Source organism: Limoniibacter endophyticus (assembly GCF_014652835.1).
Lineage (GTDB): Bacteria > Pseudomonadota > Alphaproteobacteria > Rhizobiales > Rhizobiaceae > Limoniibacter > Limoniibacter endophyticus.
The window spans coordinates 41,203-98,703 of record NZ_BMZO01000008.1 but is presented as its reverse complement, the minus strand read 5'-3'; the positions used below and the strand labels follow the sequence as shown (position 1 = coordinate 98,703).

The following is a 57,501-nucleotide window of genomic DNA, read 5'->3' as shown; positions in this document are numbered from 1 at the left end:
GACCGTCTGGCCATAAAGGGGAACGGTCGTCACGCCCATCTTGGCCGACCCGTCCTGCACCTGCCGCGAATGGGAAAGGTAGATCAGCGTCCTGTTCGCCTTGTCATAGATGCGATTCACCACCTGCTCCTTCCAGATCAGCGACAGTCCCTGGCGGAACACCTCCTCGCCATCCCTGGAAAGATCAATGTCTCCTATGACGAGCGGCCCGGTTTGACGGCACGAAATCGAACTGTCGGAAGGATCTTCGAACCAGTTGCCTTTTTGAAATCGGTCGATCAACCCTCGATTGAAATAGGAGACATGGCACGTCACGCCCTGCACGAGCGGATCATGGAAAGCCTCCACTACTATGTCATTGCCGAGCCAGTCGACGCCAACCTTGCCAACCTCCTCGGCATGCGCCTGAACCGCCCCCGCAAGAAGCATAGGCATAACGAGAAACCAACGCATATACGCTCTCCAGCAACTAATCGCTCTTGTTTCCAACACGTGGCCCGCCCCTTCCATGAAAGCAAGTATGGAAGCGTCCTTGCGCACAGCGTCGTGATGCCGCGCATACGCTTTTCCCTTGGCGTAGCATTCCCATGGCCTTAAACTCACTACATGCGTTTAACCTTGATCCATGTCTGCATTCTGTCCGGTGGCACCGTACTTCTTGCCGCTGCGACAGGATTTGCATTTGCCGGCTGGCTTGAGCACGGTGCGCAGATCTTTCTGGTTGCGGCAGAAAACGGCCTCTCCTGGTGCTTCTAATTCGAGTGTGAAATTCTCCCATGATCCGCACCATCCTGTTTGCCCTGCTCTTCCTCATCGCCGCCGGTGTCGGTTATCTTTCATTTCAATGGTACAGGATGCAGCAGAACACGCAGGTCGCCTCCTACGGTGCGCCCTTCACCTTGATCGACCAGAACGGCCAGCCTTTCACGCAGGATGATCTCAACACCAAACCATCGGCCCTCTTCTTCGGTTTTACCCATTGTCCGCAGATTTGCCCGACGACGCTTTACGAGCTGACTGCCCTGGCAGAGCAACTCGGGACAGACGCCGAAAAGCTGCAAACCGTCTTCGTCACGGTTGATCCGGAACGTGATACGCCAGAGGTCATGAAGCTTTATCTCTCCAACGTCTCCGCGCGCACCATCGGGTTGTCCGGCAAGCCGGAAGACGTCATGGCCATGACCAAGGCTTATGGCATCTATTCCAAGAAGGTCCCGCTCGACGATGGCGACTACACGATGGATCATACCGCCTCTGTCATCCTTCTGGACGGTAATGGCGACTTCTTCGGCACCATCGCCTACGAAGAAAATACGCAGACGGCGCTTGCCAAGCTCCAGCGTCTTGTCGCAAAAGGCAGCTGATTTTTCATCTTCCCCAAAGGATAATCCCCATGAGCGCCGACGATACGCGCCAGACCCGCCTGCATTTCGAGATGCAGGGCCCTCAGGCCAAGGCAGCCTACGCGGCGATCGAAGCCATTTTCGAGGATGACGGCCTTCCCGTTGCAATCATCGAGATAGACGAGGAGGAAGATCGCCACGAGCTTTCCATCTATGTGCTGGGCGATACGGCCGATGCCGAAGCCAAGATCATGCAGGCAATCTCCAGCGTAACGACCCACGCCCTCGCGATCGAACACGAAGTGCTGCCGGACGTAGATTGGGTCACGCTCTCGCTCGAAGGCCTGAAGCCTGTCCGCGCCGGCAATTTCGTCATCCATGGCGCGCATGATCGCGACAAGCTGGAAGAAGGCGATATAGGCATAGAGATCGAAGCGGGTCAGGCCTTCGGCACAGGGCACCACGGCACAACCTCGGGGTGCCTCGATCTCATCTGGGAGATCATGCATGAAGCCAGGCCCGGAAACGCACTCGATCTGGGAACCGGCAGCGCCGTCCTGGCCATCGCAATTGCGAAAATTTCCGACATTCCCGTCCTGGCAACCGATATAGATCCGGTCGCAACGAAGGTGGCTGCTGAAAATGTGGCACTCAACGGCGTCTCTTCTCACGTCGATTGCGTCACCGCGGAAGGTTTCGGCCATCCGGTCTTTACTGAAAAAGGTCCGTTCGATCTGATTGTGGCAAATATCCTGGCCGGCCCTCTCACCGCCCTTGCTCCTGAACTTTATGCGCAAAGCGCGTCCGGGGGTCATATCATCCTCTCCGGCATCCTCGACCGCCAGGGCGACGGCGTCCGCTCCGCCTATGAAAGAGCTGGCTTCACCGAAGTGAAAAACCTTCCCCGCGGCGAATGGGTCTCTTTCCTGATGCGGAAGTGACTCCTTGCCCCCGCCCTAACGGCTCATCCTCGCGTTTCGCTAGGTGCCATGCCATAGGCGCGGCGGTAATCGCGACTAAACTGCGTCGGACTTTCGTAACCGACTCCGAAAGCGACGGAGGAAACGGGTTCGCTGCCTTGTGTCAGACGTCGCCGCGCTTCGAACAGCCGCAGCGCCTTCTGATATTGCAGCGGCGAAGTAGCCGTGACCTCGCGGAAATGAGCGTGGAAACTGGACTCGCTCATGCCGGCGATGCGCGCAAGCTCTCCCAATCGGATAGTCGCGTCCCAATGATTGCGGATATGGGTGATAGACTTGGCAATACGGCTTGCCGTGCTGTCGAGGCGCATCAGCTGGCGCGCCATTGCGCCATGCCGCGAAAGAAGCACGCGAAAATGCAGTTCGCGCCAGGTTGACTGGAGAAGCACGCGTCGCTCGAGCGGCTTGTCGACCATGTCGAGCAACCGGCGAATTACGTCGGTCATCTCATGCCCTGCCGCGCCAGCAGCTACGGCTTGCGCAGCTTCGATCTCCTGTTGCTCGATCTCGGCATAGAGTGAGCGCAGAATGTCGAGGTCAAGCACCGCAGCGATGGCCACATAAGGCTTTTCAGGTTCCGCCCGTACGATACGCGCGGGGGCTATGACCTCGTGCGTGACGATCGCCGTCTCGTCCTGCGAAAACAGGACGCTGCGATCTCCATAGATAATTTCTTTCGCCCCTTGGAGAACCAGGCAGATCATGGGCTGGTATAGCGTAGGCTCTATGGCAGAGGGCTCGTGCGAACGCACAATGGTCAGGCCATCAATACAGGTGCCGAAAGGAACGCCGACGTAAGGCTTTTCACCCACGAGAGTGAGACAACGGTCGAGCAGGGAAAGGTTTGCGTTCGTCATTCCTCCTTTTATACCAATCCCGAAGCCTACGCGTCAAAAATTCACACGACTGGAGGATCGTGCAAGTCTCTCGGAGAAATCGGCAGGCATCATATGCTGGCATGGAAGATAGTGGGAACATCCGAACGAAAGGATTCTCCAATGACGATCGCATTGATTACCGGCGCCAGCCGCGGGCTTGGCAAGAGTTCTGCCCTTCATCTCGCGAGAGCAGGCATCGATATTGTACTTACCTACCAGACCAACGCCGAGAAGGCGCAGGAAGTGGTCGACGCCATACGCGCCGAAGGTCGGAAAGCTGCAGCTCTTCAACTCGACACGGGCAAGGTAGCGACCTTTGCATCCTTCCAGCGCAGCTTTGCCGAGCTCCTGCAAAAGGAATGGGGTCGCTCGAACTTCGATATTCTGCTCAACAATGCTGGCCATGGCGTCTTCAGGCCATTCGCCGAGACGACGGAAGAGGAGTTCGACACGCTAGCCAACGTCCATCTGAAGGGCGTATTCTTCCTGACCCAGACGCTTGCGCCAATGATCGAGGATGGCGGGCGCATTCTAAACGTCTCCTCCGGCCTAGCACGCTTTTCACTCCCCGGATATGCGGCGTACGCTACGATGAAGGGAGGCGTCGAGACGCTCACCCGCTATCTCGCCAAGGAGCTGGGACCACGCAGGATCGCCGTCAATGTAGTCGCTCCCGGGGCAACTGAAACCGATTTCGGCGATGGCGCCGTGCGCGACATTCCGGATCTCAATCGCCATATTGCCAGCACCGTTGCCATGGGACGCGCGGGACTGCCCGACGACATCGGCGGCGCGATTGCAGCATTTCTGGCCGGTGAAACCGGCTGGATGACCGGCCAGCGTATCGAGGTATCCGGCGGCCAGAACCTTTAAGATCCAGCGCAAAAAAAGCGCCGCACGTCCCTCGGACATGCGGCGCTTTTGAACTTCGACTGGAATGCCGAAGCGAAAATCAGATCATGTAGGACACAGGACGCTTGGAAAGGTCACTACGGCTATAGCCATAGGAGCGAAGCGTCGCATCATCCAGATTAAGAAGCGCACCATGAACATAGCGCTCTGCCTGACGCTCGCGGGCGTTCATCAGGGCATGTACTGCGCTTGAGAAGAAATTGCGTGCCTTGGCTGCCATTGTCGCTCTCCTGAGGATCATGCCAGCACCGTCGCAAATGCGCCTATCGCATCTCTCTGCCGCCGCTGGCGAAAAACAAATCCGGAATATCCGGTCATTGCACTGCTTTTCATGTCCTCCCGGCATTCAGGCTTTCGCCCTTCCGCCACGCCATAAAGGTAAGCTTTACTGACCTATATAAGAAGTGCGTTTTTTGCACGGCAGCCCATTCTTTTTGCACTGCCATTGCTTTAAGCAGGTGACGAACAGCTGTGAGGAAGGCGAGTTGAATCTCGCCAGATGAAATCGGCTGCGCTACAAAGCCAGCAGATAAATTTGGAGGGTTAGAAGCATGTTCCAGTCATTTGAGGCGAAAAGCGATGGTTCCCAGCAAGGACCGCGCATCGCCAAGCTTCGCAAATGGCTAGCTTCAAAGAATCTCGATGGTTTCATCGTACCACGCGGCGATGAGCATCAGGGGGAATATGTCGCCGATCGCTCTGAGCGTCTGCGTTGGCTTACCAGTTTCTCCGGCTCGGCGGGGGCGGCTCTGATCTGGCAGGATGCAGCCCAGCTTTTTGTCGATGGCCGCTATACGCTGCAAGCGCAGCAACAGGCCGACAGCACGATCTTCACCATCGAAAGCCTGGTCGATAGGCCACCGCATGTGTGGCTTGCTGAGAACGGCCAGTCGGGCAAAAAACTCGCCTACGACCCGTGGCTGCACACGATCTCCGAAATTCGCGCTTTGCGCAATGGCGCCCGCACAAGCGGCGTCGAGTTGATAGCCCTCGATGAGAACCCGATCGACGCCATATGGTCTGACCAGCCACCGCATCCGCTCGGTCTTGTCACCATTCAGCCGGAAGCCTTCGCAGGAGAACTCGCACGCGACAAGATCGCGCGCATGGGCAAGGCCCTCAGCGCCAAAGGTGCAACACATGCGGTGTTGACTGACCCGTCATCGACCGCCTGGACCTTCAACATTCGCGGTTCCGACGTTCCGCATACACCGCTTCCCCTCTCTTTTACCGTGTTGAAAGCTGATGGAGAGCCGCTGCTCTTCCTCGACAAGCGCAAGCTGGAACGTGAAACGGAAGCCTATCTGACCCAGCTCGGCTCGATCCGTGCGCCCGGCGATCTCGAAGAAGCGCTTTCGCGGATTGCCGCAGAAGGCGCAAAAGTAGCCCTGGACCCGGTTCTGGCTGCGGAAAAGCTTCGCCTCATCATCGAGGCGGCCGGCGGCGAAGTGATCGAAATGCCTGATCCGGCCCGTCTGCCCCGCGCCATCAAAAATGCCGCTGAAATTGAAGGAAGCCGTGCCGCCCACCGCCGCGATGGCGTGGCTGTCACCACCTTTTTGGCCTGGCTCGATGCGCAGGACCCGGAAACACTAGACGAAATCAAGATCGTCGAGCAGTTGGAGCGCACCCGTGCGAGCGTCGGCGAAAGTTTCCAGATGCCGCTCAAGGACGTCTCCTTCGATACGATCGCCGGAGCTGGCGAGAACGGCGCGATCATGCATTATCGCGTTACTACCGCGTCCAATCGAAAGGTCGTCAGGAACGAGCTGTTCCTTGTCGATTCCGGCGCTCAATACCAGGATGGCACGACCGATATCACCCGCACGATCATTCTTGGTGAGCCCACCGGCGAAATGCGCCAGCGCTATACGCTGGTTATCAAGGGGCTGATCGCCATTTCGCTCGCGCGCTTCCCGTCCGGCACACGCGGTTGCGATCTCGATGCTTTCGCCCGCCATGCGCTGTGGCAACATGGCCTAGACTTTGCCCACGGCACCGGCCACGGTGTGGGTTCCTACCTTTCTGTGCATGAAGGGCCGCAGCGTCTGGCCAAGACTGGCACCGAACCGCTCAAGGCAGGCATGATCCTTTCCAACGAACCTGGTTATTACAAGAACGGCCATTACGGGATTCGCCTGGAGAATCTAATCGTCGTGACGAAGGCCGAGCAGCTCGAGGGCGGCGATATTGCCATGCACGGCTTCGAGACTCTGACTCTTGCGCCCTTCGATCGCCGCCTGATCGACGTTTCTTTGCTGGCGAAGCACGAGCTTGACTGGCTCAATGCTTATCATGCCCGCGTACGCTCCGAAATCGGCGCGGCGATCACGGAAGATGCAGCAACGCTCGCGTGGCTTGAACAAGCAACCGCACCGTTTTGATCCAAAAATGCTCGCCAGCGAATATGCGGGCGAGCATTTTGTCAGCGACGCCGCAAAGTGATGACCGTCAGCTCGGAAGGTACACCGAGCCGCAGTGCAAAGCCGATCCATAGCGCTGTGCCATTGTTGACATAGAGCTGCATTCCATCAACGTCATACATTCCCGACACGAAGCCGTTGTTGAACCGGGCGATCAATCGGTCAAACCCTATGATCATTCCGCCATGCGTGTGGCCTGAAAGTTGTAGCGCCGCTCCCTTCTCTGCACCGAGCCTTGCGTCGCGCGGCTGGTGATTGAGCAGGATTACCGGGGCGCCTGGCGGCAGATCGGCAAATGCAGCCTCGAAATCCGGCCCCGGCCGGTCAAACCGTGTTGCGGCCAGATCATTGACACCCGCCAGAACCAGCTTTGCCTCACCGCGCGAAAGCACGATATTGCCGTTCGCGATAGTGTGCATGCCAAGTTCCTGGTAATGCCGCATCCAGGTATCGTGATCGAAATAATATTCATGATTGCCGGGAATGGCGAAAACGCCATCCTTCGCACTAAGCTTGGCAAGCGGTGCTACGTCCTTCTGTCGCGCCTGCAATGTCCCGTCAATGAGATCTCCGGTGATGACGATGAGATCTGCATCCTGCGCATTGGCTTTTGCCACTGTTTCTTCCACCCACGGAGCCTGAAACAGCCGGCTTATATGCAGATCGGTAAGCTGGATCAGACGGTAACCGTCGAATTCCCGCGGCAGATCCTTGATCGCGATCTCGATTTCCTTGACCGGCGGCACGCGGATCGCCTGGCTGACGGCAAAAGCCGCGAGTGCAAGTGCGACAACGCCCAGACCATAGCGCAGCTTTGCCGAAACCAGGAAATGCCCGCGCCTGAACAGTGCAAGTGCGAGAAGGCCAAGGTCGAGAACAAGCTGGAAACCCGCCAGCAGCAGGATACTCCCCGCCAGCCAGTTAACCGCAATCATCATGCCCCGCGGCACCTCCGGCGAAAACATCGTGCCGAAAACCAGAAGACTGATGAAGCTGTGTTGAAAGACGATCATCAACACGACCGAAAGCCCGAGCTTCACCCAGCGCGGCCAGGGCAAAGGCAGAATGAAACGGGAAATGACGTAGAGGCAGAGGAGCGCGCGGACGAAGTGTGACAATCGAAAGCTCTAAACTATAAATGTACAGACGAGGAAGGCTGCACGCTTATAACTCAAGATGAACCGAAGAAATATGAATACGCTTCACTTCTTCGGGATCAGCCTATGAGATGGCGCAGGACGATCAAGGTCAGCAAGGCCGTGGTCACGGCGGTCAGCAGCCCGACCCGGATAGACACAACGGTCGCGACCGCGAAGGCGGCCAACTCCGCGATGCCTGCTGTAAGCAGAGAGGGCGCAACGAGCGTTGTCAGAACTGCCGACGGCACGGCATCCAGCCCTGCCTGCACACGCGGGTGAACCTTGTCGAAACGCGAAAGAACGAGGTGCCCGCCAATGCGGGTAAAGTAGGTGACGACTGCCGATGCAAGGATGATAAGGATCAGGCGCATTTCTTCGTTCATAGCGTCGTCTCCTCTTCGGCCAAGTTCTCCCGCACAATCTCTTCCGGGATTTTTCTCTGTTGCTTCGCCGGCGCCATCATGGCTGCAAGGATGATGCCTGCCATGGCGCCAATCGATACATGCCAGGGAGAGCCCACCCAATTGTAGGCAAGCATTGAAACGACGCCGCTGCACAGCACTACCGGCGCCCAGTTACGACGATGCCGGAAGGCAAGCACCATAGTGAGGAAGTAGATGGCGAGCAGGTAATCCAGTCCGTAAGTATGCGCATCGGGGAGGCTGCGGCCAACTAGCGTGCCAAGCCAGGTGGCAACGACCCAATTCACATACATCGTCCCGCCCAGACCGAGATACCAGGCGAAAGTAACGGGCAGGCCCCGCTCGCGCTTCTTTTCCGATTCTGCGTATTGCGGATCAACGAGAAGCCCGAAGCCCAGCGCCTGCTTCCACAAGGGCCACTTGTCCAAGGCAGGGCCAAGTGCTGCTGAATAAAGCACATGCCGGAAATTGACGGCAAAGACGGAAAGCACGATGAGCCAGGCCGGCACTGTGCCATTGAACAATTCGATACCAACCATCTGGCTGGCACCCGCATAGATCAGGCCACTCATCAGAACGGCATGCGTTGCGCTCAAACCCTGGCTGACGGCAAGTGCTCCGAACAGCGCGCCGAACGGTGCGATGGAAATGCAGAGCGGCAATGACAGGCGAACGCCCGCCATAAACTGCTGGAGAGGTGTTTCGGACGTTCCGGAGACTGTCGCTGCGTCTTGTGGCGAGCGCATGAATGGCCTTCATAGTATCGAAAAGGATGCCTCGTTTCCGATGCATCCTAGAACTGGATATCTGCTCTTGCGTTAAAGCTGCGGCTCTGTCCACGCGCGATTGCCGAGATTAGAGCCACATGGCGCAAGCTGTCACATGAATTTCTCTGAAGCACAATGTGAAGCCGCCTTAATCGCTTGGTCCAGCACCCTTTATGCTTCGCCCACCAGCGTGAACCAGTCATCTTCCGAAATAACGTCTATGCCGAGTTCTGTTGCCGCCTTGAGCTTGGATCCGGCTCCCGGCCCCGCCACCACGAGATCCGTCTTCTTCGATACCGATCCCGAAACCTTGGCTCCGAAACGTTCGGCCATAGCTTTTGCCTCGTCTCTGGACATGCGTTCGAGCGATCCGGTAAAGACGATGGTCTTGCCTGTTACATTCGTCTGCCTGGTCTCAGCCGGCTTTTCGTCCAGCGGAGTGACCTCCGCGAGGAGAGCATCGAGAGCCTGACGATTATGCTCCTCGGCGAAGAAAGCGACGAGCGCCTCGGCAACAACCGAGCCAATGCCTTCAACGGCAAGTATATCGTTCCAGGTTTCGTTGCCCTTGTCTTTTGGGTCGGTCGGCGCTTGCGCGGCTTCCGCTGCTGCGCGCAACTTGGCGAAGCTGCCATACGCACGCGCAAGGCGCTTCGCGTTCGTCTCGCCGATGTGGCGGATGCCAAGCGCGAAAAGGAAGCGTGAAAATGCAATCTCCCGCCGCCCATCGATGGCGTCGAGTAATTTTTTCGCAGAAACCGGGCCGTAGCCTTCGGTTTTTTCGAGCTTTTGCATCGATCCTTCCAGCGTTGCAGGAAGCGCTTCCTGTCGCTTGCGAAGCGTGAAGATATCGGCAGGCGCCTTGATCTTCAGAGCCGGATTGTCTGTGCGGTAGAAATAATCAATCTGCTTTTCTCCCAAGCCCTCGATGTCAAAGGCATTGCGGGAGACGAAATGGCGCATGCGCTCCACCGCTTGTGCATCACAGGTCAGCCCACCGGTACAGCGCCACACCGCTTCGCCTTCCTCGCGCACCGCCTGCGAGTCGCAGATCGGACACTCATGCGGGAACTGATAAGGCTCCGAATGCGCCGCACGCTTCTCCGGCACAATGTCGAGAATTTGCGGGATCACATCGCCCGCCCGTTGAACGATGACCGTATCGCCGACGCGAATGTCCCGTCCCTCACGCAAGGGCTCGCCGTTGAGGCCGATACCCTTGATATAGTCTTCATTGTGCAAGGTAGCATTGGTAACGACCACGCCGCCGACATTGATCGGTTCAAGCCGCGCCACGGGCGTCATGGCACCGGTGCGGCCCACCTGGATATCGATCGCTGTGAGGACTGTCATCGCCTTTTCTGCTGGGAACTTGTGCGCCGTTGCCCAACGCGGACTGCGCGAACGAAAGCCGAGGCGTTCCTGCAAGGCAAGATCATTTACCTTATAGACCACACCATCAATGTCATAAGGAAGTTCGGCGCGCTTCTCTTCGATCAGGTGGTAATGAGCGAGCACCTCTTCCACCGTCTTGCAAAGCTTCATTTCCTCGTTGACCGTGAAGCCCCAGTCGCGAAACCGCTGCACGACCTCGTATTGCGTCTTGCCGAGCGGCTCGGAGGCGTCGCCCCAGGCATATGCGAAAAAACGCAGGGGACGCGACCGCGTGATTTCGGGATCGAGCTGGCGGAGGCTGCCAGCCGCCGCATTACGGGGATTGGCGAAGACGCGCCCTGATGCAGCCATACGTTCATTGAGCTTCATGAAATCATCGCGGGCCATATAAACTTCGCCGCGCACTTCCACCACCTGCGGGAAGTTCCCTTCGAGATGAGCGGGAATGTCATCAATCGTCAGCACGTTCTGCGTCACGTTTTCTCCGGTCGAGCCATCGCCGCGCGTTGCGGCAGTCAAGAGCTTGCCGTTTTCATAACGCAGCGACAGCGATAAACCGTCGATCTTCGGCTCCGCAGTAAATTCGGGGATTTGCGAGACGTTGAGGAACCGGCAGACGGAAGCCGCAAAATCGCGTACGTCTTCATCCGAAAACGTATTGTCGAGTGAAAGCATTGGGCGCACATGCTGCACCTTGCCGAATGCCGAGGACGGTACGGCGCCAACCTGTTGCGACGGAGAATCCTCGCGCTGCAATTCCGGATAATGCGCTTCGATTGCCGCATTGCGCTTCACCAGAATATCGAACTCGGCATCCGATATTTCAGGCGCATCCTTGCTATGATAGAGTTCGTTATGATGCGCGATTTCCTCGGCCAGCCGTTCCAGCTCGGCACGGGCCTCTTCGACTGTCAGCTCTTCAACGGGTTTCAGCGACTGGGCCATGTTCGTGCGCGCCTTTTTCTCATGCGATTCCGGCGGAGAGATTAGCCTAAAGGCGACGGGACGGGAACAAGCGCTGACGTGCCTTCCCCGACTGTGTTGAAACCAGGACGGATGTGTTCGACCGAAAGCAGCAGCTTTGCCCCGCAGCGGATTTCCGCGCGAGGGAGAAAGGCCAGGAGGTGATCGCCAATCCCTGGAAAGCATCCGGCTTCCCATGTTTGGCGATGAATGCGAGGGGGACATGAAGCCCGTCTCGGTATGCGGATGGATGAGGAAGTCGTGAGACAGGCCTCATGTTCGCTGCAAGGGAGCAAGCACCTCTCGTGCCCGACGGCGCCGCTTTTATTCATCCGGCTGCCCCCTTTCGCTCATGCCTGAACGATGAAGCGTTTCCTTTCCCCGCTCTGACCTGGGAAAAGGTGCCGGACGCGGTCACCCGCTTGCGTCCCGTACGTTGGTCCCGCTCAAGGCATGGGTGCGTGAAGCCCATGCAGTAGCGGCGTACGCCAGCGGCCCTTCCCTCAAGATCCGTCTGCGCAGACCAGAGCCCCTCGAGAAGTGCTGAGGACGATAATAAGCCAGGCTGCGGGGTGTGGGATAAATCGGCGCATGAACGACGGGATGAAGGCAGGATCTTCCCGCCTTTTCCTTTGAAACTATTGCGAAATATTTTCGCCCGCTCCGGCAAGGGCGAGAAATCCATCCACGCAATAGCGGCCCGCGCCTGCGCCAGACAGTCCTCTTTTGAAACCAGAAGCCCGTCAGCGCGGTTGCGCAGGTGGGGTACATGGTCCTCCGCCTACCGGTAACAGCACCCCCACCAATGAGAAGGAACGACGATGAATGAATGGCTGTCAACTTACGCACCGGTCATATCTGCGTTTGCAAGTCTCGGCACGTTGCTGATCTGGGGCGTTTATCTGCATATCTTCATGGTCAGCCATCAGCGCCAGGTCAAACCGATGATGCTTATCAATCGCGGTGAAGGTGACGGGCTGCAATCACGCTGTCTCGTCACCAACATGAGTCGCGATCCGATTTATATTCAAAGCGTACTCGTTCGTATCATGGCCGACGGCAAAGAACACCGAGCCTATATCACGGATGCCGAGGATATTCGCCAATCCGGCGACGCTACAGGCTGGCAGAGACTTACGAGACAAGGGCCATTGCCGCCCGGCACGATGGTCGACATGGGTGCATATGGCGGTATTCTTGATTATGCAGCGCGTGCCTGCTGCAAGGAAAAGAAATTCGAAGGCTCAAAGCTTGCAAAAGACACGAGCTTCATCGAATTCGTAATCCTGGGCGTCTATGGCTCCGAGGATCTGCTGATCGGCGCCTCGCGTGAATTCCATATTGAAGAGCGAAGCGATGCGTTAAAGCTGCGGGCGGTTACCGCCTTTACCCGTCAGATCACACGCTCCCGCGAACGCAAACACCTTTCCGCGGAATTACAGAATCAGCTCTGAACGTCACCTGAGCGAATAAGGTCAAACGCCCTCGGCGCTCAGAAGCCGCTCGGCGGCAGCTCTCGCCTCGTCGGTAACCGATGCACCGGAAAGCATACGCGCGATCTCTTCCTGACGCTGCGCACGATCCATGACGGCAACGCCGGTGGTGACCTTTTCCGCATTGCCTGCCTTGGAGATAAGGTAGTGCCTGGAAGCGCGCGCGGCGACTTGTGGAGCGTGCGTCACCGAAAGCACCTGGACACTTTCCGACAAACGCGCCAGACGCGCCCCGATGGCGTCGGCCACCGCTCCGCCGACGCCGGTATCGATTTCGTCGAATACAAGCGTAGGGGCTGAGCCGCGATCGGCCAGCGCCACTTTCAGCGCCAGCAAAAAGCGCGATAGTTCGCCGCCGGAGGCTACCTTCATCATCGGCCCTGGACGGGTGCCGGGATTGGTCTGCACCCAGAACTCGACCGTATCGATACCCTCTTCCTGCCGGTTTTGGGGGTCGGTCGCGATCTCGACGATGAAGCGGGCGCGCTCGAGTTTAAGAGCAGGCAGCTCCGCCATGACAGCAGTTTCGATCTGGGCAGCCGTCGCGCGGCGCAGGGCGGAAAGCTTCGCTGCCTTCTCATCATAGGCGCGCTTGGCTTCTCGTGCTTCCGCTTCCAGTTTGCCCAGGCGCTCTTCGCCAGCATCGAGATCGGCAAGATCACTTTCCATCCTGGTGCGTAATGCAGCAAGTTCCTCGACCTGAACGGAATGCTTGCGGGCTGCCGCACGCAAGGCAAACAGACGTTCCTCGGCTTTTTCGAGCCGCTGCGGATCAAACTCGCTGGCGCGCATCGCCACATCGACGGCCGACTGCGCTGTATCCAGGGCAATGAGAGCGGAATCGAGCGACTCGACCATCTCGCCAAGCAGCTCCGGCGCCTCCTCCACTTTACGCTGCAAGCGACGCAGCAGGCTGGCAAGTGCTGGAACGGGCGATGCATGGCCCGAGAGAACTTCCTGCGCGTCCTGAATGTCGGAAGCGGTCTTTTCAGCGCGCATCATAGCGGCTCGCTCTTCAGCAAGCTCTTCCTCCTCACCTGAAATGGGCGCCAGCTCTGCAAGTTCGGCAACGCAAGCTCGCAGATAGTCGGCTTCACGCGCTGCTTCCTCGACTTTCTTGCGATGACGGGTCAGGGCCGAAGCAGTTTCACGGTAATGGCGGAAAGCCTCGGACACGGCAAATACGTCGGCACGATAGGCGCCGAAAGCGTCGAGCAACATGCGATGAGCGCTGGCATCAACCAGCGCACGATCATCATGCTGGCCATGAATTTCGACCAGATGGCGACCAAGCTCGCGCATCAACGCAACGCTTGCCGCCTGATCGTTGACAAACACCCGTGTGCGACCGTCGGCCGATTGAACGCGGCGCAGAATAATATCGCCATCATGTTCAATTTCGTTTTCGGAAAGAAGCTTCCGCGCGCCATGATTCATCGGCACGTCGAATACGGCAGTCACCTGCCCCTGACTGGCGCCGTGACGCACCAAAGAAGCGTCGCCGCGCCCGCCGAGAGCGAGCGCGAGGGAATCGAGCAGGATGGATTTGCCGGCGCCGGTTTCGCCCGTCAGCACCGAGAGACCAGACTGAAAATCGATGTCCAGTCTTTCAATCAGAACAATGTCGCGGATCGAAAGATGGGCGAGCATGGATGGTGATCAGGCTCCGAACAGTTTGCCGGCCTTGGAAATCCACGACCCGGCGTTTTCACGCGGCTCCAATCCGTTCGACTGAAGCAGCTTGAAGGAATCCTTGTACCACTGACTGTCGGGATAATTGTGTCCGAGAACGGCCGCTGCCGTCTGGGCTTCCGATGTCAGGCCCATCGCATAATAAGATTCGACGAGCCGGGCGAGCGCCTCTTCAATGTGGCGCGTGTTTGAATATTGCTCAACGACGGTACGGAAGCGCTTGACGGCGGCGATATATTCGCGTCGTTCCTGATAATAGCGGCCGACCTGCATTTCCTTGCCGGCTAGCTGGTCGCGCGCGAAGCGGATCTTGGCCTGCGCGTCGGCGACATATTCGGAATCCGGCCAGCGCTGGACCAACTCTTCCATGGCAGCGATGGTCTGGCGAGATTCACGCTGGTCGCGCGTCACGTCCTGGATCTGCTTATGATAGGAAAGTCCGATGATATATTGCGCGTAGGCTGCGTCTTCATTGTTCGAATAGAGCGTAAGATAACGCTTGGCGGTGCCGATCGCGTCCTCATACTTGCCCATGCGATAGCTGGTGAACGCGTTCATGACGAGCGCACGACGCGCATATTCGGAGTAAGGATGCTGGCGATCGAGCGCCTGGAATTTCTTGGATGCTTCGTTGAGGCGACCTGCATTCAGATTAGCGAGGGCCTGATTATAAAGCACATCAGCAGGCTCGGTCGTTTCGACATAGGACGATAGATCGAGATCCTTCTCGGTCTGGCAGGCGGAAAGCAGTGCTGCAGCAGCCAGAAGCGATGCAGTCAAAGCCAGACGACCACGACGGCCCTTGTTCATTGCGAAAACGCTGCTCATCACTCGACAATTCCCTCTGCCGTCAGAATTCTTAAAGAAACGACGCATCGCATTAAACATAACATCGTTTATTCGGCAATCACATTGCCTCGCATTACCGCATTTTTGTGGCAAAGCAAAATCGTGCCATCTTTACTCAGGAAGATGGTCCCAAATCGACCGATACCTCCGCGCTACCCTTCGGAATATTGGCATTATCGACGAGTTCGAAGGCGGACGAATCGGCTATCAACGCACCAAGCGCAGCCGCATTGAGGGCATGTCCGCCTTTGTAGGAGCGGAAGCAACCGATGATCGGAAGGCCGGACAAGGCAAGATCGCCGATCGCGTCGAGCGTCTTGTGGCGAACGAACTCATCAGGAAAACGCAGTCCCTCCGGATTGAGGATGTCGTTGTCGGCACCGATACCAACACTGTTTTCAAGGGAGGAACCAAGCGCAAAGCCGCCTTCCCGCAATTTCTCGACATCGGCTGCAAAACCGAAGGTGCGTGCCGAAGCGATCTCCACGCGGAAAATCTCCGGTGTCAGATCAGCGGCGAAGGACTGGCGCCCGATGGCAGGCGAAGCGAAGTCAATCTCAATCTCGAAACGTCGCCCGTCATACGGCATGAATTCGCCGAAACTGTCGTTCTTTTCGACACGCACGTCTTTAAGCACGCGCAAAGCCCGGCGCGGCGCATCAAGCTGCGCAAGACCTGTTTCGTCGAATAGTTCGACGAAACAGAGGGCGGAACCATCAAGTATCGGCACTTCGCGCCCGTCTATGTCGATGGTCAGATTATCGATGCCCATGCCTGAAATCGCCGCCATAAGGTGTTCGATCGTCGCCACGAAGACGCCTGACATGTCGCCCAGCACCGTCGCCAGCGATGTTGCACCGACATTCTTTGAAACGGCCTGGAGTGCGACACCTTCAGGTGTACGAAAAACAATTCCTGTATTGGCTGCGCCTGGATGGAAGTGCAAGCTGGCTGGCCGACCAGAGTGTACGCCTATGCCCGAAATGCTGGCTGAGGCAGCCAAAGTCGTTTGTTTCGGCATGGTGCATGCTCCGGTTTAATGATGGCATTTGGCACAGGGCGAACCCGCCCGGCAACATAAAACTTAATGATAAAATCGACACAAATATCCTGCGAAAAAATCAATCTGCTCCCGCTACCATCGATATCGCCACAGTTTTGCGGGGGCATGAAATGGCAAAGCCAGACCTAGAGCAGGACGACGATACAGCAAGCTTCGAAGCCATCGAACGCGCGGTAAGCGTCCCCATATTTCGCGATGACATCCAGACGTTAGGGGCTCGTCTGGCGAGCGTCGACCTGACGAACTGGATGACGAGCGAGGGGAAATCGGTCCGTATCCTCATGAGCGGACATGGGCTGAGCGACTACGTTGCCAAAGCCGGCTCCGAGAAATGGTATCACATCGACGAAACCTTCGGTTGGTACTATATGCGCATTCTGATAGGCGACCAGCTGGTCACCGGAAGCGCCGCAGGCATCATCATCAAGAGCGGCATCGGAAGCCCGCTTTCGCTCACCTTCGAGTTCTACCTGGCGGAGCACACGGGAGAACAGCGACCGATCCCTCACCGCCGCCGGAACAGGCTCTGCATCGCGACAATCAGCGATGATGACCGTTTCGCAACGTCTATCGTTCAGTTCGCCATGGCAGTCGGTCCTGCGCCGGCGCTGGATCTGGCTGCCTTCACCCTGGACGAGACGAGCCCGACTGAGACGAGATGGACGATCCCGGCCTCGCGCCTCGTCACACTGTCGCACGAACAGGACGGCATTGTCATTCTTACGCGCCTCCTGACAACGGACACCGCTGAAATCGAAGACGAAGCGACTGCGGACTATGCTGAACAAGTCGAGGCGGACGAGGATCTTCAAGAAGAAGCGGATGAACCGAAGCATCTCTCTGCCACGGAAAAGAAACCGATGAAACGCGGCAGGGCACCGGCACCGGATGACGACACGACAACGCTCGCAAAGGATGAAGATGCGAAACCACAACCGAAGACCACGATATCCAATGGTGCCGAGAACAAAGACCGGCTGAAACCAAAGAATGCCACGGCTATCTTCAACGGCCGCAACTTTCAGGGCAAAGCCGTCGTTCGCGTCAAATGGGACGAGCCGCTGCAAACGCTGGGCAAGAATGATGACGGCCTTGCCATCATTGCCGATGTGATCGACGAGTTGAGTGACAACCAGGCACCTTGCCTCAAGATGGTCAATCGGGCAGACAATGTCATGGTCGACGGCGTGACGATCAAGGGCGGAATTTCCAAGATCCGTCTTCAGATCAGCGAAACGACGGCGGACGGAAAGGTTACGCTCGGCTTGAGCGAAGTTCTCGTTCCTATGAGCAAGGGCGGGAAGTGATCCGGTCGCCGCAAACAACCCACGTTTTGCAAGACGAAAAAGCACCGCGCCTCTGTCGAAGCACGGTGCTTTCTGGCGATAGGACGATTTTACCAGCTCACCCGGATAACACGAGAGAGCCAGCGGGTAGGCTATGGCGGGATATCCCCCGCCATAACTTTATCTTAGTTGGCCTGACGGCGCAGGAAGGCCGGAATTTCCAGCTGGTCGTCTTCCTGACCGGCATTGCGTGCGACCGGGACCGGACGCCCCATATCGTCCATTTGACCGCGACGCGGTGCATACATCTGGCTGTCGGCAGATGGTGCACGACGTTCCTGCGGAGCCGGAGCAGCAGGCTGCGGGGTACGCATGCGCGGCGCGGCCTGTGGAGCCGGAGCAGGTTCTTCCTCGCGACGGGTCAGGCCGTTGGTGAGGCGCTTCAGGAGACCACCCAGCGGACTACGATCTTCTTCTTCATGACGCGGCTGAGCCTGCGGCTGCATTTCAGCGCGGGCAACGGCCGGGAAGTCATCCGCACGTGGCATGCGCGGCTGGGCGACCGGCTGCTGGACCGGAGCTGGTGCAGGCTGCTGGTACATCTGCTGCTGGGGCTGCTGCGGCGCGACTTCGCGAACCGGAGCCGGCTGCTGCAAAACAGGAGCTGGAGCAGGCTGCGGTGCGCGGACCGGTGCCTGGGCAACCGCTGCGGAACCGGCGAAGAGGCGGCTCTGCGGGCGGAAATCGTCCTGAACCTGAGCGGCAGGCGCAGGTTGCGGCGCGGCCTGAGCACGCGGTGCGCCAGCATGGAACTCGGCCGAGCGCAGGGCCTCTGCAACCGGATCGACCGGACGCGGATCGCGAATCTGTTCCTGGACCGGCTGGGAAGCCTGACGAGCCGGAGCAGCATTCTGGATGGTGCGGATGGTCGGGTTGGCCGGATTGGAAATTTCAGCGGCAGACTTGTCGATGCCGGTAGCAACGACAGAAACGCGAATGACGCCTTCCAGATCTTCATCAAAGGTAGCGCCGAGAATGATATTTGCGTCCTCGTCAACCTCTTCACGAATGCGGCTTGCAGCTTCGTCGACTTCGAACAGGGTAAGATCGCGACCGCCGGTGATGGAGATGAGAAGGCCGCGAGCGCCCTTCATCGAGGTCTCGTCGAGCAGCGGGTTGGCAATCGCAGCCTCGGCAGCAGCCATCGCACGGCCCTCGCCCGAGGCTTCACCAGTACCCATCATGGCCTTGCCCATCTCGCGCATGACCGAGCGAACGTCGGCAAAGTCGAGATTGATAAGGCCTTCCTTGACCATCAGATCGGTGATGCAGGCAACGCCGGAGTAGAGCACCTGGTCGGCCATCGCGAAGGCGTCGGCGAAAGTGGTCTTGTCGTTTGCGATGCGGAACAGGTTCTGGTTCGGAATGACGATCAGCGTGTCGACGTTCTTCTGCAGCTCCTCGATGCCGAAATCCGCCGTCTTCATGCGACGCTGGCCTTCGAAGTGGAACGGCTTGGTCACGACGCCCACAGTCAGAATACCCTTTTCGCGTGCAGCACGGGCAACGACTGGAGCAGCACCCGTACCGGTGCCACCGCCCATGCCAGCAGTAACGAAACACATGTGGGTATTCGACAGGTGATCGATGATTTCGTCGATGCACTCTTCAGCGGCCGCACGGCCGACTTCCGGCTGCGAACCAGCACCCAGACCTTCGGTAACATTGGCGCCCAACTGAATGAGGCGTTCAGCCTTGGTCATGGTCAGTGCCTGCGCGTCGGTGTTCGCCACGACGAACTCGACGCCACGCAGGCCGGAGGTGATCATGTTGTTGACAGCGTTGCCGCCGCCGCCGCCAACACCGAATACAGTGATGCGGGGCTTCAGCTCGGTGATATCCGGCTTCTGCAGATTGATTGTCATTTTCTCGTCCTTTTTCGCCTATTCGCCGCCTCGCCAAAAGCGGCTTTGCTATGGGGACACGCCCCGCCACGCAAACTCACTCCAAGTGCAAAACACGCACTCAAAACTCTGAACACTTACGGGAACCGGCTGCCGGAGCAGCTTATTGGCTCCGCGCTTAGAAACTCTCTCTGAACCACTGCCCAACGCGTGAGAACGCGCCGCCAGTACCAGTCATCCGGAAACGGGTACCGCCCCGCGTCTGGATATTCTCCAGCCCCGCAACCTGCGGGTATATCAACAGTCCGACCGCGGCTGAGAAGGCCGGCCCTTTGGCCGCCTCGGGCAGACCCGCAACACCCAGCGGGCGGCCTATGCGTACATTACGGCCGAGCACGCGCCGCGCCGCCTCCGGCAATCCGGTGAGCTGGCTGGCACCGCCGGTCAGGACGATTCGCTTGCCAATGATATTAGCATAACCTGATTCATTTAGCCGGTCGCGCAGAAGTTCCAACGTCTCCTCGATGCGGGCACGGATGATGCGCGTCATCAGCGCACGCGGCACCTGGAGCGGCGCCTCAATATCCTCAAGCCCCATCGGCTGTATGGTGACAAGATCATGATCGTCCACACTCGCACCCGGAAGAGCCGAACCATGCATGACCTTAAGGCGCTCGGCATCTTCCAGACGGATCGAGAGGCCGCGCGCAAGATCCATGGTAACATGGCTTCCGCCGACCGGGATCGACTCGATATGCGTGAACTTGCCGTCGGCAAAGATGGAAATGCTGGTCGTGCCAGCCCCCATATCGATACAGGCTGCGCCCATTTCGAGTTCGTCATCGACCAGAGCAGCAAGGCCGCTGGCGTAAGGCGTTGCGACCATGCGCTCAACCGAAAGGTGGGCGCGGTTGATGGAAAGCTCCAAATTGCGCAGCGGCGCAGAATCGGCTGTGACGACATGCATGTCGACACCGAGCGCGTCGCCAATCATGCCGCGTGGATCGCGAATGCCACGCTCGGCATCGAGCGTATAGCCGGTGGCCAGCGAGTGCACGACTTCCCGTTCCGCCTTCATCGCCTGCCGCGCACCGGCGCCCAGCACCTTGCGGATATCGCCTTCGGAAACTTCGTGACCGCCGAGATTGACGTTGGCAGTGAATATCTCGCTTTTCTGACGGCCGGCCGTGACATTGGCAAAGAGCGAATCGACCGTCAGCCCAGCCATGCGCTCGGCGGAATCGACAGCAAGGCGGATCGCCTGCTCGACATGATCGAGCTGCACGACGACGCCCGACTTCACGCCGCGCGACTGCTGATGGCCAATGCCGAGAACCTGCACCTCGTGGGTACGGGCCTTGAGATATTGCCCTTCCTCACGCGGCTTGAGCCGCGCGATGATGCAGCAAACCTTGCTGGAGCCGACGTCGAGAACGGTTGCTATACCGGAACGGCGTGGGGTTTCGTTCTTGGGGCCGAGCCAGCTCATATTCTATGCTCCGCACGCATTCTCTTGGCTCTTTCCTTGAAAGCTTCCGCACGTTGTTCGACGGCTTCCGGCGACATTTTCAAAACCATGCGATCCGACTGACGCAGGTCGACGGCGAGAATATCCTTGCCAAACAGACCTTGCTCCCGATCTGCGCGCAGAACCTTGTCGATTGCCGCTTCCATGCCATCTTCCGGCAGGCGCAGCGTGACACCATTCTTCAGCATCAGATCCCAGCGACGATCGGCGACACGGATATAGGCCTTGACCTGCGAAGCCAGATCTGGATGCGCAGCCATTTCACCGATGAACTGAGACGCACGCATGTCAGCACCGGCACCGACCAGCAAAGGCAGATCGAGATGAGCCATATTGGTCAGCGGCGCAATCACGCGACCGTCTTCCTCGATAACGGACAAGTCGCCATCCTTCTGGAGCAGAGCGAAGGGTTTGCGCTCGACCAGATTAACATCGACCTGCCCGGGATAGACCTTGCGGATTTCGACGCTTTCAACCCACGGCAGCGCCGCAACCCGCGCACGAGCTGCAAAGGCATCGAACCCGATAAGCGAAGTTGACCCGTCAAGCTCAAGCGCACCAACAATATCGATCTCGGAAATTTCCTTCTGGCCATTGACCCGAACCTGCTCAATCGCGAAGCCGGCATTGGCAGTGATCGCCTGCAGAACGGCTGGCGTGTGACCGCCGGCGGCGGTGCCATACATGGCCGAGGCCGCGAATAGCCCGACACTGGCAATGGTCATTGCAAAGCGCGGCGCCTGGAAATCATCATCGAACAGACGCGCAGCGAGACGCACCGGCTTGCGCAGCCAGCGCGGCAGAACATAGCCATCCAAAAAGCCGCGACGATCATAATCGGCACGTGAAACGCGCCTGTCAAAATCGGTACGCTGCGACTTCAACGCGAACACGAGGCGTCCTCCACCATCCAACTCAGCAACTCACCGAACGAATGTCCGGCATGCAAAGCAAGCTCAGGCAACAGAGACGTGGGCGTCATGCCCGGCTGCGTATTGATCTCCAGCCAGATCAGCTCGCCATTTTCGGAGAACCGGTCGTCGTAACGGAAGTCGGATCGGGACACGCCCCTGCAGCCAATCGCCTGATGTGCCTTCAGGGACAGTGTCATTATTTTTTGGTAAATATTCGGTAAAATTTTTGCCGGACATTCATGTTTTGATCCGCCGGCTGCATATTTTGCATCGTAATCATAGAAAGCAGGACCGGTCGGAATGATCTCTGTGACGCCGAGCGCCACGTCCCCCATGACGGCACAAGTCAATTCGCGCCCATGCACGTAGCGCTCAACCATAACAACATCGCCATATTTCCACTCATCCGAGGTGAGAATCTGCGGCGGATGCGACTGCCCCTCACGCACGATGACGACGCCGAAGCTCGATCCTTCGCGAACCGGCTTGACCACGTATGGAGGCTCCATTGGATGCTTCGAGCCAATATCGAAGCGGCTCATGATCCTGCTTTCGGCAACCGGGATGCCAGCAGCCTTGGCAACTTTCTTTGCCACTTCCTTGTTCATTGCCAAAGCCGACGGAAGAACACCGGAATGCGTGTAGGGAATTTGCAGGAATTCGAGAACGCCCTGAATGGTCCCATCCTCACCGAAAGGACCATGAAGAGCATTGAAGACAACATCCGGCCTCAACTCGGAAAGAACGGCTGAGATGTCGCGATCGACGTCGACGCGGGTAACACGATAACCTTCAACTTCAAGGGCATCGGCGCAGGCATTGCCGGACGAAAGACTAACCGGCCTTTCAGAAGCAAAACCACCCATCAGGACGGCAACATGCTTGACACTCATGATGTCCCCTCTTCCAATCCCACAACGCTACACTGCGACGCTTGCGCCACCCTTGCACGCCGCATGGTTGAACCGGAATAATGACCGGACGGCAGCGCGGGCAACATAAAACCCGTACGAAAAGCCATGGAGATTCGATCATCCCGCTGACCTCTCCGATCAGCGACGAATCACATCGACTATTCGATTCATCTCTTAGAATCAGAGAGTTGGTCTCAGCGCAAGAGCACGACGTACCGACGGTGCGGGAAGCGTAAGACAGGAGCAGCGAAGGCCGTCATCCCGGTTTTCCCACAAAACAAGGAGTTATGGTTAATGCGCACAATCGCAATGAATCGCGGACTCAATTGATGCAACCAAAGAGTGTAATAATCGTGATAAAAATTACAAGAATTTGTGCTGTTCTCTCGACTACCGCGGTCAGTCGAGAAATGGGGTTACTTCCCTGCCCGCGACGAATTTGCCGATACGCTTGATTTCCCACTGAAGGGAAACACCCGAAGTTTCGCGTACACGACGACGCACGGTTTCGCCAAGGGTTTCGAGATCGTGCCCGGTAGCCTCGCCGGTGTTGATCATGAAATTGCAATGCATTTCCGACATCTGCGCCGCGCCGACCTTGAAACCACGCATGCCGGCCTTATCGATCTCTTTCCAGGCCGAAGAGCCTTCCGGGTTTTTGAAGGTGGAGCCGCCGGTTTTCTCCCGAACAGGCTGGACCGTCTCGCGATGCTGTTGAACACCCTCCATCGATGCCTGGATGGCGTCCTTGTCTTCCCGGTAGCCTTCAAACAGCGCGGAGGTAAAGATCAGGCTCTTTGAAGCCATGCTGCTGCGATAGGCATAACCCATCTCGCTGTTGGAAAGCACATGAGCATCACCCTGGCGATCCAGCGCTCGCACCTCGACGACCCGCTCCCGCGTCTCGACGCCATTGGCACCGGCATTCATGCGCAGCGCGCCGCCAATGGCACCGGGAATGCCATGATAGAAGTGGAAGCCGCCAATACCCGCATCCAGTGCCGTTGCTGCCACCCGCTTGTCGGGCGTTGCAGCCCCTGCCTCTATACGCACATCCGAAACGACCTTCGCTGCGCCAAAACCCTTCGGCGACAGGCGCACGACGAAGCCGTCAACGCCTCCATCACGCACCAGAAGATTGGAACCGACCCCGACGACCATGACAGGGATCTCTTCCGGCACGGCCCTCAGGAAAGTCGCGAGATCTTCCTCGTCAGCCGGCGTGAACAGAACCTGGGCTGGACCACCCGCGCGCAACCAGGTGATCTTGTCCATACCGGCATCAGGCATCAGGCGACCGCGAAGACCGGAGAGTCTGTCGCCAAGCTTGGCCAGAAGATCGGAACCGGATTGAGTCATGCAGCACCTGAATTGAGCTGGTTCGGAAGAGCATAGGCCCACTGCGTGATATTGCCCGCGCCCAGAAAGATGACAAGATCGCCCGGCTGCGCCAGTTGGCGGATCACACCTCCGATTGCGTCCGGCCCTTCCAGATTACGGGCATCGCGATGGCCGCCTGCACGAATACGAGCGACAAGCTCTCCCGAGGTCGCGCCCTCGATCGGTTCCTCGCCTGCCGTGTAGACGGGTGCAACCAAAACGGTATCGGCATCGTTGAAACAGGTGGCGAAGTCGTCCATCAAATCGTGGAGACGCGTGTAGCGATGCGGCTGAGCGATGGCAATCACCCGCTTTTCAGCGGAGTCGCGAGCAGCTCGCAAAACGGCGCGGATTTCGACCGGATGATGACCGTAATCGTCAAAAATCTTCACGCCATTCCATTCGCCGGTAAATGTGAAGCGACGCTTGACGCCGCTAAAACTCGCCAGACCCTGACGGATCAGATCGGGTGTCATGCCAAGTTCATGAGCGACGGCGATGGCCGAAGTCGCATTCGAGACATTGTGGCGTCCCGGCATCGGCAGACGAATATCCTTGATCTCGGTTGTCTCGCGGCTTTTACGGTGGCGGATTGTTACATCGAAAATCGAAGCGGCCCCGTCGATGCGGACATTGTGGAAGCGAACATCCGCCTGCGCGTTCTCGCCGTAGGAGATGACGCGACGATCTTCTATGCGCGAAGCCAGCGCCTGCACTTCGGGGTGATCGGTGCAGAGAACGCCAAAGCCATAAAAAGGCACATTCTCGACGAACTGGCGGAATGCGTCGCGAACCCTGTCAAAGGAGCCGTAATGATCGAGATGCTCCGGATCGATATTGGTAACGACCGTGATTTCCGCAGGAAGCTTGAGGAAGGTGCCGTCGCTTTCGTCTGCCTCTACTACCATCCACTCGCCATCGCCCATGCGCGCATTGGTACCATAGGCGTTGATGATGCCGCCATTGATCACGGTCGGATCAAGCCCACCGGCCTCCAGCAATGTGCCGACCAGTGAGGTGGTCGTCGTTTTGCCATGCGTGCCGCCAATGGCAATCGCCTGACGAAAACGCATGAGTTCGGCCAGCATTTCGGCTCGGCGCACCACCGGCAGGTGGTGATCGCGGGCGGCCACGAGCTCCGGGTTGTCCTTGCGGATGGCGGTCGAGACCACCACGACTTCCGCGTCGCCAAGGTTCTCGGCACGATGGCCGACGAAACATTCAATGCCCTTGTCACGTAGACGCTGAACATTTGCGCCATCGGCCTGATCCGACCCTTGCACCTTGTAGCCAAGATTGTACAAAGCTTCGGCAATGCCGCTCATGCCGATACCGCCGATACCGACGAAATGGATGAGACCGACCGATTGGCGCATCTTCATGAGGCGTTTTCCTTGTTCTTCAGGCGACGATAGGGAGATCGCCTGCCGTTCTTTAGATATTTTTGTCGTCTGCAATAGCTTCCGCGGCGTCGGCAAGCAACCGTGCAGCATCTTTCGTTCCGGTAGAGCGGGCAGAACCCGCCATGTCGGACAAGGTCTGCGGCTCATCCATGAGCGAGGCGAGCAGATCCGCAAGACGGGCGGCGGAAAGCTCCTGCTGGCGGATGACACGAGCACCACCCGATTTCTCGAGCTTGGCTGCATTGGCTGCCTGATCATGATCGAGAGCGTGCGGATACGGGACGAAGATTGCCGGACGACCGATGGCGGCAACTTCCGACACGGTCGACGCACCCGAGCGCGAAATAACAAGCTGGGCATTGGCAATACGCGCCGCCATATCATTGAAGAACGGCGAAACTTCCGCCTCCACGCCAAGATTTGCATAGGCCGTACGAACGGCAGCCTCATCTTCCATACGCGCCTGCTGTACGATGCGCAGACGCAATCGCTTTTCCGATGACAGCTTTTCGATGGCCGGCGGCAGCGCGTCAGAGAAGAACTTTGCACCCTGGCTGCCGCCAAAGATCAACAGATGAAACGGCGCATTACCTGACGAAGCCACGTATGGCGTCTCCATTGCCTCGATCACGGCAGGCCGGATCGGATTGCCGGTGATGATGGTTTTAGCGCCGAGCGGACCTTGCGGCTTTTCCAGAAAGCCACCCGCGATCTTTGTTACACGTGTGCTAAGCAGCTTGTTGGCACGGCCCATGACTGCATTTTGCTCATGGATAAGCGTGGGTATTCCCGCGCGCGTTGCGGCAAGGAGCGGTGGAAGGGTCGGATAGCCGCCAAAGCCGATGACAGCGGACGGCTTCATCTGCGAGAACAAGGCGCTTGAGGCACGCATGCCTTTCCAAATCGCGAGACCTGCGCGAATGAGTGCCAGAGGATTGCGACCGGCAATCGTCGCCGACGGGATGGCATGAACCGGTCCCGGAAAGCGATCCGCAAACTTCTCTGCACGCTCGTCTGTTGCCAGATGCGCACTATGCCCTCGCGCCTTCAACTCATGCGCAAGAGCCTCGGCCGGAAAGAGATGTCCGCCAGTACCTCCAGCGGACAGGACAAAGGTCTTTTTCTGGCTCATTCGGCAGGCACCGTCGAATAGGGACGGTGATAGGCATAGATCATGCGCTTGTCGGGACGCTGGCGCGTGAGTGCCAGAACCATGCCCATGCCGACAGCAATGGCGATAAGTGACGAGCCACCGTACGAAATGAAAGGCAGCGTCATCCCCTTTGCGGGTAGAATATGCACATTCACACCGATATTGATGATCGACTGGAAGCCGAAATTGGCAACCAGGCCGGAAACCGCATAGCGTGTGAAATCGTCATGTTCCTTTAGGGCGACAAACAGGCCGCGCAGGACAATGAAGGCAAAGATCGCAGCAATGAGCATGCACAGAATCAAGCCGAACTCCTCGCCAGCTACCGAGAATACGAAGTCGGCGTGGCTGTCGGGGATGATACGCTTGATGGTGCCTTCGCCCGGCCCCTGGCCGAACCAGCCACCGGTGATGAGCGCCTCGCGTCCCATATCAACCTGAAAAGTATCGCCCTCACCTGTTATGAAGCGATTGATCCGGCTGGCGACGTGGGGCAATGCTTCATAGGCGATGAACGCCCCTGTTACCGCCGTACCTGCCAGAAGCAATATCCAGAACCACGACAAACCCGCCATGAAGAACATGACCGACCATGTTCCGGCCACGAGCAGGGTCTGGCCGACGTCCGGCTGCGCAAGCAACAGAGCCAACACGAGACCGAGCAGGATCGTGGCAAAAAGGTTGCCTGGAATATCGGGCTGGCGGGCGTGTTCCGAGAAAAGCCAGGCGCAGATAATGACAAAGGCAGGCTTCAGGAATTCTGACGGCTGAACCGAGAGGCCGGCCAGCGAAACCCAGCGCCGCGCCCCCTTGACCTCGACGCCGATGAAGAGAACCGCGACCATCAAGACCAGAGATCCGATAAGCATGGCGATCGCGATTCGACGAATCTGACGGGCGTTCAGAAAGGAAACGCCAATCATCACCACGACACCCATGGCCATGAACATGATCTGGCGCTTGGCAAAATAGAAACTGTCGAGGCCGATGCGTTCGGCAACCGCGGGACTTGCGGCAAAACAAAGCACGATACCAAGCCCCATGAGGCTCAGAAACGCTGCGAGAAACCAACGATCAATGGTCCACCACCAATTGGCGACCGGGCCTCTGTCGACGCGACTTACCATGATTGTGCTCCCATCATCTCGATATCCTCGATTGCAGAGACGGCTTTACGGAAAGCCTCGCCGCGTACTTCGAAATTGCGAAACTGATCAAAACTGGCGCAGGCCGGCGAGAGCAAGACGACCGCCTCGCCCTCTTCTTTACTGCCAGCCGCATCGCGCGCCGCATGCGCAAGCGCCGCTTCGAGCGTTCCGGAAATCTCGAATGGAACCGCATCGCCAAGCGTTGCCGAAAAAGCCGGCGCAGCCTCGCCAATCAGATAGGCGCGCTTGACGCGGTCAAAAAGCGGACGAAGACTTTCAATGCCGCCCTGTTTGGGCAGACCGCCGACGATCCAGTAAATCGTCTCAAAACTCGCAAGTGCAGGTGCAGATGCCTCGGCATTGGTCGCTTTGGAATCATTCACGAAGAGGACATTGCCTTTGCGTCCGACCTGCTCCATGCGATGGGCGAGGCCCTTGAAGCTCGACAGCCCGGCCTGAATTTCCGCATGGCTCAAGCCAACTTCGCGGCAGGCCGCAATCGCGGCCAATGCATTCTGCGCATTGTGGCGACCGCGCAAAGACCCGACGCCTTCCAGCGTACCGACGATTTCGACCTGGCCGCCACGTGCATGACAGAGCGACAGGCCGGAGGCGAAATAGCCGTCAGTCAGTGGCAGCCGGGCAGATATGCGTGCGACGCGCCGCCCGGCGCGCTCGAGACGTTGTGCAATATCGGCGCACCACGTGTCATCAACGCCGACGATCGCGAGATCGCTATTGGCGACGAGACGCTCCTTGATCTCGGCATAATGGGCCATGGTGCCATGACGGTCGAGATGATCGGGAGTCAAATTCAAAAGAATGCCACAGCTGGGTTTGAGCGTCGGTGCAAGATCGATCTGATAGGACGAGCATTCAATGACATAATGGCGGGCGGGCTCCACCGGCTCGAGGGTCAATACGGCGCGTCCAATATTGCCGCCCATTTGCGTATCGCGACCAGCTGATTTCAGCATGTGCGAAATCAGCGCCGTCGTGGTCGATTTTCCGTTCGTGCCGGTGACCGCAACAAGTGGCGCAGATGGAGCGAGTGCCGCGCGTTCGCGCGAGAAGAGCTCGACATCCCCAATGATTTCGACGGCAGCGGCGCGTGCCAGATCAACGCTCCAGTGTGGCTTGGGATGGGTAAGCGGGACGCCCGGCGAAAGTACGAACGCGGCCAGCCCGGCCCAGTCAATATTATGCAGATCCCCAGTCCCGACGCCTTCCGAAGCCGCTTTTGCCACGCTGTCGGGATTATCGTCGGAGGCAATGAGATCGGCACCCCCCGCCACCAGCGCATGAGCGGTGGCAAGGCCTGATCCGCCGAGACCGAAGAGTGCTACTTTTTTATCCTTGAAGCGGCTGGCCGGGATCATGATCGCTTATCTGAGCTTGAGGGTGGAAAGACCGATGAGGGCCAGAATGACGGCGATAATCCAAAAGCGGATCACGACCTGACTTTCCGTCCAGCCCAGCTTTTCAAAATGGTGATGGATGGGAGCCATCAGGAAAACGCGTCTGCCGGTCATCTTGAAAAAACCCACCTGGATGATGACCGAAAGCGCTTCCGCCACGAAGAGGCCACCGACAATGGCCAGCACGATCTCGTGTTTGGTTGAAACGGCGATTGCGCCGATGAGCCCCCCAAGCGCGAGCGATCCGGTATCGCCCATGAAAATCGCGGCAGGCGGCGCGTTGAACCAGAGAAAGCCGAGACCGGCACCGATCACAGCCCCCAGGATTACGGCAAGTTCACCGGTACCCGGCACGAAATGGATCTGAAGATAATCAGCGAAGACAGCGTTACCCGAGAGATAGGCGATGACTCCGAAAGAAGCGGCGGCGATCATGATCGGCACGATGGCAAGGCCGTCAAGGCCGTCTGTCAGATTTACGGCATTGCCTGCTCCAACAATGACGAACGCCGCGAAGGGAACAAAGAACCAGCCGAGATTGAGCAGGAAATCTTTCACGAACGGGAAAGCCAGCGAAGATGAGAACGGACCCTGCCCGGCCTGCATGATGACATAGGAGGCAATTGCGGCAATCAGGAATTCTATACCGAGGCGCGCCTTGCCGGAAAATCCCATATGGGATTGCTTCGTCACCTTGAGATAATCGTCATAAAAACCGATGGCACCGAAACCGACGGTGACGAAAAGGATCACCCACACATAGATGGAAGTGATATTAGCCCAGAGCAACGTCGAGCCGATAATACCGACGAGCATCATCAGGCCTCCCATGGTGGGCGTACCTGCCTTCTTGAAATGGGTCTGCGGGCCATCGGCGCGGATCGGCTGCCCCTTGCCCTGACGGACGCGCAACGAATTGATGATCATTGGTCCGAACATGAAAACCAGGAACGCAGACGTGATCAAGGCTCCGCCGGTTCGGAACGTTATATAGCGAAACACATTGAACACGGCGTAATCGTCGGCAAAAGCGACCAGCAAACTCAGCATCTATTATTCCCCCGGGCCTTCCATGGCCGGTTACTTCCGGTGTCAATTCCGGCACCTGCATCTCCGACGCGGAGCTTCAAGCAACTGTTGGGAAGAGCCACCCGCATTTATGTTTCCATGGGCCTTCTTATCTGGCATTTGGCGGTCTGCCTCGTGCCAAACGGTATGCAAATGTCAAGCTCGTTTCGCTAGGCGGGCGTCTTGTGCCCGTAGCGATTGACAAGCGTTTCGACGAGCTTGGAAAAACCGCTGCTCTTCGAGGATTTGATCATCACGGCATCACCGCCGCGAACGGTATCAAGCAGGACCGGTTCGAGTGCGTTCGCATCAGGGCGATACTCAACGGCGATCTTGTCCGTCAAAACATCGGCAAGCGCGGTCATTTCGTCGCCTGCCAGAAGCACGAGATCAATACCCTTGTCGATGATGAATTCCGCAAGTCCCGCATGCAATTTCGGCGCATGACTGCCAAGTTCCAGCATGTCGCCAAGCACTGCGATACGTCGTCCACCTTCCCCCACTGTCGCGGTGCGCAGCACATCAAGCGCGGCTCGCATCGAGGCGGGGTTGGCATTATAGCTTTCATCGATCAACGTGGCGATTTCGCCGTCGATCCGAAGGCGGTGGCGCCGCCCTCGTCCCTCTTCGGGTCGCAGATTACCGAGCGCATTTGCAGCCTTTTCTATATCGAGACTCAAAAGCTGAGCGCACCCAAGGACGGCGAGCATATTCTGTACCACGTGGCGTCCGGGGGCTCCAACGCGCGCATCAATCTCCTTGCCATCAAGAGCGACGCGAATATCGGAATGTTCCGAACCCAGGCGGCAGTCCGTGAGCCGCACATGCGCACGGGCATTCTCACCAAAGCCCAGCACGTGACGCACGCGTGCTTCGGTCGCCAGCTCATCGAGCAGCTTCCAGCGCTGATCGTCGCGGTTAAGCAGTGCATAACCGCCCGGCACGATACCCTCGAAGATTTCAGCCTTCGCGCGCGCAATCTCGTCCAGACCGGAAAAGTGACCCAGATGGGCGGCAGCAATCAGCGTAATGACGGCAATATGCGGTTGGGCGAGCTTGACCAGCGGGCGAATTTCGCCGGGATGGTTCATGCCGATCTCGACAATGGCGAAATCGGCATCGTCGGGAAGACGCGCAAGCGTCAGCGGCACGCCCCAGTGATTATTGAACGATTTGTCCGCCGCGTGCACGGTCCCGAATTCGGACAGCACATGGCGCAGTGCCTCTTTTGTACTGGTCTTGCCAGCCGATCCCGTGATGGCGATGACCTTGGCGCGGCTGCGGATACGGGCTGCGGCTGCCACTTTCTCGAGCGCAACAAGCACGTCCGGCACAACGATCATCGGAATATTGAAGCGGCCCAATGCGGGCAGCTTGTGCTCTGCAATGACCATGACGCCTGCACCCGCCCCGATAGCGGCAGTCGCAAAATTATGGCCATCGAAGCGATCGCCCTTGATAGCAAAGAAGGCTTCGCCCTTTTGCAGCGTGCGGGTGTCGATGGAAACACCGGTGATCGTGGAGGGGAGATTGCCGAAGGGACGACCTCCCATAATCTCCACAAACGCATCTGAATTCCACGAAATACTCATATGCCAGTCTCCAAAAGCGCTTTGCGCACCTCTTCATGATCGGAGAAAGGCAAGGTCACCTCGCCCACCGTCTGGCCTTCCTCATGTCCCTTGCCTGCAACGACTAGCGTATCCCCCGCTTGCAGCAGGGAAATCGCGTGGCGAATTGCTTCGTGCCGATCACCAATTTCGATCGCACCGGGCGCCGCCGCCATGATTTCCTCGCGGATGGTGGCCGGCACTTCCGAACGCGGATTATCATCAGTGACGATAATGGTGTCGGCCAGGCGTGACGCGATTTCACCCATGATCGGCCGTTTTCCCTTATCGCGGTCGCCACCGCAACCGAAGACGACGACGACACGGCCTGTAGTGAACGGGCGCACCGATGAAAGTACGTTTTCTAGCGCTTCCGGCTTATGTGCGTAGTCGACATAGATCGGCGCACCAGCCTTGGTCGTTCCGATCAACTCAAGGCGCCCCGACGCGCCTCTGAGTTTTTCGAGCGCGGCCGACGCAATGCCTGCCTCTGTGCCGGTGGCGATAGCCAGACCGGCTGCGACGAGCGCGTTGAACACTTGAAAATCACCGGCGAGCGGCAGATCGATCTCGTAAATCCTGCCCTCGATGGCAATCTCGATGCGCTGATGATGGCGTTCATGCTCCACGCGCTTCAGAGTGATGAAATCGCCCTTGCGACCAACCGTGAGCACGTCGAGGCCAGCGGCCTGCGCGGCATTGATCGTGGCCTGGGACCACGGATCATCGGCAAAGATGATGGCGGGCTTGCCCGCTTCGAGCAGCGCATCGAACAGCCGCATTTTCGCTGCGTGATAATCCTCGACAGTGGGATGATAATCCATGTGATCGCGACCGAGATTGGTGAAACCGGCAGCTGCAAGTTTCACGCCGTCGAGACGACGCTGATCGAGGCCGTGCGAAGAAGCTTCCATTGCCGCATGGGTAACGCCGGTTTCAGCCAGTTCCGCAAGGATGCGGTGCAACGTGACGGGATCGGGAGTAGTCAGCGAACCGTAATCCTCGCGGCCGGGCGCAGTAACGCCGGTCGTGCCGATGCTCGCCGCCTGCTTGCCGGCGTAGGACCAGATCTGACGTGTGAAGGCAGCAACAGAGGTTTTACCGCTGGTGCCGGTGACAGCGACCATGGTTTCGGGCTGCTTGCCGTAGAAGGCAGCCGCAGCAAGCGCCAATGCGCGACGCGGATCGTCCGAATGGATATGTGGAACGTCGATGGCTAGGTCGGCGAGGTTGGAGACGACAGCTACAGCGCCCTTGGTCGCCGCGTCCTGCGCAAATCTGGTGCCGTCGGTCTTCGAGCCTGAAAGGGCGAAGAACAATGCGCCCGGCGTCACGGTCCTGGAATCCGCGCTGATTGCGCGAACGGCCAGATCGGCGAGATCCGGCCGCAAAACAGGAAGCGCAGAGGCAAGGTTTTCGAGTTTCATTCCGTCCCACACTTCGTCTCAAATGAACCCGGCGCGGGGCCGCACCGGGTCACGAATCACTGATAAGCGACCAACAATGGCTCAATGTCATGACCGAAATCGGGCTTCACGCCAAGAAGCGGGGCCGAACGGCGAATGATATTGCCCGCCATGACCGCTGAATTCAGACCAGCGGTTGCGCTATGCTGCCCCTCCGCCGGCTCCGGCTCGTCAACGAAGGCCAGGACGACATATTCCGGATCGTTGATCGGGAAGGCAGCAATGAAATTATTGAACTTCTTATCGTTGGAATAACGACCATTGACTACCTTTTCGGCCGTCCCTGTTTTGCCGCCGACATAGTAGCCGGGAACTTCCGCGCGACGGCCCGAACCTTTCAGGACGTTAACTCGGAAAAGATAGCGCATTTCGCGACTGGTCTTCTCCGACATGACCTGAACGGCATCATAATTTGCCTGTTCTTCAGTGCGTGGCAGGAAAGTTGGGTGGATCAGCTTTCCGCCATTGATGACAGCCGCCGCTGCGACAGCCGTCTGGAGTGGCGTTGTTGAGATGCCGTGACCGAACGAGATAGTGAGCGAATGAATCTGCTTCCAGACTTTCGGCTGAGTCGGCGTCGCGACTTCCGGCAATTCCGTCTGCATACGGGAAAGCAGGCCCATCTTGGTCAGATAATCCCGATGCCCCTGGATGCCGACCACCTCGGCCATTTTGCCGGTGCCGATATTCGAGGAGTAGAGAAACACCTCCGGCACGGTCAGCACGCGATGCTTGCCATGGAAATCCCGGATTGTGTGACGACCAATACGGATAGGACGCGTGGCGTCGAACGTATCGGTCAACTTCACCAGACCGGAATCAAGCGCCATGGCGAGCGTAAAGGATTTGAATGTCGACCCCATTTCAAAAAGACCCGCCGACACGCGGTTCATGCGATCTTTTTCGAGCGCGTTGACCGGGTTGTTCGGATCGTAATCAGGCACCGACGCCATAGCGACCACTTCGCCCGTCTTTGCATTGAGAACGACGCCGCCCGCAGCCTTGGCCTTGTAGCGCTGCATCGCCTGAAGGAGCTCGTCATGCACGATATGCTGGACGCGCAAATCCATGGAGAGTTTGAAGGGCTCAAGGTTCTCCGGCAGGGCAAGACCACTTTCCTGCAAATCCGCAAGGCCTTGGGCGTCTATATATTTCTCCATGCCCGAAATGCCCTTGTTGTCGATATTAACGAGACCAAGGACGTGCGAGGCGGTGGAGCTACCTGGATAAAAGCGCTTCTTTTCTGTACGGAAACCTATGCCCGGAATACCGAGCGCCATGATTTCGGCCTGCTGGCGCGGTGAAAGCTGACGGCGCAACCAGACGAAGCCCGTACCGCTCTTCAGGCGACGATAGGTCTGTTCATAGTTCAAATCCGGCAGAACGGTCATCAGCTTTTCAATGGCTTCGTCGGCATCAACGATTCGACGCGGCTCACCAAAGAGCGAGAAGGTCTTGATATCGGTCGCCAGCACCTCACCGTTCCGATCCACAATGTCGGGACGCGAGGCGGTAACGCGCGACGCAGGAGCACCACTCGCAGGTGGCTCTTCCAAACCAAACTGCACGAGACGAACGCCGATCACGGCGTAGAAGGCAAAGAACACCCCCATGGTGATCAGAATACGGTTGCGGGCACTGCCGCGAAACATCTTGCCCTGCGATTCCATCTGGATCGGAAGGGGCTTTTCGCTTTCGCCTGAAAGTCGTTTGCGCCAGCGTCCAATCATTGCGAAATTGCTCCCGTGTGAATGTTGTCCTGCGCAGGCAATTGCTCGCCTTCAGCCAGAAGCTCGAGATCCTGCTGCAACACGTCCTCGATACGCAGTGGGCGCTCTGGTAGATCGCTAATATTGCCGAACTGCTGCGGATCGCTCGGCTTCAGGTTGAGCTGATTTTCGTAGACTCCGGCGAGGCGCTGAAGGCGCGACGGCTGCGTCAGAACACTCCAATCAGCCTTGAGAACATCGATGGAATCGCGCTCCAGGCTGATCTGCGTTTCCAGCTTTCGTATCTTACCGATCTCGTCTTCGGCCTGATGCTTAACCTGATAGGTGAAGGCGGCAGCACCAACCATGGCGCAAATCAGCACGATGTCACTTGTGCGAAAAAGCATGGCTCACCTTCCTTTTGTCTGGCCGACCTTGGAGAGGTCCGGCAGGCCGAATACAGAATAATCTTCCCGTGCCGGTGCGGCTGCGGCGGTGCGAACAGCGCTGCGCAGCTTGGCCGAGCGTGACCGGGGATTGATAGCGATTTCGGCATCCGTTGCCGCAATGGCGCGCGACACCTTCTCGAACTGCGGCTGAACCTCGGCAACCTGAGGCAGATGACGCGAACCGGTGTTGGACTTCCCCCCGCGATCCGCCAGGAAACGCTTGACGAGACGATCCTCCAGCGAGTGGAAGGTGACGACGACGAGACGACCGCCCGGCTTCAAGATGCGCTCGGCGGCAAGCAGCGCACGCGCCAGTTCACCAAGCTCGTCGTTGACATAGATGCGCAGCGCCTGAAAGACGCGCGTTGCGGGGTGAATCTTGTCGCCGGGCTTTCGTCCGACATAAAGCTCGATGGCGCTGGCAAGGTCGGCGGTGCGCTCGAACGGACGATCGGCGCGGCGTTTCTCGATCATCCGGGCAATACGCCCGGCGTGCCGCTCTTCGCCAAGCAGTCCGAAAATACGCGCCAGGTCTTCCCACTTGTAGCGGTTGACGACATCGGCAGCAGAGAGCCCCGCCTGCGCCATACGCATGTCCAGGGGACCGTCGAAGCGGAAGGAGAAGCCGCGCTCGGCTTGATCGAGTTGCATGGAGGAGACGCCAATGTCGAGCACCACGCCATCGACGCCTTCAGCATGGGAATCCATCTCCGAAAAAGGCGCGTGCACAAGGCCCAGGCGACCTTCCGAGGCCGCCGCCAATGCCGCTCCGTTGGCGATCGCATCCGGATCGCGATCAATGGCAATGACGGAGGCGCCTCGCGCCAGGATTGCACGCGTATAACCACCGGCACCAAAGGTACCGTCGACGATGGTTTTTGCTTCGCCGGCATCAAGCGCCGTCAGAACCTCCTCAAGCATGACCGGAATATGCGGGACCCCGTTTTCCGGATCGCTCATGAAGATACCTCCGCGCTCGCCTGGCGCAGTTTGAGAAGTCGCGCGCGCACCCGGTCGGCATGCGCCTTGAGCTGCGACGGCTCCCACATCTGAAAGAATAGCCCGCGACCGACGAAAGCGACTTCTGTTGAAATGCCCGTCTGTTCGCGAATGAAGTCGGTCAGCAACAACCGCCCCTCCTGATCCATTTTCAGGAAGGCACCGTCGCCGTGAATGAAGAAGGACATGTCGTCCGCAGCCTGGAGAAAAGGATCGAGTTGCGAGATCCGTTCCTCGTAGCGATCCAGAAGGTCGAGCCCACCGACATCCATGGCAGGAACATCCAGTGCCCGCAGAGCGTAAATCTCGGCACACCCACGTTTGGCGAGGACCGACCGGAAATGTGCAGGAACGGATACGCGACCCTTCGCGTCCACCTTGTTCACTGCACTGGATAAAAACCGATCCATCGCCTGCTGTAGCAGACCGAGCTGCCACGTCCCCTTGCTCGATTACGCAAACCATCAAGCCATGCCCCCTGCCCGAAAACGCCCCGAAATGGGCATGACAGAAACGGTCCGCCCCACTCCCGGAGCGACCACTGGCGGGGTGAAACGCCCCCAGACAAAAACCGAAACTTGATGACACATATGGGATAACATGGGCCTTTATGGGCGTCAATGGGAATGCCAGGTTTAACCATCCGATGAAGGGGAGAATTGGGCTATTAAGTCGAAACTGATTTAAAGCGCGCTTATGGCTAACAAAGCGTTACCAATGCCACTCGAGCACCTGAAAATTCTCATGCCCCGGAAGGGAATAAGCGACTCATGAACAACGCGGCGCCGCTTTTTGTTTGCTTTTTATGACGCTTGCGCGTTTATAGCGCCTGCCAGTCGGCCGGGCGGCCGCGGATGCCAATGTCGAAAGACGGTATTCGAGGAAAGTCCGGGCTCCATGGAAACAAGGTGCCGGCTAACGGCCGGCGGGGGCGACCCCAGGGAAAGTGCCACAGAAAGCAAACCGCCTCGCCTGCCCTTTTGTCGATTTGACACAAGCGCTGGCGAGGTAAGGGTGAAAGGGTGGGGTAAGAGCCCACCGCGTCAGCGGCAACGCGCGACGGCACGGTAAACCCCGCCTGGAGCAAGACCGAATAGGGGCAGCGCGGAGTTCGCTCCGGGGATGTTTCCGTCCTTGACTGCCCGGGTTGGTCGCGTGAGGTACGTCGCAAGGCGTATCCCAGAGGAATGGCCGCCACGTTCCGGCATTCGTGCCGGGCCATACAGAACCCGGCTTACAGGCCGACTGGTTTTAGAGTTCATAAAAAAGCGCGGTGTTGATACCGCGCTTTTTTATTGGGTACCATCAATAGCTTGCGAGATGAACCTTGATCTTCGAGCAATAGTTTGCCGAAACCGGGTTCATGCGCTTGGCGCCGTGGCCAGCATTGTACTTGAGGATCGTGCCGCAAGTCGTGCCACCACCCAGCTTGTGGGCCATGGCGAGATATTTCATGCCATATTTGATATTGGTTTCAGGCTCGTAGAGCGCGCTGTTGGAGCCAGAGAACCCGATGGAGCGCGCCGTTGCCGGCTTGATCTGCATCAGGCCGATTTCACCTGCCGCACCGCGCGCCTTCGGATTGAAATTGCTCTCGACGCGAACGACGGCATGCGCAAGACCAACTGGAACGCCGTACTGACCGGCATAGCGAGTGATGATTTCACTGTAGGGTGTACGCCCCTTGGCAACCGACTTCTTGAGCTGAGGCTTTTCGACTGCACTCTTGGCGGCAACACCCGGCAGCGCGTAGCCGTTGGCGGATTTACGAGTGATGGTCTCGGACTTTGCGACCTGGGAAGATTTAGAGGAGCGCGATGCCGTCTTCTTTTGCACCGGCTTCCTGGCGGTCTGAGCGACGTTTTTCTGGGCTGAAGATTTGCTCTTGCGTGACGCGGTCTTCTTTGCGGGAGCAGCTTGTTTTTTGGCCGCGGCTGTTTCGGTTTTCTCTGCGGCCGCCTTACGGCTTGCGGCCATTGCGTCGAAGATCGTCGTCCTTTCGACAGTCTTCTCGCGATTACTCATGAAATCTTGTGCCGCCGCACCGTTTGCGGCAAAAGAAATCCCGCCGACGGCAAGCACCGTCGCTACACACATCAGATTTTTCATATTTTTTATTTTCTCTTCTACTTCACGCGGTTATGTCACCACGACTGCGTTGCCATTCCCGGAGGCACGTCAGAAGAGCGCCCCGAACTTGTCTGGGGCCTTGTTTCGCGGGCAAATGGGCATCAATGAAGGCGGGTTTCATGACAAATTATTACAAACTGTGACACACGCCGGTCCCAGATTACATTCGTTTATTTACTGTTAATTTTGATGCTAATGCTTCAAGTGTCCTTACGGTTGATGCATCGGCTATTCCATCAACTCTCTTCTGGCGGAAATGGAGCTGGAACGCAGTGACGACCCGCTCGGTCTGTTCGTCAAATTTTCCAGTGCATTCAATACCGTAGCCGTAGCCTTGCAGCATCGTCTGGACGACCGCTGCGTCACCAAAGGGAACCACCTCGCGCCCCGCATCCGCAAGCGTTGGCTCCACCGGCTCCACCCAATGGCCGACGCCTTCGGCTGCGAGTCGCGCCCACGGGAAGTTATCCCCAGGGTCGATTTTTCTACCTGGCGCTACGTCCGAATGACCAAGAACATGCTCCGGCGGGATATTGTTCCGGGCAATTATGTCCCTCGAAAGACGTATAACTGCCGCAATTTGTATATCCGGAAACGGCGCAAAGCCTTTTCCCTCGACATATCCCACGTTGGCGATCTCGATACCGATAGAACGCGCATTGACATCCTGGCTGCCCTTCCAACTACCTCGACCGGCATGCCATGCACGTTCTTCTTCCCTGACCATCTGCACGACATGACCGTTTTCGTAGACGAGATAGTGGCTCGAAACTTCCGCAGCAGGATGACAGAGACGCTCTTCAGCAAGTTCAGCCGTTTCCATCCCGGTGTAGTGCATCAGGAGAATGTCCGGTTTGATCCCGCCCCGGCTATTGACGTTCGGTGACCTTCTTACCCTGCTGCAATAGAGAAAATCTGCTGGAAAATCGCTCATAGTCATCTCCACCAAGCCATCCGGCGCGTGAGCAGACAACCGGCATCAACGCGAATGTCTGGTTGGGAATTTGCATAAACAGAATGTAGAAAGGATCAAGCCGCGGCGTTTTTGCCGGTCCATCGAAAATGTCCTGTATCAGGGCTGGCCCGTACGCCTGGAATTCAGATCATCGGCAGGACGCGCCGGTGCATCCTCACCGATCACTTCGCCCTCCGAAGGGTCCCGCAACACGCCACCGCCGAGTGCGTCATCTACGGCATCCACGGCATCATTTGCCGCCTCCCCGAGAGCATCAGCCGCTTCATCCGCTGATTCCTGCAAGCCTTGCCACAAACCCTGGGCCTCATCGCCCGCATCCTGCAACGCCTCCCTTGCTTGATCCTGTACACGCTGAGCGGCATCCTGTGCATCTCGCGACAGCTGGTCGGCAGTGTCGCGCAGGTCGACTGGACCATCTTCCTCGGCCTGGATCGGACCTCCCTCATCCACGTTCGCAGCCTCATCATCGCCGCACGCAGACAAGGCCAGCATCGAAGCGAGAAGCAGGGACGAAATCAGAAAGCGACGGGGCATTGCACACTCCAAACATTATCTACAGCGCATATTGTAGCGCCGTTGCGGTCACTCATGAACCCGGCAAACTTTCAAATATCCCCACAAGGCTGTCACTTGGTTGTCACCAGGCTGGAGTACCTGCTTTGCCAGCCAATAGAGGGAGCCAGGAAATGAGCGATATTTCTATTACCGGCGAAATTTCCAATAAGGAACGTCTTGGCCGTGCCGTCCACCAGAACCGTCTTCTGTCAAAGGCCGGTTTGTCGGAACGTCTTTTCACGCTGCTTTTCTCCGGCCTCGTCTATCCGCAAATCTGGGAAGATCCTATTGTGGACATGGATGCGATGGCCCTCGACGAGAGCCACAGCATGGTCGTCATCGCCTCGGGCGGTTGCAATGTCCTTTCCTATCTGACGCGCCAGCCTGCGCGGATCGACGCAGTCGATCTCAACGCGGCCCACATCGCGCTCAACAAGATGAAGCTCTCGGCGGTGAAGAACCTGCCGGACCAGAAAGCCTTCTTCCGCTTCTTCGGCGCCAACGGTGTCAGAGGCAATGCGGAGGCCTACGACCTGTTCTTGAAAAATACGCTGGACGCTGATACCCGCGCCTATTGGGAGAGCCGCAATTGGAAGGGCCAGCGCCGCATCTGCGTTTTCGAGCGCAACTTCTACCAGACCGGCCTGCTCGGCTTCTTCATAGGCACCGCGCATCGCCTGGCGAAGCTGCATGGTGTCGATCCCGCCAAAATCATGCAATCGCGTACGCTGGCCGAGCAACGCGATTTTTTCCGCCTGGAGCTCAAGCCCATTCTGGAAAAGCCCCTCCTGCGCTGGCTCTGCGCCAACCGCGCCTCGCTCTTTGGCCTGGGTATTCCACCCGCACAATATGAAGCACTGCTTTCATCCGGCGAACGGGGCATGGCAGATGTTCTGGCCACCCGTCTCGAGAAGCTTTCGTGCCACTTCCCGCTCAAGGATAATTATTTCGCTTGGCAGGCATTTGCGCGCCGCTATGCGGAGCCGGGCGAGGCAAAATTGCCACCCTATCTCGAGGCGGAGAACTTCGAAACCATCCGCGCCCATGCCGACCGCGTCCATATCCATCACCTGAATTTCGTCGAGCTTCTGCAGCAGAAGCCCGCAAACTCCGTGGATCGCTATGTGTTGCTCGACGCGCAGGACTGGATGACCGACGATCAACTCAACACCTTGTGGAACGAGATCACGCGGAGCGCAGCCCCGGGAGCGCGGGTCATCTTCCGGACGGCCAATGAACCGAGCCTCCTGCCCGGACGCGTGGATGCAGACACGCTGGCACAATGGCGTTATTTCGAGAACGCTTCGCGTGCTTTCGGCGCCGCCGATCGCTCGGGCATTTATGGCGGCTTCCACCTTTACGAAAAGATCTGACCATGGCCGCACGAAGCGGAAATGCGAATGGCGACCACGGCGCCCTCATGGACGGAAACTACCGCTATCAGCGTCACATCTACGATCTGACGCGAAAATATTATCTGCTCGGTCGCGACCGATTGATTGATGAGATAGAGGCTCGCCCGGGACAAACCATTCTTGAACTCGGCTGTGGCACGGGGCGGAACCTACGTTTGACGGCCAAGCTCTATCCTCAAACACGTCTTTTCGGCCTCGACATTTCCGCACAAATGCTGGCGACAGCGCGTGCCAAATTCCGGGGCGAGGACTTAAGCCATAAGATCACGCTCGTTAAAGGCGACGCCGCACGATTTTCCGCCGCAGATTTCGGACAAGGCGGCTTTGATCACGTCTTCATTTCCTATGCGCTATCGATGATCCCAGACTGGGAAGGCACGCTGGATGCGGCAAGCGAAGCCCTCAATCCGGGCGGCGCGCTTCATATCGTTGATTTTGGTTCGGCCGCGCGCCTGCCGCGCTTCTTCCAGAATGGCCTGCGTAGCTGGCTTGCGCGCTACCACGTGTCTCCGCGTGACTCATTGCGCGAAGTCGCTGAATCGTTCTGCGAGCAGAAAGGCCTAAACCTCCGGTTTGATTCAGCCTTTCGCGACTACGCGCAATTCCTGAAGCTGACACGCCCATCCTAGAACAGTAACGAAATTTCAACCATGTCTGGCCTTCTATGAAGAGCTAGCGAGCCGTGCGTTCCGCAGACGCAGACGGATGCGCTGGTAATTCTATCCGCTGCATCGTACCTTCCCTGAGACTTGACGGGTTGCGGGCCGATACAGGTTAAGATTTCCATGATCCGAATAGGGTCGAGACGTTCGGGGAGATTTTCATGCGTTGGACGGTTGCGCTTTTGGCTGCCAGCCTTGTTGCCGGATGTACGACCGCAGACGTGATGCAGACGGCATCGCTCAGCCCATCATCGACCCGCAGCTCTACAACCCACCATAGCGTCGGTCTAGCCTATCCTCGCTTCGAGGACAGCAAGCCGTGGAGCTGGGGCAAGCATAAGCCCCATGCTTTCGCGGTACACGGCACGGACGTATCGAAATACCAGCGCAGCGTCGACTGGACAAAGGCCAAAGCCTCCGGCATTTCCTTCGCGTTCATCAAGGCGACAGAAGGCGGCGACCGCGTCGACGACTATTTCGCCGAAAATTGGCGCGGCGCGAAGGCAGCAGGTATTCCGCGCAGTGCCTACCACTTCTACTATTTCTGTCGCACAGCTCGCGAGCAAGCCGAATGGTATATTCGTAATGTCCCAAAAGAGGCCGCTTCCTTGCCGCCTGTTCTCGACATGGAATGGAACCCGCTCTCGCCAAGCTGTAAGCTGCGCCCCTCGCCTGAAAAAGTGCGGGCGGAGATGAAGATCTTCCTTGATATTGTAGAGCGTCACTACGGCAAAAAGCCGATCATCTACACATCGGTGGATTTCTTCGACGATAACAAGCTCGGCGTCTTCAAGGACTATCCGTTCTGGCTTCGCTCTGTGGCCGGACATCCGACCGAGAAATACGGGGACCACCCCTTCGTCTTCTGGCAATATACCGGAACAGGTATCGTCCCAGGCATAACCGGCGACGCTGACATCAATGTGTTCAACGGCAGCCAATCAAGCTGGGCCGAGTGGTTGAGCAGAAACACCGGCTGAAATTATCTCATATCCACACTGATATTTCACCGTCACACGAGGCGTGACGTGTAAATGCCACGAACTGCCGCCATGAGGCGGCATGTACAATTCCAGGAGTGCGTCTCTTATGTTTCTCAGGTCGATTTCCGTTGCTTTGGCCCTGTTCGGCGCGACTTCAGCCTATGCGCAAACATGCGGCGGAGATTTTTCGCAATGGAAGGCCCGAATCGCCGCGGAAGCTCAGGCAGCGGGCGTCGGCCAGCGCGGGCTTTCTGCTTTGCAAAATGCGTCCATCGACCAGAACGTGCTGAAGCGCGATCGTTCAAAGAGCTTCTTCTCGCAAACCTTCTCTGAATTCTACGGCAAGGTGATTTCCAAAGGGCGCGTCGATATAGGTCGCCAAAAGCTCCGGCAGCACGCCGCGATCTTCGCGAAGGCCGAGCGCGATTATGGCGTCCCGGGCCCGGTCATCACCGCCTTCTGGGGCCTAGAGACCGACTACGGCGGCTATATGGGCGATTTCGATACGCTGAATGCGCTTGTCACACTGGCGCATGATTGCCGGCGTCCAGAGCTTTTCCGGCCGCAGATCGTGCCGCTTTTGACGCTGATGGACCGCGGTGTGCTGCCGGTCGGTCTCAAGGGCGCATGGGCTGGTGAAGTCGGCCAGACGCAGATCCTTCCAAGCGATTATCTCGCGCGCGGTGTCGATGGCGATGGCGATGGCAGGGTTGACCTGATCAACTCGGTGCCGGATGTGATCCTGACCACTGCCAACAAACTCAAGTCGCGCGGGTGGCGTGCGGGCGAACCATGGATCGTGGAGGTGAAGATTCCGGAGGAACTGCCTTGGCACGAGACCGGCCGCAGCAAAAAATTGCCGGTTACGCAATGGGCACAGTGGGGTATCGTCAATCGCGATGGCTCGGCACTGAAGCACACTAATCTCCAGGCAGGCCTGGTGCTACCGATGGGACGCAAAGGTCCGGCCTTCCTCGCATTTGCGAATTATGACGTCTATCTGGAATGGAACCAGTCGTTCATCTACACGCTCACCGCCGCCGAATTTGCCACTCGGCTGGCCGGCGCGCCTCAGTTCGATCGCGGGAATCCGGAGCCAAGCGTAACCGGCGAAGCCATGATGGCATTGCAGCGAAAGCTTCAAGCGCGTGGCCACGACGTAGGCGACATTGATGGCATTCTTGGCGCTGGTACGCGTGAAGCGGTGCGCAAGGAACAGGATCGTCTCGGTTTACCCGTCGATGGCTGGCCTACCAAGGAATTCGTTGCTCGGCTTTAAATCCATAAAGGATCTTCACAAAAAGGACGCTCGATCAGTTGGTCGGGCGTCTTTTTTTTGCGCCGTGGAAATCCCGCAGTTGCGCCGAAAATTAGGGGAAAGGCGCGCCTGCGGCGACCACGCGAAAATTATGCGCCCTTGCTTTTGGCGCGTTTTTGCCTAAGTTCCACCTTGGTTTATGAACTGTAAACGCAACCGAAAGGGTCTTCATGGGCTTGTCACGTTCGTTCAATGCGCTGATGATCTGCGCTGCATTCGTGGTCGTCGGAGCTTTGATCACCGGGATTTTTCCTTGATCTCACTCTCATCCATCGCTGAAAGACAGCGATAAAAAGTTCAAAAGAAAAAGGCCGCATGATGCGGCCTTTTTCTTCATCTACGAACCCGCTACTACGCGGCTGCTTCCGCGACTTTCGGACGAACACCAATCATGTGTGCAATAGCAAAAGGCAGATCGGCACGGTTCATCGTGTAAAAGTGGAAGTCGTCAATACCGCGTTCCACAAGATCAAGCACCTGCTCCGCGGCGATAGCGGCCGCCACCAGTTGATGCGTCTGCGGCTCGTTTTCGAGGCCGGAGAAGCGCTCGGCCAGCCAGGTCGGAATGGATGCGCCGCAGCGACCGGCAAAGCCCGCCACCTGCTTGAAATTATGAATCGGCAGGATGCCGGGCACGATCGGAATATAGATGCCAGCCTTGCGTACGCGCTCGACATAACGCTCGTAAAGATCATTGTCGAAAAAGAACTGCGTGATGGCTCGGTCCGCCCCACTGTCGACCTTGCGCTTGAGCATGTCGATGTCGGTCGCGAAATCCGGGCTCTCAGGATGCTTTTCGGGATAGGCAGAGACGGAGACGTCAAAATTGCCGATGCGCTTCAACGCACCGCAAAGCTCGGCGCCATTACTATAGCCACCCGGATGCGGCTGATAGGCAGTCCCCACCCCTGCCGTCGGATCGCCACGCAAGGCAACAAAGCGCTTCACGCCCATCTGCGCGAAGTCTTCGATCACATGATCGACTTCTTCCTTCGTAGCATCGACGCAGGTGAGATGGGCCGCAGGCGACAACGCGCTTTCGCTCAACATACGTTCGATGGTGCGCGACGTGCGTTCGCGCGTCGAACCGCCTGCACCATAGGTGACAGAGACGAATTTCGGCGCAATCGGCTCAAGCCGCTTTACGGTTTCCCAAAGACGCTCGGCCATCTCATCGGTCTTGGGCGGAAAGAATTCGAAAGAAATCGAAATCTTCTTGCCAAGCTCCGGGCTTCGCGACAGGCGATATGCACTCATTATACTGTTTCCCTCAAGCCCGAGGCGAGCGCCGCCTCGGTATCTGCGATCAGCATGCGCTGATCCAGGCCCACCCAAAATTTTACGGTTAATCGTCCGTCTGCGTTCTGCGGCTGGAAATTCCGTATCTCGCCGATCTCCAGTCCGGCAGCCTCAAGCCACTCCATTATCTGCTTGTCGGAGAAGCCAAGGCGCAGATGCGCATGTTCCTCCCGCAGAAACTCAAGATCGTGCGACGCAAAATCGACGATGACGAGCTTGCCCCCAGGACGCAAATGGCGCGCGGCCTCGCGCACCGCCGTTTCCGGATCATCGAGATAATGCAGCACCTGATGCAGCGTCACGAGATCGAAGGCATCGCGCTCCACTGGCGGTGCCAGCACGTCGCCCTGACGAACCTGCGCATGTGCTATGCCTGCCGCCTCAAGATTGGCGCGGGCGATTGCCAGCATCTCGCGCGATTGATCAATGCCGACACCGCGTCGATAGAGGGGCGCAAAAAGTTCGAGAAGACGTCCTGTTCCGGTCCCCAGGTCAAGCATGGCCTGGAAGGATCGCGTACCGACCACATCGCGCAGCGCCTGCTCCACTGCCTCGTCAGATACGTGCAGTGTGCGCAACTCGTCCCAGCCCGCCGCGTTCGCACGGAAATAATCGCTCGCCTTCTGGCGACGCCTGGTCTTGACAGTCGTCAAGCGTTCATTGTCGCGCTCGACCTGTGGATCCCGAGGACTCAGCCGCTCTACTATTTCCGCAAGGAAGCTGCGGCGGCTCTCATTATCGCATAGGCGAAAATAGGCCCAGGCGCCCTCCTGATAACGCTCAATAGCTCCGCTTTCGAGCAAAAGCTTGAGATGCCTGGAGACGCGCGGTTGCGATTGGCCGAGAATGTCGGTCAGGTCCGAGACGGTGAGATCCCCCTGGCGCAACAGCGCAAGGATACGCAAGCGCGTGGGCTCAGCCACGGACTTCAGAATATCTACCAGATGTTCAAGCGACTGCTGCCGGTCGAGCGCCATACGCCCCTCCTTTACACATAAAGATATGTTTATGCGATTTTCGCCTGCGAAGCAAGACAGGCCTGTGGAGTTCCTCCTAGGTGGATAGGCAGAGGCAAGGCAGCACCTGTACGCTGGAGCCTGAAATTCTGGAGCAAGCTCATGCGAAACGCCCCTTCCCGAAAGCGCGCCATCGCCGAGGCGCTGACTGCACTGCTTCCCATGGGGCCTTACATAGACATGGAAGCAATCCGCGAGGATGCATTTGCTGTGCATCTGAAATCACTGCCGCCAAGCATTGCGGTCTGGCTGGCAACCGTGGCTCACATTCGCCATCAGCACACGCGCTATGATGAACTGCTCGACGAGGGCTATGACCGCGACGCCGCACGTTTCTTCGTTGTGGACGAGATCAATGCGGTGCTGACACAATGGCGCGCGACACGCCTGCTTGATCCTGACGAAGAGGACAGCTGAACTTCAGACTGAATAAATCCACTGCTCCGGCACACGGATAGTCACCGCTTCGCCGACCCGAATCTCACCTGGTTTTTCGACCCAGGCTGTAAGTCCTCGCAATCGACGCGCAACCTTTGGAAATCGCAGTGCCATTCCCGCCTGATCCTCTGTCGCGCAGTGTTTGGCAATCCGCCCGCCTGCCAATTTGCAGGGCGCGTTCTGCCCATCGATCTTGAGGGTCACGCCGCCCTCAAAGAACATGAGCGATCCGGACGGCAGCATGGAGAGATTGCCGATCCCCTCCAGTAGCATGTTTGCGCCTATCCATTCAGGATGCAGCTCATCGAGTTGCATGAGCGCGGCGATCTTCGCCAGCTCGTCGGGCGCGACGATCGTCAGTTGACGTTCGTTGCAAATCTCCGTTCCGCGTGGATACCATGGCTCACGTCCGCCCGACTTTCTGGTAATTCCCTGATGGAAGTCACCGGCTATTCCGTCGAAACCGAGCTGCAAGTTCTCCACCGCGACCGTTTCAAAATCCCGATGCGGGGCTTGAAAAAGACCGGTGACACGACCCGCGACCTTTCGACTGGGAATGATCTTGATTTCTGGTTCGAAAAGGGACGGCTGCGCGTTCATGGAACTTCCTGGGCGATAATGGAGTGAAGCAATCTGCCATTGCCCGAAGGTTGACTGAAGTCAATTCTCATCAACCTTGGGGTCAACCGCGTTTCAAGCCGTCTGTGCAACTATGAACAGCCGGGGGAAGCGCAACAGCACCTTGCCATCGGTGGCCGGCTTGAAATGCCGCATCAACGCAGCACGATAGCGCGAAAGAAATTCGCTACGTTCTTCATCATCCAACGGATCGATGAACGGTTTGAGACCCGTTCCTTTCACCCATTCGACAACGGCGTCGACGCCTTCCAGCGGATGGTTATAAACCGTGTGCCAGATGTCGATTCGGGCCGATTTCGGCAGCAGCGCATCGTAATAATCGATAGGTGGGGCAAGTGGCTCGCGCGCCGCGTTCTTCAGTCGCCCGGCCCAAGGACCCTCTGCCGCGACACGGCGCATCTCGACGTGGATTGGTTCCGCGAGATTGTCCGGCATCTGGATAGCGAGCGTACCACCAGGCTTCAGATGATCCAGTAGGCGCGGCAGGATATCGATGTGATCCGGCAGCCACTGGAATACTGCATTAGAAAAAAGAACATCCACCGGCGCTTCGGGCTTCCAGCTTGCTGCGTCGGCAAGTTCGAAGGCCACGTTCGGCAGAGTTTTCTGCGCCTTGGCGATCATGTCCGGCGATGTATCAAAGCCTGAAAGCTCCGCCTTCGGAAAGGCCTGAGCCAACACTTGAGTTGAATTGCCCGGTCCGCAGCCAATGTCGACAACCCGCCCCTCCCCGGAGAAGGGAATTTGCGCGACGAGATCGCGCACGGGCCGCGTTCGCTCATCATTGAACTTGAGATATTGCGCCGCCGACCAGTCTTTCATGCTTTCCATTCCTGCAAATGAAAACCCCGGCACGTGGCCGGGGCTGATTTCGATTTCAAGCGGCTGCCTTGGCGCGCAGGTTTTCCAGAATGTTCTGCGGCGCCGAAACACCGTAAGGATCAGTTTCGCAATTGTCGGCGTAGCCTTCTTCTTCGAAGAACTTCTCGATGACACCGTCATTGATGACAGCAGCATAGCGCCAGGAACGCATGCCAAAGCCGAGATTATCCTTGGCGACCAGCATACCCATCTTGCGCGTGAACTCGCCCGAGCCGTCCGGAATGAGCTTGACGTTGACAAGGTTCTGCGACTTGCCCCACGCGTTCATGACAAAGGCGTCGTTGACGGAGACACAATAGATGTCGTCGATGCCTTCAGCCTGAAACTCCGGGAAAAGGCGCTCGAAATCCGGCAACTGGAAAGTCGAGCAGGTCGGCGTGAACGCGCCGGGCAGCGAAAACAGAACGACGCGCTTGCCTGCAAAATAATCCGAGGACGTCTTGTTTTCCCAACGAAATGGGTTCGGACCCTCGATCGAATCGTCGCGAACGCGGGTGCGGAAGGTCACTTCCGGTACTTTTCTGCCTACCAACATATGCTCTTCTCCATCTGCGTTGCGCCGCGCCTCCCTTCACGACAAAACCTGTTAAGCCCTGCGCATACAAAATCCATCGGCATGCCTCAAGGTCTGCATCTCATTTGTCACGCCCTCCGCGCTAGAAACCCACGAAATTCTGCGAATGACCGGAAAGCCCAAATAAAATGCGGCCCGGCATCGAGCGATGCCGGGCCGCATTCACCGATAGGTGCCTATCAGCGTGTCAGCGGCTTGTAGGTGACGCGCTTCGGATTGACTGATACCGGTCCAAGACGACGAATCTTGTCCTTCTCATAGTCTTCGAAATTGCCCTCGAACCACTCCACATGGCTGTCGCCTTCGAATGCCAGAATGTGCGTTGCCAGACGGTCGAGGAACATACGATCGTGGCTGATGATAACAGCGCACCCGGCGAAGTTTTCGAGCGCGTCTTCAAGCGCGCCCAGCGTTTCCGTATCGAGATCATTGGTTGGTTCGTCGAGCAGAAGGACGTTACCGCCGCTCTTCAACATTTTAGCAAGATGCACGCGATTGCGCTGACCGCCAGACAGATTCCCGACCTTCTGCTGCTGATCGCCGCCCTTGAAATTGAACGACGAGCAATAGGCGCGGCTGTTCATTTCATGCTTGCCGAGCTTGATAATATCGCTGCCGCCGGAGATTTCTTCCCAGACGGTTTTGTCGGCATTCAGTGTATCGCGGCTCTGGTCTACGAAGGAGAGCTGTACGGTCTCACCAATTTCGATCGAACCGCTGTCGGGTGTTTCCTGGCCGGTGATCATGCGGAACAGCGTAGACTTACCCGCACCGTTCGGACCGATAACGCCAACGATGCCACCGGGCGGAAGCTTGAACTCCAGGTCCTCGATCAACAGACGGTCGCCGAAGCCCTTGGAAATCTTGTTTGCGTTGATGACGGTCTGCCCGAGACGCTCGCCCGCTGGTATGATGATCTGAGCGTCCCCGGGGCGACGATCATTGGCTGCCTTGACCAGATCGTCATAAGCGTTAATACGCGCCTTAGACTTGGCCTGACGGGCTTTCGGGCTGGAGGAAATCCATTCCCGTTCGCGTGAAATGGCCTTCTGACGAGAGGCTTCTTCGCGGCCTTCCTGCTCCATACGCTTTGCCTTGGCTTCCAGATAGGCCGAGTAATTGCCCTCATACGGAATGCCGCGGCCACGGTCGAGTTCGAGAATCCAGCCCGTCACATTATCCAGGAAATAGCGATCGTGGGTGATGATCATCACCGCGCCTGGATATTCACGCAGGTGACGCTCGAGCCAGGCAGTGGTTTCAGCGTCGAGATGGTTGGTCGGTTCGTCGAGCAGCAGCAGATCAGGCTTGCTCAGCAACAGACGACAAAGCGCGACGCGACGCTTTTCACCGCCCGAAAGCATGGTGACGTCTGCATCTTTGGGCGGGCATCTTAGCGCCTCCATCGCCATTTCGACCTGGCTGTCCAGATCCCAGAGATTCTGGCTGTCGATGACATCCTGGAGCCTTGCCCCCTCATCCGCCGTTTCATCCGAATAGTTCATCATCAGTTCATTGTAGCGATCAAGGATGGCCTGCTTTTCGGCAACACCCTCCATCACATTGCCCCAGACATCCTTGGAGGTGTCAAGCACTGGCTCCTGCGGAAGGTAGCCGCAGGTAGCGCCCTCTGCGAGCCACGCCTCGCCGCTGTATTCCTTGTCGAGGCCCGCCATGATGCGCAGGACGGTCGACTTACCTGCACCGTTCGGACCCAATATGCCGATCTTGGCGTCGGGGTAGAAGGACAGGTGAACATTATCGAGAACCTTCTTGGCTCCATAGGCCTTGTTGAGGCCGGACATATGATAGATGAATTGGCGCGCCACGCGATGTTTCCCGTTTTTGCACTGAATGGAAATGTCTTGGCAGCTATGTAGGCGATCAGGCCGTAATCGGCAAACCTCTTTTGGGAGAACAGCGCGGAAGTGGAAAAACAAACTCTTCTGTCCCCCTCCGGAGCCTCGCTCGCTCTCTTCGTAACCCCGGCCACCAGCCGCGTACGCGGCGCGGTGCAGATCAATCACGGCTTCGCGGAACATGCCGCGCGCTACGGTCGCTTTGCCGCTGCGTTGGCAAAAGCCGGTTTCCACGTTTACGCGCATGATCATCGCGGCCATGGTGAAACGAAAGCGCCGGATGCGCGACAAGGCATGTTTGCGCCAAGAGAGGGCGCACTGCGGGTACTCGATGACGTGGCCGCAGTGCATATGCGCATTGCGCAAGACTTTCCCGATCTACCAATTATCACCTTCGGGCATTCGATGGGCGGGCTGATCGCGCTCAACCACGCAGTTCGGCATCCGGAAGCGACGCAGGCGCTCGCCATCTGGAACAGTAATTTCGGCGTTCCAGCCCTTAACGCGACTGCGCGTTTTCTGCTGGGCTACGAGCGCTTCCGCCTTGGCCATGACGTGCCGTCGCGCCTCTTGCCACGCATGACGTTTCGGCAATGGGCGGCCGGCATTCCAGGGAGGAAGGGGCAAAGCGACTGGCTGAGCCGGGATGAAGCGGAAGTGAATGGCTATGAACGCGATCCGCTATGCGGCTTCGATGGCTCTGTGGCCATGTGGACGGATGTTTTTGCGCTCATGAAGGTTGCGCATCAGCCGGAACGGATGAAACGCTTGCGCTCGAACATACCGGTCAATCTGGTCGGAGGCACTGCCGATCCGGCAACGGAAGGTGGCAAATCCGTGCTCTGGCTGGACAAGCGATTGCGGGCTCAGAACATGAGCGATGTTACCGTTACGATCTACCCCGACACCCGCCATGAAACGCTGAACGAGATCAATCGCGACGACGCAACCGCTGAATTTATTTCCTGGCTGAAGCAGCGTTTTCCACCGCTATGACACGCTTCCGGCATCAACCAATTTCATTTCAGCATTCAAACCGATGCTGAACGGCTGTTATGTTCTATCCCGCAAATGAATGGGATGGAAAGCTGCATGAGTCAGAACAACGCGCCTCTCAAAGGGATCAAAGTCATCGAACTCGCGCGGATTCTGGCCGGACCTTGGTGCGGGCAGGTGCTGGCTGATCTGGGCGCCGACGTCATCAAGATCGAGAATCCGAATGGCGGCGACGATACACGCAAATGGGGCCCGCCCTTCGTAACCGGCCATGACGGCGCCGATATGTCCGCCGCCTATTATCACGCGTGCAATCGCGGCAAACGGTCCGTCGCCATCGATTTCGCCACACCGGAAGGAGCCGAAACGATCCGCAAGCTTGTGACCGATGCCGACGTGCTTATCGAGAATTTCAAGCTCGGCGGATTGAAGAAATATGGGCTTGATTACGAAACACTCGCCAAGATCAATCCGAAGCTGGTTTATTGCTCGATCACAGGCTTTGGTCAGAGCGGGCCGTATGCTCCGCGCGCGGGCTATGATTTCATCATTCAGGGCATGTCCGGCCTCATGTCGATTACCGGCGAGCCGGAGGGCGAGCCCCAGAAGGTAGGCGTCGCCGTTGCCGATATATTTACTGGTCTATACTCGGTGATCGCCATTCAAGCCGCATTACGGCACACGCAGGCAACCGGAGAAGGTCAGCACATCGACATGGCACTCTTCGATGCGCAAGCCGCGGTTCTGGCAAACCAGAATATGAACTATCTCGTTTCGGGGCGCACGCCCGTGCAGATGGGCAATGCCCATATGAACATTGCCCCTTACGAGGTTCTGCCGGTTGCCGACGGTCATATCATTCTCGCTGTCGGGAATGACGGACAGTTCGCAAAGTTTTGTAAAGTTGTCGGTCTGGACCACCTGCCGGACGATCCGGATTTCGCGACTAACGCCGCGCGCGTTGCCAATCGCGACGCCCTGCGCACCCAGATCGTCGATAAGATGGCGCTCTTTTCACGAGATGCGCTTCTGGGAGCACTGGAAGCGAAGGGCGTACCTGCCAGCCCGATCAACACGATTGAGGACATGTTCGCCGATCCGCAGATTATTGCGCGCAAGCTGAAACTCGAACTTGACGACGGGCACGGAAATACGGTCCCTTCGGTGCGGACGCCGATCGTCCTGTCGAAAACCCCGCTTTCCTACGACCGCCCCTCGCCCCGGTTAGGCGAACATACGCAGGCCGTTCTCGGCGCACTTGAGGAGACATCGAAATGACCCGAACCGGTGGCCAACTCGTCGTTGAGGTTTTGGAAGCCAATGGCGTGGAACGCATATTCTGCGTCCCCGGCGAAAGCTATCTTGCCGTTCTCGATGCGCTCCACGACTCGAAGATCGAGACGATCGTCTGCCGCCAAGAAGGCGGTGCGGCCATGATGGCCGATTGCGAGGGACGCCTGACCGGCAAACCCGGCATCTGTTTCGTCACGCGCGGCCCCGGCGCTACCAACGCTTCCGCCGGTATCCATATTGCGGCACAGGATTCGATCCCGATGATCCTCTTCATCGGCCAGATCGACGCGGGTGCACGCGAGCGCGAAGCGTTTCAGGAAATCGACTACCGGGCCTTTTACGGCTCCGTCGCCAAGTGGGTGACGGAAATCGAGGACGCCTCCCGCATTCCTGAACTCCTGACCCGCGCCTTCGCTGTCGCCACGTCCGGCCGCCCCGGCCCCGTGGTGATAGCATTGCCTGAAAATATGCTGGTGACGGAAGTGGATGCGCCCAAAGCGCTTCCGGCAACGCCGGTAGAAACCCGGCCAGGTCAGCCGGAGATGGATGAACTTGTGGGCCTTTTGACACGCGCCCAACGACCATTCGTGATTCTTGGCGGCACGCGATGGAACGAAGATGCCGTCAGCCGTTTCCAGAGCGTTGCCGAAAAATGGGCTCTTCCTGTCGCCTGCTCCTTTCGGCGCCAGATGCTGTTTGACCACGCTCACCCTTGTTACGCTGGCGACATAGGCATCGGACCCAACCCAAAACTCGCCGAAGCCATCAAGCAGTCGGATCTGGTTCTTCTGCTCGGCGGGCGCTTCGGTGAGATGCCCTCGTCAAATTATACCGTGCTGAAATCGCCTTATCCGGACCAAACGCTGGTGCATGTCCACGCAGACGCGGAGGAATTGGGTCGCGTTTATCGTCCGACACTGGCAATCAATGCGGCTGCATCGGCCTTCGTCGATGCTTTTGCGGCACTCGATGCCCCCCACGCCCTGCCCGCCTGGGCCGATCGCACCCAGGCTCTGCATGCCAGCTACCTCGCCTGGTCCACTCCTCCGAAGACCGGTCCGGGAGCGGTGCAGATGGGACCAATCATGGAGCATCTGGAAGAAGTGTTGCCGCTTGATGCCATTATGACCAATGGCGCTGGCAATTATGCAACCTGGCTGCACCGTTTTCACAGGTTCCGCAGCTTCGGAACGCAGGCAGCGCCGACCTCCGGTTCGATGGGCTACGGCCTGCCCGCAGCCGTAGCAGCGAAGGCCCTCGACAAGAATCGCGAGGTCATCTGCTTTGCAGGCGATGGCTGCTTCATGATGCATGGGCAGGAATTCGCCACTGCCGTTCAGCACGGCCTCAATATCATTGTGCTCGTCATCAACAACGGCACTTATGGCACGATCCGCATGCATCAGGAGCGCGAATATCCTGGCCGCGTTTCCGGCACCGACCTTAAGAACCCTGACTTCGCGGCACTCGCCCGCGCCTATGGCGGGCATGGCGAGACGGTAGAGAAAACCGAAGAGTTTGCCCAAGCTTTTTCTCGAGCACGTGCATCGAACAAACCCGCGATCATCGAGATCAAGCTCGATCCTGAAGCGATCACACCTGCGCGGACTTTGAGCGAAATTCGCGCCGGAAAATAAGCCGAGTTTCACTTGGAAACGAAATGGGAGCGACGGCGTGCTCCCATTTTTGCTTTAAATCCAGTCTCTTGAACTTGAGAACTGAATCAGCTCGAAAAGACGCTGACTCAGTTTCTCAATATTCCCTTTCATAGAAAATGCCGCCGCCAGCGTCACCATCGTCCGAGGCCTGCCCACGCACTTTCAGACCGCGCCCGAGATCAAGATTGATCGTTGCCTTGCCCGAACCTGCGGCGTCGCCTTTTTCGATCGTTACATAAGTGCGCTCATTGAGATATTTACCCGCGCGCACCGATGTTCCGCCATCCTCCGTACTTTCAACATCTATATCATCGACGCCGATGCTATCCTCCAGCGTCGACAGCAGCGAGGACGAACCGCCGACTCCAGCCAGCTCGGCGGCCGCCGCGGCGAGCCTCGCGATCTGAACCGGGGAGAGCGACGACATCTCGCGGCCGAAGATAAGGCGTGCCAGAACTTCGTCTTCCGGCAATGCCGGGATCGATTCAAAGCTGAATTTCGGATTATCCGCCGGCCCGGTTACAAGCACCGTCACCGTTGTGTCGGTCGCCTTCGATTCCGCGCGCATGTCGAGGTAGGGAATATAGGAGCCTGCGAAGGTCATGGTGCCTTCAGTGAAGGTCAAACGACGGCCGAGAATTTCCAGTCGTCCTCGACGAAGCTCGAATTGACCTTGCGCCTCGGGTGCGGCGGTATTTCCTGTCAGAACGATATTGCCGCCAAGCTCCGCGTCAAGGCCGCGGCCACGGACAAAAATCTGTTGCGGCGCGTTGACAGTGATGTTCAGCCCGATGCCGCTACCTGAATTGCCGCCGGAGGTAATCGGGGTCAGAGCTTGACGCTGCCGTCGTACATCGGCGGGGGCATTGCGATGCTGAACATTCAGACGTGTTAGAGATGCAGGCAGGCGCTCGGGGATCGTCACGACAGTGCGCCCGAGATTGATCGTGCCACCAATATCGGGCGAGGCGGTTAACTGACCGCTCAGAGTAATCTCGCCGCCCAGATTGGTAGTTACGAGACGGCCGTCCGTATATCGCGCGTTTTCGACCAGAAGGCGCAGATCGGCAGGATACCCGCTGCCCTGCGCAATACCGATAGTGCCCGATCCTGATACTGAGCCGCCGCTTGAAAGCTGACCGGCCAGGGCGGTTATCCGGGCCGTATTGGCTCCGAGATCCACGTTCAGCGCGATATTATTGATCGCAAGACCGGAAGCCGCCAGGACGAGACGTCCGCCATTCGAACGCACAGTCCCTGAAATATCCGGATTGCCGGTCGTGCCGCCTACGCGCAGATTAACGTCTGCGCTGCCGGTGAGTGCAATTCCCTGCTCCGCCAACATGCCGGCAAGCAGCGCGAAAGGCGTCTGACCAGTGATCGTCAGGCCGAGTCCGCCACCATTTGCGACGCCCACAGTACCGGAACCGCTTAGCGACAAGCCTTGGCCATTTTGTGCGCCGAAGCTTTCGAAGTTGACCTGACCGTTCGCGTAGCGACCGCGCGCGGTCAGGCTCATGGCGCTGACGCCAAGCGACTGTGTCTGCGCCAGCGACGCACCCGTCCAGTTCACATCGTAGGACACGCTCGGATCGGAGGCTGCACCCGCTACGCCCACGGTGCCGTTCACCGTACCCTGCGCACCCAAACCTCGCGCGAACTGGTTGATGATCGAAGCAGGCACGGAGTTGATGCGGGCGCTGATATTGAGCTGGTCTCCCGCCGTCCCGCTCACGACGACAGAGCCGCCGCCAATCTCAAGGGTGGTTTCGGCAATACGAGTGGTCCCGTTTTCAATGTTGACTTGCGTCGAGCGCCGCAGCGCAATGGGAATGTTCTGGAATGTGAGACTGGCCGCATCAAGCGCGACCTCCAGCGCCTGCCCGGTCGTGAGCGCGCCTCGAATACTGGCAGGTCCACCATTGAAGCGCGAAGTAACGGTAAAGCCTGTTCGATTGCCAGTGCTTTCAAGGACGAGATCGGTGTCACGCAACGTATTGGCGCCCTGTACGATCTCCCCAGCACGAATACTCCCTGATATGGAGGGAGCCTGACGGTAGTTTTGGACAACCAGACTCGCTGTGCCATTTCGCACTGCCAGTGCATCGCGGCGCAGCTCCGGAATTGTCGCGTCGATGAT

51 protein-coding genes and 1 other RNA gene (1 of these 52 only partly in view) are annotated in these 57,501 nt (G+C 57.9%); 16 read left to right on the top strand and 36 right to left on the bottom strand.

Going from position 1 to position 57,501, the window contains the following annotated elements; genetic code table 11:
• Window positions 1-453 carry the 5' portion of a CreA family protein gene (locus IE151_RS12465; RefSeq protein WP_189490650.1) on the bottom strand. Its footprint begins 27 nt before the window's first position, so 453 of the gene's 480 nt are visible here — the first part of the coding sequence; its start codon is at window positions 451-453; the stop codon falls past the left edge of the window.
• Window positions 454-606: 153 nt separating this feature from the next.
• On the opposite strand from IE151_RS12465, the gene IE151_RS12460 reads away from it, so the two are divergent.
• The 3 genes from IE151_RS12460 to IE151_RS12450 are packed head-to-tail and all read left to right on the top strand — an operon-like array spanning window position 607 to window position 2,284.
• Window positions 607-756 (top strand): hypothetical protein, encoded by a 150-nt coding sequence (locus tag IE151_RS12460; protein ID WP_189490648.1) that lies wholly within the window; start codon window positions 607-609, stop codon window positions 754-756.
• A gap of 20 nt (window positions 757-776) precedes the next feature.
• On the top strand, window positions 777-1,364 hold the full coding sequence (locus IE151_RS12455; protein WP_189490646.1) for an SCO family protein: 588 nt from the start codon (window positions 777-779) through the stop codon (window positions 1,362-1,364).
• 29 nt (window positions 1,365-1,393) lie between these two features.
• Window positions 1,394-2,284, top strand: coding sequence for a 50S ribosomal protein L11 methyltransferase (locus tag IE151_RS12450; RefSeq protein ID WP_189490645.1), 891 nt, complete (start codon window positions 1,394-1,396; stop codon window positions 2,282-2,284).
• 23 nt (window positions 2,285-2,307) lie between these two features.
• Here IE151_RS12450 and IE151_RS12445 read toward each other — a convergent pair whose 3' ends face one another.
• Complete coding sequence (locus IE151_RS12445) at window positions 2,308-3,180, bottom strand: AraC family transcriptional regulator (RefSeq protein ID WP_189490643.1); 873 nt, start codon at window positions 3,178-3,180, stop codon at window positions 2,308-2,310.
• Between the two features lie 141 nt (window positions 3,181-3,321).
• Here IE151_RS12445 and IE151_RS12440 point away from each other — a divergent pair, with 141 nt between their 5' ends.
• The gene (locus IE151_RS12440; RefSeq protein ID WP_189490641.1) at window positions 3,322-4,074 is read left to right on the top strand and encodes an SDR family NAD(P)-dependent oxidoreductase; all 753 of its coding nucleotides are present in this window, start codon (window positions 3,322-3,324) and stop codon (window positions 4,072-4,074) included.
• Window positions 4,075-4,153: 79 nt separating this feature from the next.
• Here the strand turns inward: IE151_RS12440 and IE151_RS12435 are convergent, their stop codons facing one another.
• Window positions 4,154-4,333, bottom strand: coding sequence for a hypothetical protein (locus IE151_RS12435; protein WP_189490639.1), 180 nt, complete (start codon window positions 4,331-4,333; stop codon window positions 4,154-4,156).
• Window positions 4,334-4,664: 331 nt separating this feature from the next.
• Here IE151_RS12435 and IE151_RS12430 point away from each other — a divergent pair, with 331 nt between their 5' ends.
• Entirely contained in the window at window positions 4,665-6,497 is a 1,833-nt protein-coding gene (locus IE151_RS12430) for an aminopeptidase P family protein (RefSeq protein WP_189490637.1), read from the top strand.
• Between the two features lie 41 nt (window positions 6,498-6,538).
• Here IE151_RS12430 and IE151_RS12425 read toward each other — a convergent pair whose 3' ends face one another.
• The 4 genes from IE151_RS12425 to ligA form a co-directional block, all read right to left on the bottom strand.
• Window positions 6,539-7,654 carry a metallophosphoesterase gene (locus IE151_RS12425; protein ID WP_244636739.1) on the bottom strand — a complete coding sequence of 372 codons (1,116 nt, stop codon included), beginning with the start codon at window positions 7,652-7,654 and terminating at the stop codon, window positions 6,539-6,541.
• Window positions 7,655-7,752: 98 nt separating this feature from the next.
• Entirely contained in the window at window positions 7,753-8,058 is a 306-nt protein-coding gene (locus tag IE151_RS12420) for an AzlD family protein (RefSeq protein WP_244636738.1), read from the bottom strand.
• Window positions 8,055-8,843 carry an AzlC family ABC transporter permease gene (locus tag IE151_RS12415; RefSeq protein ID WP_382344728.1) on the bottom strand — a complete coding sequence of 263 codons (789 nt, stop codon included), beginning with the start codon at window positions 8,841-8,843 and terminating at the stop codon, window positions 8,055-8,057. Before IE151_RS12415 ends, IE151_RS12420 begins: the two co-directional genes overlap by 4 nt.
• 192 nt (window positions 8,844-9,035) lie before the next feature.
• On the bottom strand, window positions 9,036-11,204 hold the full coding sequence (gene ligA / locus IE151_RS12410) for an NAD-dependent DNA ligase LigA (RefSeq protein WP_189490636.1): 2,169 nt from the start codon (window positions 11,202-11,204) through the stop codon (window positions 9,036-9,038).
• Window positions 11,205-12,043: 839 nt separating this feature from the next.
• Here ligA and IE151_RS12405 point away from each other — a divergent pair.
• Window positions 12,044-12,676: a hypothetical protein gene (locus IE151_RS12405; RefSeq protein WP_189490634.1), complete on the top strand. Its 633-nt coding sequence runs from the start codon at window positions 12,044-12,046 to the stop codon at window positions 12,674-12,676.
• A gap of 21 nt (window positions 12,677-12,697) precedes the next feature.
• On the opposite strand, the gene recN is transcribed toward IE151_RS12405, so the two are convergent.
• From recN to lpxC, 3 genes are all read right to left on the bottom strand, one after another.
• Window positions 12,698-14,365 carry a DNA repair protein RecN gene (gene recN, locus IE151_RS12400; RefSeq protein ID WP_189490631.1) on the bottom strand — a complete coding sequence of 556 codons (1,668 nt, stop codon included), beginning with the start codon at window positions 14,363-14,365 and terminating at the stop codon, window positions 12,698-12,700.
• Window positions 14,366-14,374: 9 nt separating this feature from the next.
• Window positions 14,375-15,217, bottom strand: a complete 843-nt coding sequence (locus tag IE151_RS12395; protein ID WP_382344735.1) for an outer membrane protein assembly factor BamD — start codon at window positions 15,215-15,217, stop codon at window positions 14,375-14,377.
• 154 nt (window positions 15,218-15,371) lie between these two features.
• Window positions 15,372-16,277 (bottom strand): UDP-3-O-acyl-N-acetylglucosamine deacetylase, encoded by a 906-nt coding sequence (gene lpxC, locus IE151_RS12390; RefSeq protein ID WP_189490627.1) that lies wholly within the window; start codon window positions 16,275-16,277, stop codon window positions 15,372-15,374.
• 152 nt (window positions 16,278-16,429) lie between these two features.
• Between lpxC and IE151_RS12385 the strand changes: the two genes are divergently transcribed.
• Window positions 16,430-17,626, top strand: coding sequence for a hypothetical protein (locus tag IE151_RS12385; RefSeq protein ID WP_189490625.1), 1,197 nt, complete (start codon window positions 16,430-16,432; stop codon window positions 17,624-17,626).
• 164 nt (window positions 17,627-17,790) lie between these two features.
• On the opposite strand, the gene ftsZ is transcribed toward IE151_RS12385, so the two are convergent.
• The 16 genes from ftsZ to mraZ all read right to left on the bottom strand — a co-directional run bounded on the left by ftsZ (window position 17,791) and on the right by mraZ (window position 37,078).
• Window positions 17,791-19,530, bottom strand: coding sequence for a cell division protein FtsZ (gene ftsZ / locus IE151_RS12380; RefSeq protein ID WP_189490623.1), 1,740 nt, complete (start codon window positions 19,528-19,530; stop codon window positions 17,791-17,793).
• 157 nt (window positions 19,531-19,687) lie between these two features.
• Window positions 19,688-20,998: a cell division protein FtsA gene (gene ftsA / locus IE151_RS12375; RefSeq protein ID WP_189490621.1), complete on the bottom strand. Its 1,311-nt coding sequence runs from the start codon at window positions 20,996-20,998 to the stop codon at window positions 19,688-19,690.
• Window positions 20,995-21,930, bottom strand: a complete 936-nt coding sequence (locus IE151_RS12370; protein WP_244636737.1) for a cell division protein FtsQ/DivIB — start codon at window positions 21,928-21,930, stop codon at window positions 20,995-20,997. Before IE151_RS12370 ends, ftsA begins: the two co-directional genes overlap by 4 nt.
• On the bottom strand, window positions 21,918-22,844 hold the full coding sequence (locus tag IE151_RS12365; RefSeq protein WP_189490619.1) for a D-alanine--D-alanine ligase: 927 nt from the start codon (window positions 22,842-22,844) through the stop codon (window positions 21,918-21,920). Before IE151_RS12365 ends, IE151_RS12370 begins: the two co-directional genes overlap by 13 nt.
• Before the next feature lie 420 nt (window positions 22,845-23,264).
• Window positions 23,265-24,224 carry a UDP-N-acetylmuramate dehydrogenase gene (murB, locus tag IE151_RS12360; protein WP_189490617.1) on the bottom strand — a complete coding sequence of 320 codons (960 nt, stop codon included), beginning with the start codon at window positions 24,222-24,224 and terminating at the stop codon, window positions 23,265-23,267.
• Window positions 24,221-25,627, bottom strand: coding sequence for a UDP-N-acetylmuramate--L-alanine ligase (murC, locus tag IE151_RS12355; protein WP_189490615.1), 1,407 nt, complete (start codon window positions 25,625-25,627; stop codon window positions 24,221-24,223). The genes murB and murC overlap by 4 nt, the downstream gene beginning before the upstream one ends.
• 52 nt (window positions 25,628-25,679) lie before the next feature.
• Window positions 25,680-26,780: an undecaprenyldiphospho-muramoylpentapeptide beta-N-acetylglucosaminyltransferase gene (gene murG, locus IE151_RS12350; protein ID WP_189490613.1), complete on the bottom strand. Its 1,101-nt coding sequence runs from the start codon at window positions 26,778-26,780 to the stop codon at window positions 25,680-25,682.
• On the bottom strand, window positions 26,777-27,928 hold the full coding sequence (gene ftsW / locus IE151_RS12345) for a putative lipid II flippase FtsW (protein ID WP_189490611.1): 1,152 nt from the start codon (window positions 27,926-27,928) through the stop codon (window positions 26,777-26,779). The genes murG and ftsW overlap by 4 nt, the downstream gene beginning before the upstream one ends.
• On the bottom strand, window positions 27,922-29,328 hold the full coding sequence (gene murD / locus IE151_RS12340) for a UDP-N-acetylmuramoyl-L-alanine--D-glutamate ligase (protein ID WP_189490608.1): 1,407 nt from the start codon (window positions 29,326-29,328) through the stop codon (window positions 27,922-27,924). The genes ftsW and murD overlap by 7 nt, the downstream gene beginning before the upstream one ends.
• 6 nt (window positions 29,329-29,334) lie before the next feature.
• Window positions 29,335-30,417 carry a phospho-N-acetylmuramoyl-pentapeptide-transferase gene (mraY, locus tag IE151_RS12335; RefSeq protein ID WP_189490606.1) on the bottom strand — a complete coding sequence of 361 codons (1,083 nt, stop codon included), beginning with the start codon at window positions 30,415-30,417 and terminating at the stop codon, window positions 29,335-29,337.
• 188 nt (window positions 30,418-30,605) lie between these two features.
• Window positions 30,606-32,027 (bottom strand): UDP-N-acetylmuramoylalanyl-D-glutamyl-2,6-diaminopimelate--D-alanyl-D-alanine ligase, encoded by a 1,422-nt coding sequence (locus IE151_RS12330; RefSeq protein WP_189490604.1) that lies wholly within the window; start codon window positions 32,025-32,027, stop codon window positions 30,606-30,608.
• Window positions 32,024-33,472 carry a UDP-N-acetylmuramoyl-L-alanyl-D-glutamate--2,6-diaminopimelate ligase gene (locus IE151_RS12325; protein ID WP_189490601.1) on the bottom strand — a complete coding sequence of 483 codons (1,449 nt, stop codon included), beginning with the start codon at window positions 33,470-33,472 and terminating at the stop codon, window positions 32,024-32,026. The genes IE151_RS12330 and IE151_RS12325 overlap by 4 nt, the downstream gene beginning before the upstream one ends.
• Window positions 33,473-33,528: 56 nt before the next feature.
• Window positions 33,529-35,241 (bottom strand): peptidoglycan D,D-transpeptidase FtsI family protein, encoded by a 1,713-nt coding sequence (locus IE151_RS12320; RefSeq protein WP_189490599.1) that lies wholly within the window; start codon window positions 35,239-35,241, stop codon window positions 33,529-33,531.
• A complete protein-coding gene (ftsL, locus tag IE151_RS12315) occupies window positions 35,238-35,627 on the bottom strand; it encodes a cell division protein FtsL (RefSeq protein WP_189490597.1) in 390 nt (129 codons plus the stop codon). Before ftsL ends, IE151_RS12320 begins: the two co-directional genes overlap by 4 nt.
• Window positions 35,628-35,630: 3 nt before the next feature.
• Window positions 35,631-36,629, bottom strand: a complete 999-nt coding sequence (gene rsmH, locus IE151_RS12310) for a 16S rRNA (cytosine(1402)-N(4))-methyltransferase RsmH (protein WP_189490595.1) — start codon at window positions 36,627-36,629, stop codon at window positions 35,631-35,633.
• Window positions 36,626-37,078 (bottom strand): division/cell wall cluster transcriptional repressor MraZ, encoded by a 453-nt coding sequence (gene mraZ, locus IE151_RS12305; RefSeq protein ID WP_189490593.1) that lies wholly within the window; start codon window positions 37,076-37,078, stop codon window positions 36,626-36,628. The genes rsmH and mraZ overlap by 4 nt, the downstream gene beginning before the upstream one ends.
• Window positions 37,079-37,500: 422 nt before the next feature.
• Here mraZ and rnpB point away from each other — a divergent pair.
• Window positions 37,501-37,921, top strand: an RNA gene (gene rnpB / locus IE151_RS12300) — RNase P RNA component class A.
• 52 nt (window positions 37,922-37,973) lie between these two features.
• Here rnpB and IE151_RS12295 read toward each other — a convergent pair.
• From IE151_RS12295 to IE151_RS12285, 3 genes are all read right to left on the bottom strand, one after another.
• Window positions 37,974-38,777, bottom strand: coding sequence for a lytic transglycosylase domain-containing protein (locus IE151_RS12295; RefSeq protein ID WP_189490591.1), 804 nt, complete (start codon window positions 38,775-38,777; stop codon window positions 37,974-37,976).
• A gap of 181 nt (window positions 38,778-38,958) precedes the next feature.
• Entirely contained in the window at window positions 38,959-39,732 is a 774-nt protein-coding gene (locus tag IE151_RS12290) for an N-acetylmuramoyl-L-alanine amidase (protein WP_189490589.1), read from the bottom strand.
• A gap of 138 nt (window positions 39,733-39,870) precedes the next feature.
• Entirely contained in the window at window positions 39,871-40,308 is a 438-nt protein-coding gene (locus IE151_RS12285; RefSeq protein WP_189490587.1) for a hypothetical protein, read from the bottom strand.
• A gap of 152 nt (window positions 40,309-40,460) precedes the next feature.
• On the opposite strand from IE151_RS12285, the gene IE151_RS12280 reads away from it, so the two are divergent.
• The 4 genes from IE151_RS12280 to IE151_RS12265 all read left to right on the top strand — a co-directional run bounded on the left by IE151_RS12280 (window position 40,461) and on the right by IE151_RS12265 (window position 44,668).
• Entirely contained in the window at window positions 40,461-41,702 is a 1,242-nt protein-coding gene (locus IE151_RS12280; protein WP_189490585.1) for a BtaA family protein, read from the top strand.
• 2 nt (window positions 41,703-41,704) lie between these two features.
• Window positions 41,705-42,373: a class I SAM-dependent methyltransferase gene (locus tag IE151_RS12275; RefSeq protein ID WP_189490583.1), complete on the top strand. Its 669-nt coding sequence runs from the start codon at window positions 41,705-41,707 to the stop codon at window positions 42,371-42,373.
• Between the two features lie 194 nt (window positions 42,374-42,567).
• Window positions 42,568-43,386 carry a glycoside hydrolase family 25 protein gene (locus IE151_RS12270; protein WP_189490582.1) on the top strand — a complete coding sequence of 273 codons (819 nt, stop codon included), beginning with the start codon at window positions 42,568-42,570 and terminating at the stop codon, window positions 43,384-43,386.
• A 109-nt stretch (window positions 43,387-43,495) separates the two neighbouring features.
• The gene (locus IE151_RS12265; RefSeq protein ID WP_189490580.1) at window positions 43,496-44,668 is read left to right on the top strand and encodes a lytic murein transglycosylase; all 1,173 of its coding nucleotides are present in this window, start codon (window positions 43,496-43,498) and stop codon (window positions 44,666-44,668) included.
• 390 nt (window positions 44,669-45,058) lie between these two features.
• Here the strand turns inward: IE151_RS12265 and metF are convergent, their stop codons facing one another.
• A complete protein-coding gene (gene metF / locus IE151_RS12260) occupies window positions 45,059-45,964 on the bottom strand; it encodes a methylenetetrahydrofolate reductase [NAD(P)H] (RefSeq protein WP_189490578.1) in 906 nt (301 codons plus the stop codon).
• Window positions 45,964-46,983: an ArsR/SmtB family transcription factor gene (locus IE151_RS12255; protein ID WP_189490576.1), complete on the bottom strand. Its 1,020-nt coding sequence runs from the start codon at window positions 46,981-46,983 to the stop codon at window positions 45,964-45,966. Before IE151_RS12255 ends, metF begins: the two co-directional genes overlap by 1 nt.
• A gap of 141 nt (window positions 46,984-47,124) precedes the next feature.
• Between IE151_RS12255 and IE151_RS12250 the strand changes: the two genes are divergently transcribed.
• A complete protein-coding gene (locus IE151_RS12250) occupies window positions 47,125-47,439 on the top strand; it encodes a DUF2293 domain-containing protein (RefSeq protein WP_189490574.1) in 315 nt (104 codons plus the stop codon).
• Between the two features lie 3 nt (window positions 47,440-47,442).
• Here IE151_RS12250 and IE151_RS12245 read toward each other — a convergent pair whose 3' ends face one another.
• The 4 genes from IE151_RS12245 to ettA form a co-directional block, all read right to left on the bottom strand.
• A complete protein-coding gene (locus IE151_RS12245) occupies window positions 47,443-48,060 on the bottom strand; it encodes an MOSC domain-containing protein (protein ID WP_189490572.1) in 618 nt (205 codons plus the stop codon).
• Window positions 48,061-48,153: 93 nt separating this feature from the next.
• Window positions 48,154-48,921: a trans-aconitate 2-methyltransferase gene (gene tam / locus IE151_RS12240; protein WP_189490570.1), complete on the bottom strand. Its 768-nt coding sequence runs from the start codon at window positions 48,919-48,921 to the stop codon at window positions 48,154-48,156.
• Between the two features lie 55 nt (window positions 48,922-48,976).
• A complete protein-coding gene (locus IE151_RS12235; protein ID WP_189490935.1) occupies window positions 48,977-49,513 on the bottom strand; it encodes a peroxiredoxin in 537 nt (178 codons plus the stop codon).
• Window positions 49,514-49,734: 221 nt separating this feature from the next.
• Window positions 49,735-51,384, bottom strand: a complete 1,650-nt coding sequence (ettA, locus tag IE151_RS12230; protein WP_189490568.1) for an energy-dependent translational throttle protein EttA — start codon at window positions 51,382-51,384, stop codon at window positions 49,735-49,737.
• A 99-nt stretch (window positions 51,385-51,483) separates the two neighbouring features.
• On the opposite strand from ettA, the gene IE151_RS12225 reads away from it, so the two are divergent.
• The 3 genes from IE151_RS12225 (at window position 51,484) to IE151_RS12215 (ending at window position 55,340) form a co-directional block, all read left to right on the top strand.
• Complete coding sequence (locus IE151_RS12225; protein ID WP_189490566.1) at window positions 51,484-52,410, top strand: alpha/beta fold hydrolase; 927 nt, start codon at window positions 51,484-51,486, stop codon at window positions 52,408-52,410.
• A 96-nt stretch (window positions 52,411-52,506) separates the two neighbouring features.
• On the top strand, window positions 52,507-53,688 hold the full coding sequence (locus IE151_RS12220; RefSeq protein WP_189490564.1) for a CaiB/BaiF CoA transferase family protein: 1,182 nt from the start codon (window positions 52,507-52,509) through the stop codon (window positions 53,686-53,688).
• A complete protein-coding gene (locus IE151_RS12215; protein WP_189490562.1) occupies window positions 53,685-55,340 on the top strand; it encodes a thiamine pyrophosphate-binding protein in 1,656 nt (551 codons plus the stop codon). Before IE151_RS12220 ends, IE151_RS12215 begins: the two co-directional genes overlap by 4 nt.
• Window positions 55,341-55,455: 115 nt before the next feature.
• On the opposite strand, the gene IE151_RS12210 is transcribed toward IE151_RS12215, so the two are convergent.
• A partial coding sequence (locus tag IE151_RS12210; RefSeq protein ID WP_189490560.1) for a translocation/assembly module TamB domain-containing protein occupies window positions 55,456-57,501 on the bottom strand: 2,046 nt, incomplete at its 5' end.

Excerpts from the sequence above, each read along its gene's own strand:
- IE151_RS12460 (WP_189490648.1), top strand. The coding sequence starts at position 607 with ATGCGTTTAACCTTGATCCATGTCTGCATTCTGTCCGGTGGCACCGTA.
- IE151_RS12455 (WP_189490646.1), top strand. The coding sequence starts at position 777 with ATGATCCGCACCATCCTGTTTGCCCTGCTCTTCCTCATCGCCGCCGGT.
- IE151_RS12450 (WP_189490645.1), top strand. The coding sequence starts at position 1,394 with ATGAGCGCCGACGATACGCGCCAGACCCGCCTGCATTTCGAGATGCAG.
- IE151_RS12445 (WP_189490643.1), bottom strand. The coding sequence starts at position 3,180 with ATGACGAACGCAAACCTTTCCCTGCTCGACCGTTGTCTCACTCTCGTG.
- IE151_RS12440 (WP_189490641.1), top strand. The coding sequence starts at position 3,322 with ATGACGATCGCATTGATTACCGGCGCCAGCCGCGGGCTTGGCAAGAGT.
- IE151_RS12435 (WP_189490639.1), bottom strand. The coding sequence starts at position 4,333 with ATGGCAGCCAAGGCACGCAATTTCTTCTCAAGCGCAGTACATGCCCTG.
- IE151_RS12430 (WP_189490637.1), top strand. The coding sequence starts at position 4,665 with ATGTTCCAGTCATTTGAGGCGAAAAGCGATGGTTCCCAGCAAGGACCG.
- IE151_RS12420 (WP_244636738.1), bottom strand. The coding sequence starts at position 8,058 with ATGAACGAAGAAATGCGCCTGATCCTTATCATCCTTGCATCGGCAGTC.
- IE151_RS12415 (WP_382344728.1), bottom strand. The coding sequence starts at position 8,843 with ATGCGCTCGCCACAAGACGCAGCGACAGTCTCCGGAACGTCCGAAACA.
- ligA (WP_189490636.1), bottom strand. The coding sequence starts at position 11,204 with ATGGCCCAGTCGCTGAAACCCGTTGAAGAGCTGACAGTCGAAGAGGCC.
- IE151_RS12405 (WP_189490634.1), top strand. The coding sequence starts at position 12,044 with ATGAATGAATGGCTGTCAACTTACGCACCGGTCATATCTGCGTTTGCA.
- recN (WP_189490631.1), bottom strand. The coding sequence starts at position 14,365 with ATGCTCGCCCATCTTTCGATCCGCGACATTGTTCTGATTGAAAGACTG.
- IE151_RS12395 (WP_382344735.1), bottom strand. The coding sequence starts at position 15,217 with ATGAACAAGGGCCGTCGTGGTCGTCTGGCTTTGACTGCATCGCTTCTG.
- lpxC (WP_189490627.1), bottom strand. The coding sequence starts at position 16,277 with ATGCCGAAACAAACGACTTTGGCTGCCTCAGCCAGCATTTCGGGCATA.
- IE151_RS12385 (WP_189490625.1), top strand. The coding sequence starts at position 16,430 with ATGGCAAAGCCAGACCTAGAGCAGGACGACGATACAGCAAGCTTCGAA.
- ftsZ (WP_189490623.1), bottom strand. The coding sequence starts at position 19,530 with ATGACAATCAATCTGCAGAAGCCGGATATCACCGAGCTGAAGCCCCGC.
- ftsA (WP_189490621.1), bottom strand. The coding sequence starts at position 20,998 with ATGAGCTGGCTCGGCCCCAAGAACGAAACCCCACGCCGTTCCGGTATA.
- IE151_RS12365 (WP_189490619.1), bottom strand. The coding sequence starts at position 22,844 with ATGAGTGTCAAGCATGTTGCCGTCCTGATGGGTGGTTTTGCTTCTGAA.
- murB (WP_189490617.1), bottom strand. The coding sequence starts at position 24,224 with ATGACTCAATCCGGTTCCGATCTTCTGGCCAAGCTTGGCGACAGACTC.
- murC (WP_189490615.1), bottom strand. The coding sequence starts at position 25,627 with ATGAAGATGCGCCAATCGGTCGGTCTCATCCATTTCGTCGGTATCGGC.
- murG (WP_189490613.1), bottom strand. The coding sequence starts at position 26,780 with ATGAGCCAGAAAAAGACCTTTGTCCTGTCCGCTGGAGGTACTGGCGGA.
- ftsW (WP_189490611.1), bottom strand. The coding sequence starts at position 27,928 with ATGGTAAGTCGCGTCGACAGAGGCCCGGTCGCCAATTGGTGGTGGACC.
- murD (WP_189490608.1), bottom strand. The coding sequence starts at position 29,328 with ATGATCCCGGCCAGCCGCTTCAAGGATAAAAAAGTAGCACTCTTCGGT.
- mraY (WP_189490606.1), bottom strand. The coding sequence starts at position 30,417 with ATGCTGAGTTTGCTGGTCGCTTTTGCCGACGATTACGCCGTGTTCAAT.
- IE151_RS12330 (WP_189490604.1), bottom strand. The coding sequence starts at position 32,027 with ATGAGTATTTCGTGGAATTCAGATGCGTTTGTGGAGATTATGGGAGGT.
- IE151_RS12325 (WP_189490601.1), bottom strand. The coding sequence starts at position 33,472 with ATGAAACTCGAAAACCTTGCCTCTGCGCTTCCTGTTTTGCGGCCGGAT.
- IE151_RS12320 (WP_189490599.1), bottom strand. The coding sequence starts at position 35,241 with ATGATTGGACGCTGGCGCAAACGACTTTCAGGCGAAAGCGAAAAGCCC.
- ftsL (WP_189490597.1), bottom strand. The coding sequence starts at position 35,627 with ATGCTTTTTCGCACAAGTGACATCGTGCTGATTTGCGCCATGGTTGGT.
- rsmH (WP_189490595.1), bottom strand. The coding sequence starts at position 36,629 with ATGAGCGATCCGGAAAACGGGGTCCCGCATATTCCGGTCATGCTTGAG.
- mraZ (WP_189490593.1), bottom strand. The coding sequence starts at position 37,078 with ATGGATCGGTTTTTATCCAGTGCAGTGAACAAGGTGGACGCGAAGGGT.
- IE151_RS12295 (WP_189490591.1), bottom strand. The coding sequence starts at position 38,777 with ATGAAAAATCTGATGTGTGTAGCGACGGTGCTTGCCGTCGGCGGGATT.
- IE151_RS12290 (WP_189490589.1), bottom strand. The coding sequence starts at position 39,732 with ATGAGCGATTTTCCAGCAGATTTTCTCTATTGCAGCAGGGTAAGAAGG.
- IE151_RS12285 (WP_189490587.1), bottom strand. The coding sequence starts at position 40,308 with ATGCCCCGTCGCTTTCTGATTTCGTCCCTGCTTCTCGCTTCGATGCTG.
- IE151_RS12280 (WP_189490585.1), top strand. The coding sequence starts at position 40,461 with ATGAGCGATATTTCTATTACCGGCGAAATTTCCAATAAGGAACGTCTT.
- IE151_RS12275 (WP_189490583.1), top strand. The coding sequence starts at position 41,705 with ATGGCCGCACGAAGCGGAAATGCGAATGGCGACCACGGCGCCCTCATG.
- IE151_RS12270 (WP_189490582.1), top strand. The coding sequence starts at position 42,568 with ATGCGTTGGACGGTTGCGCTTTTGGCTGCCAGCCTTGTTGCCGGATGT.
- IE151_RS12265 (WP_189490580.1), top strand. The coding sequence starts at position 43,496 with ATGTTTCTCAGGTCGATTTCCGTTGCTTTGGCCCTGTTCGGCGCGACT.
- metF (WP_189490578.1), bottom strand. The coding sequence starts at position 45,964 with ATGAGTGCATATCGCCTGTCGCGAAGCCCGGAGCTTGGCAAGAAGATT.
- IE151_RS12255 (WP_189490576.1), bottom strand. The coding sequence starts at position 46,983 with ATGGCGCTCGACCGGCAGCAGTCGCTTGAACATCTGGTAGATATTCTG.
- IE151_RS12250 (WP_189490574.1), top strand. The coding sequence starts at position 47,125 with ATGCGAAACGCCCCTTCCCGAAAGCGCGCCATCGCCGAGGCGCTGACT.
- IE151_RS12245 (WP_189490572.1), bottom strand. The coding sequence starts at position 48,060 with ATGAACGCGCAGCCGTCCCTTTTCGAACCAGAAATCAAGATCATTCCC.
- tam (WP_189490570.1), bottom strand. The coding sequence starts at position 48,921 with ATGAAAGACTGGTCGGCGGCGCAATATCTCAAGTTCAATGATGAGCGA.
- IE151_RS12220 (WP_189490564.1), top strand. The coding sequence starts at position 52,507 with ATGAGTCAGAACAACGCGCCTCTCAAAGGGATCAAAGTCATCGAACTC.
- IE151_RS12215 (WP_189490562.1), top strand. The coding sequence starts at position 53,685 with ATGACCCGAACCGGTGGCCAACTCGTCGTTGAGGTTTTGGAAGCCAAT.